49 protein-coding genes and 2 tRNA genes (2 of these 51 running past the window's edge) are annotated in these 57671 nt (G+C 45.2%); 13 read left to right on the top strand and 38 right to left on the bottom strand.

The genetic code is table 11. The features are described from left to right. Positions 1-172, top strand: the 3' portion of a protein-coding gene (locus L3V32_RS06420; RefSeq protein ID WP_237283994.1) for a LysR substrate-binding domain-containing protein. 779 nt of this gene lie to the left of the window's left edge; the window shows 172 of its 951 coding nt (coding positions 780-951); the start codon falls outside the window, past its left edge; it ends in the stop codon at positions 170-172. A 118-nt stretch (positions 173-290) separates the two neighbouring features. On the opposite strand, the gene fusA is transcribed toward L3V32_RS06420, so the two are convergent. Continuing rightward, positions 291-2381 carry an elongation factor G gene (fusA, locus tag L3V32_RS06415; protein WP_012841459.1) on the bottom strand — a complete coding sequence of 697 codons (2091 nt, stop codon included), beginning with the start codon at positions 2379-2381 and terminating at the stop codon, positions 291-293. A gap of 215 nt (positions 2382-2596) precedes the next feature. Beyond that, entirely contained in the window at positions 2597-3976 is a 1380-nt protein-coding gene (radA, locus tag L3V32_RS06410) for a DNA repair protein RadA (protein ID WP_046875036.1), read from the bottom strand. A 136-nt stretch (positions 3977-4112) separates the two neighbouring features. Between radA and L3V32_RS06405 the strand changes: the two genes are divergently transcribed. Continuing rightward, on the top strand, positions 4113-6461 hold the full coding sequence (locus tag L3V32_RS06405; protein ID WP_182036653.1) for a PilZ domain-containing protein: 2349 nt from the start codon (positions 4113-4115) through the stop codon (positions 6459-6461). Between the two features lie 64 nt (positions 6462-6525). Here L3V32_RS06405 and serB read toward each other — a convergent pair whose 3' ends face one another. After that, positions 6526-7506, bottom strand: coding sequence for a phosphoserine phosphatase (gene serB, locus L3V32_RS06400; RefSeq protein ID WP_006742382.1), 981 nt, complete (start codon positions 7504-7506; stop codon positions 6526-6528). A gap of 91 nt (positions 7507-7597) precedes the next feature. On the opposite strand from serB, the gene L3V32_RS06395 reads away from it, so the two are divergent. Further along, the gene (locus tag L3V32_RS06395) at positions 7598-8203 is read left to right on the top strand and encodes a YtjB family periplasmic protein (RefSeq protein WP_041852892.1); all 606 of its coding nucleotides are present in this window, start codon (positions 7598-7600) and stop codon (positions 8201-8203) included. A 97-nt stretch (positions 8204-8300) separates the two neighbouring features. Here the strand turns inward: L3V32_RS06395 and deoD are convergent, their stop codons facing one another. From deoD to L3V32_RS06345, 10 genes are all read right to left on the bottom strand, one after another. Further along, a complete protein-coding gene (deoD, locus tag L3V32_RS06390) occupies positions 8301-9020 on the bottom strand; it encodes a purine-nucleoside phosphorylase (RefSeq protein ID WP_006742381.1) in 720 nt (239 codons plus the stop codon). A 138-nt stretch (positions 9021-9158) separates the two neighbouring features. After that, on the bottom strand, positions 9159-10379 hold the full coding sequence (locus L3V32_RS06385) for a phosphopentomutase (protein ID WP_237283993.1): 1221 nt from the start codon (positions 10377-10379) through the stop codon (positions 9159-9161). Positions 10380-10447: 68 nt separating this feature from the next. Then, positions 10448-11776: a thymidine phosphorylase gene (deoA, locus tag L3V32_RS06380; RefSeq protein ID WP_176320136.1), complete on the bottom strand. Its 1329-nt coding sequence runs from the start codon at positions 11774-11776 to the stop codon at positions 10448-10450. Positions 11777-11873: 97 nt separating this feature from the next. Continuing rightward, complete coding sequence (gene deoC / locus L3V32_RS06375) at positions 11874-12650, bottom strand: deoxyribose-phosphate aldolase (protein ID WP_006742378.1); 777 nt, start codon at positions 12648-12650, stop codon at positions 11874-11876. A 581-nt stretch (positions 12651-13231) separates the two neighbouring features. Further along, complete coding sequence (locus L3V32_RS06370) at positions 13232-14515, bottom strand: NupC/NupG family nucleoside CNT transporter (protein ID WP_006742377.1); 1284 nt, start codon at positions 14513-14515, stop codon at positions 13232-13234. A gap of 204 nt (positions 14516-14719) precedes the next feature. After that, on the bottom strand, positions 14720-15493 hold the full coding sequence (locus L3V32_RS06365; RefSeq protein ID WP_237283992.1) for a TatD family hydrolase: 774 nt from the start codon (positions 15491-15493) through the stop codon (positions 14720-14722). Then, positions 15480-15677 carry a DUF5363 family protein gene (locus L3V32_RS06360; RefSeq protein WP_046875042.1) on the bottom strand — a complete coding sequence of 66 codons (198 nt, stop codon included), beginning with the start codon at positions 15675-15677 and terminating at the stop codon, positions 15480-15482. Before L3V32_RS06360 ends, L3V32_RS06365 begins: the two co-directional genes overlap by 14 nt. A gap of 95 nt (positions 15678-15772) precedes the next feature. Further along, positions 15773-17362 carry a peptide chain release factor 3 gene (gene prfC, locus L3V32_RS06355; RefSeq protein WP_012841453.1) on the bottom strand — a complete coding sequence of 530 codons (1590 nt, stop codon included), beginning with the start codon at positions 17360-17362 and terminating at the stop codon, positions 15773-15775. Positions 17363-17508: 146 nt separating this feature from the next. After that, on the bottom strand, positions 17509-17964 hold the full coding sequence (rimI, locus tag L3V32_RS06350; protein ID WP_005394641.1) for a ribosomal protein S18-alanine N-acetyltransferase: 456 nt from the start codon (positions 17962-17964) through the stop codon (positions 17509-17511). Between the two features lie 55 nt (positions 17965-18019). Continuing rightward, positions 18020-18430 carry a DNA polymerase III subunit psi gene (locus L3V32_RS06345; protein ID WP_005394642.1) on the bottom strand — a complete coding sequence of 137 codons (411 nt, stop codon included), beginning with the start codon at positions 18428-18430 and terminating at the stop codon, positions 18020-18022. A 150-nt stretch (positions 18431-18580) separates the two neighbouring features. Here L3V32_RS06345 and L3V32_RS06340 point away from each other — a divergent pair, with 150 nt between their 5' ends. After that, entirely contained in the window at positions 18581-19027 is a 447-nt protein-coding gene (locus tag L3V32_RS06340) for a hypothetical protein (RefSeq protein WP_053809238.1), read from the top strand. Positions 19028-19091: 64 nt separating this feature from the next. On the opposite strand, the gene L3V32_RS06335 is transcribed toward L3V32_RS06340, so the two are convergent. Continuing rightward, positions 19092-19595, bottom strand: a complete 504-nt coding sequence (locus tag L3V32_RS06335) for a GNAT family N-acetyltransferase (RefSeq protein ID WP_012841450.1) — start codon at positions 19593-19595, stop codon at positions 19092-19094. Then, complete coding sequence (locus L3V32_RS06330) at positions 19579-20106, bottom strand: SCP2 domain-containing protein (protein WP_237284221.1); 528 nt, start codon at positions 20104-20106, stop codon at positions 19579-19581. The genes L3V32_RS06335 and L3V32_RS06330 overlap by 17 nt, the downstream gene beginning before the upstream one ends. A 362-nt stretch (positions 20107-20468) precedes the next feature. Here L3V32_RS06330 and L3V32_RS06325 point away from each other — a divergent pair, with 362 nt between their 5' ends. The 3 genes from L3V32_RS06325 (at position 20469) to L3V32_RS06315 (ending at position 24554) form a co-directional block, all read left to right on the top strand. Then, positions 20469-22508, top strand: a complete 2040-nt coding sequence (locus L3V32_RS06325) for a bifunctional diguanylate cyclase/phosphodiesterase (protein WP_237283991.1) — start codon at positions 20469-20471, stop codon at positions 22506-22508. 133 nt (positions 22509-22641) lie between these two features. Next, positions 22642-23655 carry a peptidase U32 family protein gene (locus L3V32_RS06320; protein WP_005394650.1) on the top strand — a complete coding sequence of 338 codons (1014 nt, stop codon included), beginning with the start codon at positions 22642-22644 and terminating at the stop codon, positions 23653-23655. Between the two features lie 20 nt (positions 23656-23675). Beyond that, positions 23676-24554: a U32 family peptidase gene (locus tag L3V32_RS06315; RefSeq protein ID WP_164666362.1), complete on the top strand. Its 879-nt coding sequence runs from the start codon at positions 23676-23678 to the stop codon at positions 24552-24554. A gap of 53 nt (positions 24555-24607) precedes the next feature. Here L3V32_RS06315 and L3V32_RS06310 read toward each other — a convergent pair whose 3' ends face one another. The 17 genes from L3V32_RS06310 to rlmE form a co-directional block, all read right to left on the bottom strand. Beyond that, positions 24608-25954: an MATE family efflux transporter gene (locus L3V32_RS06310; protein ID WP_237283990.1), complete on the bottom strand. Its 1347-nt coding sequence runs from the start codon at positions 25952-25954 to the stop codon at positions 24608-24610. 124 nt (positions 25955-26078) lie between these two features. Continuing rightward, positions 26079-26501 carry a MarR family winged helix-turn-helix transcriptional regulator gene (locus L3V32_RS06305; RefSeq protein WP_005394653.1) on the bottom strand — a complete coding sequence of 141 codons (423 nt, stop codon included), beginning with the start codon at positions 26499-26501 and terminating at the stop codon, positions 26079-26081. A gap of 99 nt (positions 26502-26600) precedes the next feature. Beyond that, positions 26601-27521: a lipoprotein NlpI gene (gene nlpI, locus L3V32_RS06300; RefSeq protein WP_005394654.1), complete on the bottom strand. Its 921-nt coding sequence runs from the start codon at positions 27519-27521 to the stop codon at positions 26601-26603. A gap of 179 nt (positions 27522-27700) precedes the next feature. After that, a complete protein-coding gene (pnp, locus tag L3V32_RS06295; RefSeq protein WP_005394655.1) occupies positions 27701-29836 on the bottom strand; it encodes a polyribonucleotide nucleotidyltransferase in 2136 nt (711 codons plus the stop codon). Between the two features lie 292 nt (positions 29837-30128). Further along, positions 30129-30398 carry a 30S ribosomal protein S15 gene (gene rpsO, locus L3V32_RS06290; RefSeq protein ID WP_005380094.1) on the bottom strand — a complete coding sequence of 90 codons (270 nt, stop codon included), beginning with the start codon at positions 30396-30398 and terminating at the stop codon, positions 30129-30131. Positions 30399-30539: 141 nt separating this feature from the next. Further along, positions 30540-31493 (bottom strand): tRNA pseudouridine(55) synthase TruB, encoded by a 954-nt coding sequence (gene truB / locus L3V32_RS06285; protein WP_005394656.1) that lies wholly within the window; start codon positions 31491-31493, stop codon positions 30540-30542. Beyond that, entirely contained in the window at positions 31493-31888 is a 396-nt protein-coding gene (gene rbfA, locus L3V32_RS06280; protein WP_005394657.1) for a 30S ribosome-binding factor RbfA, read from the bottom strand. The genes truB and rbfA overlap by 1 nt, the downstream gene beginning before the upstream one ends. 114 nt (positions 31889-32002) lie before the next feature. Continuing rightward, positions 32003-34711 (bottom strand): translation initiation factor IF-2, encoded by a 2709-nt coding sequence (gene infB / locus L3V32_RS06275; RefSeq protein ID WP_012841448.1) that lies wholly within the window; start codon positions 34709-34711, stop codon positions 32003-32005. A gap of 22 nt (positions 34712-34733) precedes the next feature. Then, the gene (gene nusA, locus L3V32_RS06270) at positions 34734-36221 is read right to left on the bottom strand and encodes a transcription termination factor NusA (RefSeq protein ID WP_237283989.1); all 1488 of its coding nucleotides are present in this window, start codon (positions 36219-36221) and stop codon (positions 34734-34736) included. Positions 36222-36257: 36 nt separating this feature from the next. After that, positions 36258-36713 carry a ribosome maturation factor RimP gene (rimP, locus tag L3V32_RS06265; protein ID WP_005394659.1) on the bottom strand — a complete coding sequence of 152 codons (456 nt, stop codon included), beginning with the start codon at positions 36711-36713 and terminating at the stop codon, positions 36258-36260. Positions 36714-36938: 225 nt separating this feature from the next. Further along, positions 36939-37015 (bottom strand) — tRNA-Met (locus L3V32_RS06260). A gap of 56 nt (positions 37016-37071) precedes the next feature. Continuing rightward, a tRNA-Leu gene (locus tag L3V32_RS06255) sits at positions 37072-37155 on the bottom strand. 16 nt (positions 37156-37171) lie between these two features. Then, the gene (gene secG, locus L3V32_RS06250; RefSeq protein ID WP_005380080.1) at positions 37172-37510 is read right to left on the bottom strand and encodes a preprotein translocase subunit SecG; all 339 of its coding nucleotides are present in this window, start codon (positions 37508-37510) and stop codon (positions 37172-37174) included. Between the two features lie 221 nt (positions 37511-37731). Continuing rightward, positions 37732-39072, bottom strand: coding sequence for a phosphoglucosamine mutase (gene glmM / locus L3V32_RS06245; RefSeq protein WP_005394663.1), 1341 nt, complete (start codon positions 39070-39072; stop codon positions 37732-37734). A gap of 19 nt (positions 39073-39091) precedes the next feature. Then, positions 39092-39922, bottom strand: coding sequence for a dihydropteroate synthase (gene folP, locus L3V32_RS06240; RefSeq protein WP_237284220.1), 831 nt, complete (start codon positions 39920-39922; stop codon positions 39092-39094). A 52-nt stretch (positions 39923-39974) separates the two neighbouring features. Beyond that, the gene (gene ftsH, locus L3V32_RS06235) at positions 39975-41948 is read right to left on the bottom strand and encodes an ATP-dependent zinc metalloprotease FtsH (protein WP_237283988.1); all 1974 of its coding nucleotides are present in this window, start codon (positions 41946-41948) and stop codon (positions 39975-39977) included. Positions 41949-42056: 108 nt separating this feature from the next. Continuing rightward, positions 42057-42686 (bottom strand): 23S rRNA (uridine(2552)-2'-O)-methyltransferase RlmE, encoded by a 630-nt coding sequence (gene rlmE / locus L3V32_RS06230; protein WP_005388985.1) that lies wholly within the window; start codon positions 42684-42686, stop codon positions 42057-42059. A gap of 138 nt (positions 42687-42824) precedes the next feature. Between rlmE and yhbY the strand changes: the two genes are divergently transcribed. Next, on the top strand, positions 42825-43121 hold the full coding sequence (gene yhbY / locus L3V32_RS06225) for a ribosome assembly RNA-binding protein YhbY (RefSeq protein WP_005380066.1): 297 nt from the start codon (positions 42825-42827) through the stop codon (positions 43119-43121). An 83-nt stretch (positions 43122-43204) separates the two neighbouring features. Here the strand turns inward: yhbY and greA are convergent, their stop codons facing one another. After that, positions 43205-43678, bottom strand: a complete 474-nt coding sequence (gene greA / locus L3V32_RS06220) for a transcription elongation factor GreA (RefSeq protein ID WP_005380065.1) — start codon at positions 43676-43678, stop codon at positions 43205-43207. A gap of 545 nt (positions 43679-44223) precedes the next feature. Here greA and L3V32_RS06215 point away from each other — a divergent pair. After that, positions 44224-45234, top strand: coding sequence for a porin (locus tag L3V32_RS06215; RefSeq protein ID WP_114323598.1), 1011 nt, complete (start codon positions 44224-44226; stop codon positions 45232-45234). A 186-nt stretch (positions 45235-45420) separates the two neighbouring features. After that, entirely contained in the window at positions 45421-46842 is a 1422-nt protein-coding gene (gene dacB, locus L3V32_RS06210; protein WP_114323599.1) for a serine-type D-Ala-D-Ala carboxypeptidase, read from the top strand. Here the strand turns inward: dacB and L3V32_RS06205 are convergent. Continuing rightward, complete coding sequence (locus L3V32_RS06205; RefSeq protein WP_203343389.1) at positions 46821-47666, bottom strand: magnesium transporter; 846 nt, start codon at positions 47664-47666, stop codon at positions 46821-46823. The genes dacB and L3V32_RS06205 overlap by 22 nt on opposite strands. Before the next feature lie 418 nt (positions 47667-48084). Next, a complete protein-coding gene (gene tyrS / locus L3V32_RS06200; RefSeq protein ID WP_065645535.1) occupies positions 48085-49272 on the bottom strand; it encodes a tyrosine--tRNA ligase in 1188 nt (395 codons plus the stop codon). Between the two features lie 130 nt (positions 49273-49402). Here tyrS and L3V32_RS06195 point away from each other — a divergent pair, with 130 nt between their 5' ends. Further along, a complete protein-coding gene (locus L3V32_RS06195) occupies positions 49403-50695 on the top strand; it encodes a peptidoglycan DD-metalloendopeptidase family protein (RefSeq protein ID WP_065645536.1) in 1293 nt (430 codons plus the stop codon). Positions 50696-50760: 65 nt separating this feature from the next. Here the strand turns inward: L3V32_RS06195 and vmeK are convergent, their stop codons facing one another. The 3 genes from vmeK to erpA all read right to left on the bottom strand — a co-directional run bounded on the left by vmeK (position 50761) and on the right by erpA (position 55440). Further along, positions 50761-53865: a multidrug efflux RND transporter permease subunit VmeK gene (gene vmeK, locus L3V32_RS06190; protein WP_237283987.1), complete on the bottom strand. Its 3105-nt coding sequence runs from the start codon at positions 53863-53865 to the stop codon at positions 50761-50763. Between the two features lie 9 nt (positions 53866-53874). Then, positions 53875-54993 (bottom strand): efflux RND transporter periplasmic adaptor subunit, encoded by a 1119-nt coding sequence (locus L3V32_RS06185; RefSeq protein WP_237283986.1) that lies wholly within the window; start codon positions 54991-54993, stop codon positions 53875-53877. A 105-nt stretch (positions 54994-55098) separates the two neighbouring features. Then, on the bottom strand, positions 55099-55440 hold the full coding sequence (gene erpA / locus L3V32_RS06180; protein WP_005380031.1) for an iron-sulfur cluster insertion protein ErpA: 342 nt from the start codon (positions 55438-55440) through the stop codon (positions 55099-55101). Positions 55441-55686: 246 nt separating this feature from the next. Between erpA and hemL the strand changes: the two genes are divergently transcribed. Both hemL and L3V32_RS06170 read left to right on the top strand, forming a co-directional pair. Continuing rightward, positions 55687-56982, top strand: coding sequence for a glutamate-1-semialdehyde 2,1-aminomutase (hemL, locus tag L3V32_RS06175; RefSeq protein ID WP_203346944.1), 1296 nt, complete (start codon positions 55687-55689; stop codon positions 56980-56982). Positions 56983-57328: 346 nt separating this feature from the next. Next, positions 57329-57671: the 5' end (the start) of an AI-2E family transporter gene (locus L3V32_RS06170; RefSeq protein ID WP_048625951.1), read on the top strand. The gene runs 743 nt beyond the window's last position; the window shows 343 of its 1086 coding nt (coding positions 1-343); its start codon is at positions 57329-57331; the stop codon falls past the right edge of the window.

Below are 57671 nucleotides of genomic sequence, written 5' to 3'. Positions count from 1 at the left end.
ACCCAAATTTGCGTATTACCTGTGCGCTCCAAAAGGCTACTTAAAGCGACCTAAAGCCCAATTGTTTGCACAATGGTTGAGAGAAGAAATAGAAACATTTGAAAAGTCAGTGATACCGGATTTTAAAACCATCGACCTCAATGTTAGTAATACTGGCTCAGCTTCAGAATAATCGGTAAACAACACCAAAGGCGTATATCAGCGAAACAAAAACGCGCTGTGTGTAAGCGGTTAGATACAAAAAGCCCCGCACTAGGCGGGGCTTTCAAGTTATAGAGTTAACTTAAGAATTACTTCTTAGCGTTACGCTCTTTAACGTCAGCAATTACTTGCTCAGCAACGTTTGCTGGACATGGTGCGTAGTGTGAGAACTCCATAGAGAACTGACCACGACCAGAAGTCATTGTACGTAGAGTACCGATGTAACCAAACATTTCTGATAGAGGTACATCACCCTTGATACGTACGCCAGTAGACGCAGCTTGTTGGTCTTTGATCATACCACGACGACGGTTAAGGTCACCGATTACGTCACCAACGTGATCTTCTGGAGTGAACACGTCAACTTTCATGATTGGTTCAAGAAGTTGCGCGCCAGCTTTAGGCATAGACTGACGGAATGCGCCTTTAGCAGCGATTTCGTAAGCGATAGCTGAAGAGTCAACTGCGTGGAAACCACCGTCGAATAGTTCAACTTCAACGTCTAGAGTTGGGAAGCCAGCTAGAACACCGTGCTCCATCATTGACGCAAAGCCTTTCTCAACTGCAGGCCAGAATTCTTTAGGTACGTTACCACCAACAACTGTTGATTTGAACGTGAAGCCAGAGTTTGGCTCACCTGGTTTGATGCGGTAATCGATCTTACCGAACTGACCAGAACCACCAGACTGTTTCTTGTGCGTGTAGCTGTCTTCGATTGCTTGAGTGATAGTTTCACGGTAAGCAACCTGTGGAGCACCAACTTCTAGCTCAACGCCGTAAGTACGCTTAAGGATATCTACCTTGATGTCTAGGTGAAGTTCACCCATACCTTTCAGGATAGTTTCGCCTGAATCTTCATCAGTCTCAACTTGGAATGATGGATCTTCTGCAACCATTTTACCGATCGCGATACCCATCTTCTCAGAACCGCCTTTATCTTTAGGCTTAACTGCGATAGAGATTACTGGATCTGGGAAGATCATTGGCTCAAGAGTACATTCGTGCTTAGGATCACATAGAGTGTGACCAGTTTGAACGTTCTTCATACCAACTACAGCGATGATGTCACCAGCTTGTGCTGAATCGATCTCGTTACGCTCGTCTGCGTGCATCTCAACCATACGGCCGATACGCTCTGTTTTACCAGTTGCAGAGTTAAGTACTGTGTCACCTTTCTTCATCTTACCAGAGTAGATGCGGATAAAGGTTAGAGCACCAAAACGGTCGTCCATGATCTTAAATGCAAGCGCACGTAGTGGCTCGTCTGCAGATACAGTCGCAACTTCACCAGTTGGCTCACCAGTCTCTGAATCAGTTAGAGGCTGTGGATCAACTTCTGTTGGAGATGGTAGGTAATCAATTACCGCGTCAAGAATAAGTTGGATACCTTTGTTCTTGTACGCTGAACCACAGTAAGTTGGGAAGAATGCTAGATCACGAGTACCTTTACGGATACAACGTTTGATGTCTTCTAGAGATGGCTCTTCGCCTTCTTCTAGGTAAGCCATCATTAGATCTTCGTCTTGCTCTAGAGCAGTTTCGATTAGCATTTCACGGTATTCAGCAGCTTTTTCTACCATGTCTGCTGGAATATCTTGAACTTCGTAGTTCTCTGGCTGGCCAGACTCATCCCATACGTAAGCTTGTTGGCTTAGTACGTCTACAACACCTACGAAATCTTCTTCGATACCGATAGGTAGAGTCATAACTAGAGGTGTAGCACCTAGTACGTTTTGTACTTGATCTACAACTTTGTAGAAATCTGCGCCCATACGGTCTAGTTTGTTAACGAAGATCAGACGTGATACGTGTGATTCGTCAGCGTAACGCCAGTTAGTTTCTGACTGAGGCTCAACACCACCAGAACCACAGAATACACCGATACCACCGTCAAGTACTTTTAGAGAACGGTAAACTTCGATAGTGAAGTCAACGTGTCCAGGAGTATCGATGATGTTTAGACGGTGATCGTTCCAGAAACAAGTTGTTGCTGCAGACTGGATTGTGATACCACGTTCAGCTTCCTGCTCCATGAAGTCAGTTGTAGTTGAACCGTCGTGTGTATCACCGATCTTATGGATCTTACCAGTTAGCTTTAGGATACGCTCTGTAGAGGTAGTTTTACCCGCGTCTACGTGAGCAAAAATACCAATGTTTCTGTATTTTGATAAATCAGTCATTGTCTTACTCTGTTAATAAGGTATAAAGTGCGCGCAGAGTATATCACATTCTGTCAATACTGATACCCTTGCGTGCGGATGGAAGAAAAAAAATTTTAACGTGAAATTTCCGTCCCCAAAGCATAGTCAAACACAGCAATTTATGTACTTTATTCGCATTTTATTGAGGACGGATAGAACAGTTTGTGATTACACAAATACCATTCTTATGAGCATTACAGCTCGTCAAAAGCCTCTATAGCTTCCGACAATTTCTTAACGCCGTGAATTTGCATGCCAGGAATGCCGCCTTTCGGCATGTTGGCTGCAGGCACAATGGCTTTCTTGAAACCATGTTTGAACGCTTCATTCAAACGTTCTTGCCCACTTGGCACAGGACGGATTTCGCCTGCAAGCCCGACCTCCCCAAAAATAACCACATCTTTAGGTAGTGGACGGTCACGAAAACTCGATAAAAGCGCCATAACTAACGCAAGATCGGCACTCGTCTCCGTCACCTTAACACCGCCAACCACATTAACAAAGACATCTTGGTCTGCCATTTGTAAGCCACCATGCTTATGCAACACAGCGAGCAAAAGTGATAAACGGTTCTGCTCCAAACCGACCGCAACACGGCGAGGGTTTGCCAATTGGGAGTAATCCACCAACGCTTGAATCTCTACTAATAGAGGACGCGTACCTTCCCAAACCACCATAACAGAAGAACCTGATGTTTCTTCTTCACCACGAGAAAGGAAAATCGCGGATGGGTTACTCACTTCTTTCAACCCTTGGCCTGTCATTGCAAAAACACCGAGCTCATTCACAGCGCCAAAGCGGTTTTTATGACTACGCAATGTGCGAAAGCGGCTATCAGTACCACCATCAAGCAGCACTGAACAGTCTATAATGTGCTCAAGAACTTTAGGGCCCGCAAGGGTACCATCTTTTGTTACGTGACCAACAATAAATACCGCGACGTTATTCTGTTTTGCGTATCGTGTCAGAGCAGTCGCAGATTCACGTACTTGAGCAACACTGCCCGGTGACGATTGAACATCTGAAACGTGCATTACCTGAATCGAGTCAATCACCATAATACGAGGTTGCTCTTTTTCGGCGATTTGGCAAATTTTGTCGACGTTCGTTTCCGATAGCATTTTTAAGTGCTCTTTCGGCAACCCTAGTCGAGAAGCACGCATTGCTACCTGCTGCAACGATTCTTCACCTGTTACGTAGAGCGTTGGCATTTGCGCAGACAAACTACACATGGTTTGCAGCAACAAGGTGGATTTACCAGCGCCAGGGTTACCACCAATCAAAATAGCGGCGCCGGGTACAACGCCCCCACCTAATACGCGGTCAAGCTCTTTAAACCCACTGGTGAAGCGTGGCACTTCCTGCAGATCAATTTCAGATAACGTTTGAACTGTTGCTTCTGTTGCGGAACCCGCGTAGCCGGATAAACGTTCATTACGAGCAACCGTTGGCGATGCAGCGATACGGACTTCTGTTATCGTATTCCACGAACCACATGCGTTACACTGCCCCTGCCAACGGGGAAAATCCGCGCCACAATCATTACAAACATACGCTCGTTTTGCTTTCGCCATGATGCCTCGATTTTTTCTACAAATGTGACTAAGCACAGCCAAGTCAGACCTTAACTGAAATGAACTATTGATATACTTAAGTTTTACTTCGCTTAGCCGATACAATTTAAAGTAACGACATACTCTAACAGAAATAATGCAGCAATCTGAAATTCTCTCGATCGCAGAACGACTCATTCCCGTTTACGGTTCGGATGACTTTGACTTTGTCCTTGGCCAATTGACCGAGGAAGAGCCGCCTTCGGCCAAAATCTTAGTGAAAATGGAACTTAACCGCTTGATGGCTCCGTGCAAAAAAAGCATCGATCTGCGCGGTCGCGTCCAAGGTGAATGTCGCGAGTATATTTTGGATGGTATTCCACATTGGTTAGATGACGTTGCTTTCAACGCTTACCATAAAAACATCAAAAAGTTTGGCGGCTACACTGAGGGAATGTGGGAAGCTTTGGTCAACACACGGAATAACTTTCGCGTAATGAGCAAACGTCTGACTCAACAAAAAACGCAATCGTTAACGGATCCTAAAAGCCCTTTCTTAGCGGAGCCCGTTCACCTCGGCTATGACTTAAAGCGCCAAGAAAAGCGCTTGAAAGTCCAATCTCAAGTCGAGATTTGCCGATCTAAAGGGCAACTTCTGCATGGGTTAAGCATTGACTTATCCTGCTCTGGCGCAAAGTTCAAAGTCCCAAGTGCGTTTAAATATAACCTTGGGGAGATTATTCAGGTCACGTTTACTGAGTTTGCCAGCAAATCTCAGGTTGCCGGTATAGAGAAACCGCTGGCGTACCGCATACTTGCGGTTGATGACTGTTACGAGAATGACTCAGTTCGATACCTCAGAACCATACGTTTAACTGAAACCAATGTCGTTACTCGAGTGATCGATGAAGCGCTCAACAGCGCAGCTAAAAGAGCTCGTCACGATAATCAAGATAAGATCATTCGAGCTCGAACTCGTGGTTATGAGCACATCGCACTTAAGCACACCAGCAGCTTACCTCTATTCTTTGATGGCAGTGAGCTGAAACTCGCTATGTTGACGCCAAACAATCAAAAGCTTTGGCAGTACTGGCATGATGAAAGGAACCAGCAAATGTTTGGGTCCTTATTTAATGAGAAGCGAGTCGCGTCACTCATTAAACCTGGCGTTAAAGGCACCACCAATGTCCTTTATTCATTTACTCACGAGCACGAAAACCGAACCTATTTCTATTCGATGCTTCGTCCTGAGGCCACTCGTGAACAACGCCAGCTATTTTGGCATTTAGGTGCTAAACGTGAAAGTTGGCGCGCGTTTAGAATTTCGATATTTGAACTGTCAGAGCAAGAACAGGAAGACTTAGCCGCTTTCTCTCCGGAGTTAGCTGAAACGTCCCAATCATTGACTCACATTGGCATCTTGCAAGAAATTGCTGACGAAAAATCAGGGCAGGATTATCTGCTCACTGAAAAGCCGCGCTTACCCGCAAATACGTTAAATGCATTTCGCCATCCGAGAAGAGTTATAGGCAACCCGAAAGGCATTTATTTTGATGCCAAGTCTCGTCGTAAAGAGCCACGTTACCGATTTAAGACCCCAATAGAACTACGTTCTGGGCCCGTCACAGCGAGCGGCAGCACCGTCGATATTTCAAAGCGAGGGCTCGGCATTAAACTGGACGAACCTACCATGTTGCGCTCTGGGCAAGAGGTTCAAGTCAACTTCCGAGAGTTACAACTCTACGACAAAAAGCTGCCTTTAACGTCGGTGCCATACCGGGTAATTCGTGTTAGCCCAGATGGCTGTAGCGTACAGTTAGTTATTGATGAAAGCAGCCACACCATTAAAGTGATCGCCTTTTTCAACAGCATTATCGAGCACAATCAAGATAAGTTGATCCCGCAGAAAGAGATGCTACCGAGTAATGCGTTACTTGAAAGACTGCACAGCATGTTGCTCTCTCGAACTCTGAGCACACCCATTTTTATCAGTAAAACAGCGTCGTCTTCAATCAAAACCCCCGTTATTGGGGTGAATTTGCCGCTACCTAAGCACATTGAGCTTTTTGCACGCCTTGGGCACGATCAATTGTTGTCACTTGAACCTATCTTTAAAGGTCGAACAAGCACATTAATCGCAGAGCCGATAAAGCGTGTAGAGGGAGCTCAAGCAAGGCATCAGGATATCTACATTAGCGCAGCCAAAGTCGGCAATAAAATTACAGGCATTGAGTCTAAGCTTCATCAAGAGTTCAACAGCGTAAAAGAACGGATTCAATTTATAAAGAAAGCGCGAATGATGGGGGACTTCTACGTGATTCGCTTATCTACAGCCCCAATTTTCGATCCGATGACATCGTTGCTGCAACAAGATTTAAGTGACTTAACCCAATTTGGTGTACATCAAGCGAGCAAATTAGAAAAGGAGCTGACCGCTTTGGTCGGTTACAGTGAGTTTGAAGACATTACGGAAGAAGTTGTAATTAGGTTGGAGTTAACCGAGTAAATTTAGAGCCATACTAAGTCAACGAAAAACACCGCCAGAAAGGCGGTGTTTTTGAATGGATAAATTAAGGTTTTGCTTTCCAGCTGACCTTTTGCTGCTTCACCAGTGCACCAGATAAAATACAGAGCACACCGCCTAAGCCTGCAAAGCGAATCGCAGATTGCGCTTGAGCTTCCACTTTAGGTTTTGCGTGGTACGCGATACCTAAGCCCGCCACCGACATCATCACAAGATCGTTAGCGCCATCACCGACAGCAACCGTGTTGTGCTGCTCAATTTCGTATTCATCCGCCAACTCCACCAGGATATCTGACTTCATCTGCGCGGTAACCACATCGCCAAGTACGTTCCCCGTGAGCTTACCATTAATGATTTCCAACTGATTAGAGCGAGCAAAATCTAAATCGACTTTATCTTTGATGTAGTCCGAGAAGTAAGTAAAACCACCGGAAGCAATCGCTGTTTTCCAGCCTAGTGCTTTTAACGTTGCGATTAACGCTTCAAAGTCCGGCATAAATGGCAATTGGGAACGAACTTGTTCAAGAATTGATTCATCAGCACCTTTGAGCTTGCCTACGCGTTGACGCAAACTTTGCTCAAAATCCAGTTCTCCTTGCATCGCACGTTCAGTAACTTCTGCCACCTCATCCCCGACTCCGGCCAATTTTGCGATTTCATCAATACACTCTATCTGGATTGCCGTTGAGTCCATGTCAAATACAATCAAACCTTGGGTTGAGAGATCTGGAACTTCATTAAGCGAGGCGTAATCCAAGTTGAGGCTTTGTAAGATCGTTTCGTGTTGAGGGGTCAACTCTCCTGCCATCAAGGCGACTTCATATTGGCCAACTTTCCACGTTTCTAACACGGGGTTGTAGACCCCTGTGAAGAAATCAATGTCTTCAAAATGACGTGGCGAAAGGTATTCTGCAAACACTATCCAGTTTGCTTTTGCTTTATCTAGTTGGGAGGCAAATCGAGTCTCGGGTAATCGTTTTAAAAGTGTCGTATGTTTTCTGATAGGCAAGCTTTTTGACGCGTCCATGTATATAATCCCTTATGACTTTGCTAAAACGTTACCTCAACAAACTAAAAAGGCAAGTCTTTGTTTTATTTTAAATGGATGAGTAAAGAGCATGAGTGAATCCTTGTTCTCAGTAAGGAATGCCCTAAGAATTCTGGCACTAATCCTACTGTGTGTGATGTTGTTTATCACGATCAAAAACAGTGTTGTGATCAGTAAGGGCAACGAGAAAATTCAAGCACAGCAGCTTGAGACACTCACCAAAGTTTTGATTTCACAGGCGTCTCTTTCTGCCAGTGAAATGATTTTGACCAAAGATCAAGAACGCTTACTTAAGCTGACAAACCAGCTAGCACAAGACCGTTTGGTGTTTGATGCGACAATATATGATGCACAAGGCGTACGTTTAGCGTCTAGTGAAGATGCGCTATCGGTACGCGAAGTTTTAGGCTTAGACACGCCCTTGGCAACAGCTTCCATTGGCCGCCAGCAGTTGGTTGAACCAGTATTTGCCGATGAAGCACTCATCGGTTTTGTTCGCGTTACCTTTGAGACAGGTCGTGTAACCGCGATTTCTGACCACCACTATCGTAAGAGTGATCGCTACATGTACATGATGGTGCTAATGAGTTTTGTGTGCGGCATGTTATTCATTATGATTTTACGTAGACAGCCTATCCGCCGTAAAAAAGCGCAAAACCTACTGCTAACCAAATAGTCAGTCGGTAATCAACATCTAATACAAAAACAGCCCGCATTGTGCGGGCTGTTCTTTTAGTTCTTAATGTCAAGAAACTAAGATGACTCTTTGTCGCTTATTCTTCGTCGCCTAGCAATACTGAATCTAGTGCGATTAGCATCATGTCGTTGAATGTTGTTTGACGCTCATCAGAAGTTGTTTGCTCACCCGTTTTGATGTGATCTGAAACCGTACAGATTGTCAGAGCTTTTGCACCGTATTCTGCCGCTACGCCGTAGATACCCGCCGCTTCCATTTCAACACCAACAATGCCGTACTTGTCCATTACGTCGAACATTTCTGGATCTGGCGTGTAGAAAAGCTCCGCTGAAAATAGATTACCGACTTTCACATCAATGCCACGTGCTTTTGCTGCGTCTTCTGCCGCGCGAACCATTTTGTAGTCTGCGATTGCTGCAAAGTCATGACCTTTAAAACGGATACGGTTCACTTTAGAATCCGTACACGCGCCCATACCGATCACAACATCACGCACTTTGATGTCTTCGTTTACTGCGCCACAGCTACCAACACGGATGATTTTCTTCACGCCGAAGTCTTTAATTAGCTCCGTTGCGTAAATCGAGCATGATGGGATACCCATACCGTGGCCCATTACCGAGATCTTACGGCCTTTGTATGTGCCTGTGTAACCGAACATATTACGCACATCACACACTTGCACAACGTCTTCAAGGAAGGTTTCTGCGATGTATTTTGCACGTAGCGGGTCACCCGGCATCAGTACGACGTCTGCGAATGCACCCATTTCAGCATTGATATGTGGAGTTGCCATTTTCTTTTCCTTAACCTTTCTCTAGCGCTCCGCGCTTAAGGCGATATAAGCCAGAGTATTCTCATTTCCGACAAGCAGTACTTGCATACTGCAAACATAAAACTAGGAGCATTCAGCTCCTAGTTTTCAATATCCTAATTATAGGAAATTCTTACCGTAATCCATTGGAGAAGTACCGAAGTAGCTCGCCAATGTTTGGCCAATGTCTGCGAATGTTTCGCGGCAGCCAAGAGAGCCTGCTGGCACTTTTTGACCGTAAACCAATACTGGGATGTGCTCACGAGTATGGTCAGTACCTGGCCATGTTGGATCACAGCCGTGGTCTGCTGTTAGGATAAGCACGTCATCTTCACCCATCAGTTCTAGCACTTCATTGATGCGACCATCAAAGTACTCAAGCGCTGCAGCGTAACCCGCCACATCACGACGGTGACCGTAAGCTGAATCGAAGTCGACGAAGTTAGTGAATACGATGGTGTTATCACCCGCTTCTTTGATCGCTTCTTTCGTTGCTTCAAATAGTGCTGGAATGCCTGTTGCTTTGGTTTTCTTAGTGATCCCACAACCAGCATAAATATCTGAAATCTTACCGATGGAATGAACCTGACCGCCCTTCTCATCAACTAACTTTTGTAAGATAGTCGCTGATGGTGGCTCTACAGATAGGTCACGACGGTTACCCGTACGCTCAAATTGACCTTTACCCGGGCCAATGAATGGGCGCGCGATTACACGGCCGATGTTGTAATCTTCTAGTTCTTCACGCGCAATTTGGCAAAGCTCTAGTAAACGGTCTAGACCGAATGTCTCTTCGTGACAGGCTATTTGGAATACAGAGTCCGCAGAGGTGTAGAAGATTGGCTGCCCAGTCTTCATATGCTCTTCACCCAAGTCATCAAGAACTTGAGTACCAGATGCGTGGCAGTTACCTAGGAAACCGTCAAGACCCGCGCGCTCAAGGATGCGATCCGTCAGCTCTTTAGGGAAGCTGTTTGATTTGTCTGTGAAGTAACCCCAGTCAAACAGAACAGGAACACCTGCGATTTCCCAGTGACCAGACGGCGTATCTTTACCAGAAGAAAGCTCTGCTGCGTGACCGTACGCACCAATGATTTCGGCATCTGCGTCTAGGCCAGGTGCGAAGCGACCTGTTGACTCTTTATGTGCCATTGCCAAACCTAACTTAGATAGGTTTGGAAGGCGAAGTGCGCCTTGACGTTGGTCGTTATCTGCTAAGCCTTTTTCGCATTGTTCTGCGATGTGGCCTAGTGTGTCTGAACCTACATCACCAAATTTCTCAGCGTCAGCGGTTGCACCAATACCGAATGAGTCTAGTACTAAAATAAATGCTCTTTTCATTGCTCGTTCCTTAGGCCCACTCGGCTTTTTATTATGGTTGAGTAGGCCTTGTGTAATTACTTGTTCTATTAAATATCTTCTGCACGAATTTGGCGGTAAACCTCTGGAGTTGGTGTGTACTCACCACCTACTTTGATTGCACTGCGCAGTGCTTTTGCCGCTTCTTCCCACTGCTCTTCGCTGCGAGCGTGGATAACGGCAAGAGGTTTATCGCTATCTGCAACTTCGCCCAAGCGGATGAACTCGTCGAAACCTACGGCATAGTCGATTTCATCAGTAGCAACACGGCGACCACCACCCATAGCAACGACAGCCATGCCAATCGCACGCGTGTCCATGGCTGAAACAATGCCCGTTTCCGTCGCGTAAACTGGCTTGATGATTTCCGCTTTTTCTAGGTAGTTATCGTAGTTTTCTACGAAGTCTGCTGGGCCGCCAAGACCAGCAACCATCTTGCCGAAGCACTCAGCCGCTTTGCCGTTATCCAGCACTTCCATCAGTTTTGCGCGTGCGTCTTCTGTGTTCTCAGCCAGTTTGCCAAGTACCAGCATTTCTGCACAAGAAGCCATGGTGACTTCAAGTAGGCGTGGATTACGGTATTCACCAGTTAGGAAACGAACCGCTTCACGAACTTCCACCGCATTACCTGCCGAAGAGGCCAATACTTGGTTCATGTCTGTCAGGATTGCAGTGGTCTTAGTACCCGCACCGTTTGCTACTGCTACGATTGATTTCGCTAGCTCTTCAGACGCTTCGTAAGTTGGCATGAATGCACCAGAGCCGACTTTAACGTCCATCACTAGCGACTCCAGACCCGCCGCCAATTTCTTAGAAAGAATGGAAGCCGTGATCAGAGAAATGTTGTCTACGGTTGCGGTAATATCACGAGTCGCGTAAACACGCTTATCCGCTGGAGCAAGGTCACCAGTTTGACCGATGATCGCCACGCCTGCATCTTTAGTTACTTGCCCAAACACATCGTTGCTTGGTGTGATGTTGTAGCCTGGAATAGACTCAAGCTTATCTAGCGTACCACCTGTGTGGCCAAGACCACGGCCAGAGATCATTGGTACGAATCCGCCGCATGCTGCCACCATAGGGCCAAGCATCAAAGACGTTACGTCACCCACACCGCCGGTAGAGTGTTTGTCGACAATTGGGCCACCAAAGTTCATGTGGCTCCAGTCGATAACCATGCCCGAATCACGCATTGCACACGTTAAGGCGATGCGCTCATCCATGGTCATTTCATTGAAGAAAATCGTCATAGCAAACGCCGCGATCTGACCTTCAGATACGGTGTTATTTGCTACGCCTTGAATAAAGAAGTTGATTTCGTCTGCGGTAAGTACTTCACCGTCACGTTTTTTACGAATGATTTCTTGTGGTAAATACATTAGTGCCTCCCATGCTCTCAGTGAGCCATGGTTAAGTAGGATAGAAGAGGTTTGGTAGCACCCGTTTAGGTGCTACCGTTCAGACATATTATTGGGATTAGTACGCTGCTGGATCAGCAGTTTCGTCTGTCACTTCTAATGTATTTAGTAGGTTAGTTAGCAGGCTAGACGCACCGAAACGGTAGTGACGAGCATCAACCCAGTTGTCACCTAGGATTTCGTCAGCCATTGCTAGGTATGCAGCTGCGTCTTCAGCAGTGCGCACACCACCTGCTGGTTTGAAACCAACAGTTTCTGCAACACCCATGTCGCGAATAACTTCAAGCATCATGCGTGCGTATTCTGGTGTTGCGTTTACTGGCACTTTACCAGTTGAAGTTTTAATGAAGTCAGCACCTGCTTCAATACAGATTTGAGATGCTTTCTTGATTAGTGCTTCTTCTTTTAGTTCACCCGTTTCGATGATGACTTTAAGAAGAATATCACCACAAGCCTCTTTACATTGCTTAACTAGTTCGAAGCCTACTTTCTCATCACCCGCCATTAGCGCGCGGTATGGGAAAACAACGTCAACTTCGTCTGCACCGTAAGCAACCGCCGCTTTTGTTTCAGCAACAGCGATTTCGATGTCGTCGTTACCGTGTGGGAAGTTCGTTACTGTTGCAATGCGAACCTCTGGCGTACCTTGCTCACGAAGTGTCTTCTTAGCAATAGGAATAAAGCGAGGGTAAATACAAATTGCAGCTGTGTTGCCTACTGCTGTTTTCGCGTCATGACATAATGAGATCACTTTTGCATCAGTGTCATCGTCATTCAACGTAGTTAGGTCCATAAGTTTAAGTGCACGTAGCGCTGCTGCTTTTAAATCGCTCATTTCTATCTCCGATCAATATTCAAAAAATTCACTACTCAGCCTTACATCACGTCTCTAACTATAATCAACAAGTCGAGACAATGTGAGTAAATGGCTAAACAGTCTATTAATGAACGGACTTGGTTCCCTGAAGACTCGGCATATACAGCGAAAATTTCATATGCCAATTGCTATCCTTGTCACCGCACAGTACCAGTTTGGCCTATGGCACAACAATCTATGATTGCGGTGTCTTTAATATCACATCACACAGCAAAACGCCTATTAGATCTGATATTGCTGGGCAAGTCATTTGCCCATCGATTATGTAATATTCATTACGTGATTAAGTATCAACCTTAACCACTATCCTGTGATTAATACATTATAGAGTTTCACCGCAAAACTGTAGCACCAAATAGAGCGCAAACGGTTTGTATCTCAAAATTTCCTAGCCCCTATTCCATCGGCTGCGTAACTCCTAGACTGAGTCCGGCACCCGGTGAGATTTTAGAGCCCGAAAAACGAAAAATGCCCCGCAGCAATCTCTTGCTACAGGGCATGATGTAAAACGGCGTCTATATATTAAGAACCGATTCTAATTATAGTGCTGCAAGGCTTAAGCAGAAGCCTGCAATTGTCGCTGCCATAAGGTTAGACAACGTACCTGCAAGAACAGCTTTAACACCCATGCGAGCGATGTCACTACGACGGTTTGGTGCAAGGCTACCTAGACCACCAAGTAGAATCGCGATAGAAGAAAGGTTCGCGAAACCACATAGTGCGAATGAGATGATAGCTGTTGTCTTCTCAGACATTACTTCACCAGTTGCCGCGATTACTTGAGCGTTTTCACCTAGGTATGGTGTGAAGTTCAAGTAAGCAACGAATTCGTTCACTACGATTTTCTGACCGATGAATGAACCAGCAGTTACTGCTTCAGCCCATGGAACACCGATTAGGAATGCTAGTGGAGAGAATGCGTAACCTAGGATTAGCTCTAGCGTTAGTTCTGGCATGCCGAACCAACCACCGATGCCACCTAGCATACCGTTGATCAGCGCGATTAGACCAACGAATGCGATTAGCATTGCACCTACGTTAAGCGCAAGTTGTAGACCAGAAGCCGCACCGCCCGCTGCTGCGTCGATTACGTTTACTGGTTTGTCGTCGCCGCCGTCCATCGCTTCTTCGATACTTTCGTGAGGCTGGTCAGTCTCTGGGTGAAGGATTTTAGCGAATAGTAGACCACCTGGTGCCGCCATAAATGATGCTGCTACTAGGTACTCTAGTGGAACACCCATTGAAGCGTAGCCCGCTAGTACACCACCAGCAACAGAAGCTAGACCACCACACATTACCGCGAATAGCTCTGATTGAGTCATTTTTGGAACGAATGGACGAACAACTAGAGGTGCTTCTGTTTGACCTACGAAAATGTTTGCTGCTGCTGACATTGATTCCGCACGTGAAGTGCCCAGCGCTTTTTGTAGTGCGCCACCAAGAATCTTGATAACCCATTGCATAACGCCAATGTAGTAAAGAACTGAAATCAGTGCAGAGAAGAAGATCAGTGTAGGAAGAACACGGAATGCGAAGATGAAACCGCCGCCGCCGAATACTTCGAACATCTTGTCAGAAACAAGACCACCGAACAGGAATGATGAACCATCGTTACCGTAGTTGATAACGTTAGAAACACCTGAAGAGAAACCGTTTAGTAGATCACGGCCCCAAGGTACATACAGAACAAATGCACCTAATGCGAATTGGATAGCGAATGCGCCACCCACAGTTCTTAGATTGATAGCTTTTCGGTTATTAGAAAATGCCACTGCAATCGCAAGAAGCACTACCATACCGATTAGGCTCATAAACAGGCTCATAGTTTATGACTTCCTTATAAGTTATTTATTGGCGTGTTACAAAATGGAGCTATAAAGCGGGAGCAATTATACTCATGCAGAATCAATTAAAGTAATGCCAGCCTCACACTTTCCTATAAGATTCATGATTGATTCAGCCAGCTTTGTGAGTTAATTCACAATAAGCAGGAAAACGTTTTCTATTTCAAACCACATCTTTAGATTTTATTCACATATCGAGAAAGCAAAATTGCTATTTTTCCATAACTGAGAGGCAATCGATTGCTTTGAGCCGTTATGCAACTCTACGAGCTCATTAAAGACGTGAATGAGTTTGGCTGGGTGATTCGACTCCCCTTGATATCCAAGTATAGGCATATCCGGTGCATCTGTTTCGATCACGAGATGTTTGAGTGGTAATTTTTGAATTGCGTCGCGCGTTTTCTTCGCTCTTGGGTAGGTGATGGTTCCTCCTACTCCGATAAAAAAACCTAATTTGACCCACTCCATTGCTTGCTGATAACTCCCAGAGAAAGCATGTAGCACACCGCCCCGAGGGATCTTCGCCGCTTTAACCATTTGAATAAGGCGATTGTGCGCTTTTCGGCTATGTAAAATAACTGGGAGTTCGAAGCGTCTAGCCAGTTCAAATTGAACTTCAAGTGTCTTTTCTTGCAACTGTGGGTCAACATCAATGGCAAAATCTAGCCCACACTCTCCTATTGCCACGCACTGGGGAGCATTTTGTTTTAGATAATGTTCCAATTCAGCAAAGTGCTGCTCGACGTTATCTTCAAGAAAATACGGATGAAACCCAAGGGCGTAATACAAATTGGCATGTTGATCTGCCAAGGTTTGAATACGAGCCCAGTTTTGAGGTCCCACTGACGGAATCAGAATTCTTGTCACGCCTTGCGTTTGAGCTAGCTCAAGTTGATGTGCAAAGTCACCTTGGAATACATCAAAGTCAAAGTGACAATGGGTATCAAAGAGCTTCATCTTGAGACTTTTTATCTGTACCGACAAACTGAGAATCAGAAAATAGCAGAGCTTCACTGTTCTCTTCATTTTGATGGGCAGGATCTTTTCGATACGGAACGCAGCTGCGTTTTTGATCGGGGGTTAGCCCCATCTCCTTGCACCAGTCGTCGTAACGCTTCAATCCTCGTTTAAACCAGTTCATATCTCATCCTTATGAAAAACGCCCTTGGCTAAGTTTATAGCCAAGGGCGTTTTAAAATCTAGTTTGCGTTAAAGCTTACCCAAACCGCTTTTTGATTAGTGCTCACGCGTCGCACGGAAATCAATATCAGGGAAACGCTCTTTCGCCAAGTTTAAGTTAACCATTGTTGGTGCAATATACGTTAGGTTATCACCACCATCCAATGCTAAGTTTGCTTGGTTCTTACGTTGGAACTCATCCAGTTTCTTCGCATCATCACACTCAACCCAACGCGCAGTTGCAACGTTAATGCCTTCATAAATCGCTTCAACGTTATATTCAGACTTCAAACGAGCCACAACAACATCGAACTGAAGTACACCAACGGCACCAACGATCAGGTCGTTGTTTTGTAGTGGACGGAATACCTGTACCGCACCTTCTTCTGATAGTTGCACCAAGCCTTTTAGTAGCTGTTTCTGCTTTAGTGGATCTTTCAGGCGAATACGACGGAATAGTTCCGGGGCAAAGTTCGGAATACCAGAGAACTTCAATGACTCACCTTGAGTAAAGGTATCACCAATCTGGATAGTACCGTGGTTATGCAGACCAATGATGTCACCCGCGTAAGCGTGTTCTGCACGTGAACGGTCACCAGCCATAAAGGTTACTGCATCAGAGATACTCACCTGCTTGCCAAGACGAACGTGGTTCATCTTCATACCCTGCGTGTAAGTACCCGATACAATACGCATGAATGCGATACGGTCACGGTGTTTCGGGTCCATGTTTGCTTGGATTTTGAATACGAAACCAGAGAACTTCTCTTCTGTCGCTTCAACTTCACGCTCAACCGCTTGACGCGTTTTCGGTGCTGGTGCCCACTCTGTTAGACCGTCTAGCATGTGGTCTACACCGAAGTTACCTAATGCGGTACCGAAGTAAACTGGCGTCAGGTCACCTGTTAAGAACATTTCCAAATCAAACTCAGGGCAAGCACCCATAACAAGCTCAAGCTCTTCTCGAACACTTTCCGCAAGGCCTGCACCGACTTTTTCATCAAGCTCTGGGTTATCTAGACCTTTGATGATTCGAACTTCTTGAATCTCATGACCGTGACCAGATTCGTATAAAATCGTTTCATCACGGTGAATGTGGTACACACCTTTAAACTCTTTACCACAGCCGATTGGCCACGTTATAGGCGCACACATCATGCCCAATTCGTTTTCTACTTCGTCCAATACTTCCATTGGATCACGAACGTCACGGTCAAGTTTGTTCATGAAGGTCACGATTGGCGTATCGCGTAGACGGGTTACTTCCATCAGCTTACGAGTACGATCCTCGACACCTTTCGCTGCATCGATAACCATCAAACACGAATCGACTGCCGTTAGAGTACGATATGTATCTTCCGAGAAGTCTTCGTGTCCAGGAGTATCAAGTAGGTTTACCAGGCAATCATTGTAAGGGAACTGCATCACAGACGTGGTTACCGAGATACCACGTTCCTTTTCCATTTCCATCCAGTCTGATTTTGCGTGCTGTGCATTACCACGACCTTTAACCGTACCTGCTTTTTGAATCGCGTTTCCGAATAAAAGGACTTTTTCAGTAATGGTGGTTTTACCCGCATCCGGGTGAGAAATAATAGCGAACGTTCTACGTTTAGACACTTCGCTTAGAAAAGGTGTATTTGACATGAAACTGGTCTTCTTTGATGTCTGAATGCTTGCTCGAAAAGCAAACACGCTTTTTAGATTCAATATTGCGCGGTATTCTCGCTTATTATTGCCTCAGGGGCAACTGATCGCTTTAGGTGCAACTTGCCTTATGGGATGCGTTAACGTTAGTGAAAGAAGAGATAACTCATGATGATCGCATCTTCTTTTCCCGTGCCAGTTTTCGCAGGGTAATAGTTATGACGTCGATCAACTTCATTGAATCCAGCTTGTTCATAAATATAAATAGCAGGCTTATTACTCTCTCGCACCTCAAGCCAAGCACTCTCCGCTTTTGATTGCTCACAATGTTCTAAGAACGCATCCAACAGTTTTTGACCATAGCCTTTACCCTGAAGATGCGGCGCGATAGCAATATTCAGCAACGTAACTTCACCGACAATATTCTGCGCATAGAAGTAGCCAATCACCATCTCGCCATCGAGCATCACATGATGACATGCTCCACGGCTGGATAAATCACGTACCAAAGACTCTGCCCACGGATGCGAGTGTGCTTGCTGCTCAATTTGCCAAACTTGATCTAAGTGCTCAGCGCACATTGGTAAGATTTTAGTTGTCATTATTTACCTAGGGGTTCATGTGCAATACCAATTGCAGTAAAACGGGGATTAATGCTTATTTGCTCGAATTGTTGTAAGAACAAATCTGTTGCCAAAGTGCACGTTTTTGTTGGGTATTCCCATCCACATCTTGCAACAATGGCGATGTCAGCGGTTTAGTGTCAGGCAATACTTCGGCTTCACACCCAGCAAACCAAACCCACTCAAGCTCGTGCTGGCCAAGTAATGGAAATCGCTCTGGCTCAATATGTAACGCTTGGTCAAGCGTTAACTTCATACTCTTTAGGATGTTTTCAAACAAAACCGCCGTCTCATTCTCTGGACATACCGGAGAGATCAACAGGAGTTTGCAAGAACTTTGCAAATCGATTTTTGGCGATTGGTAACCTGCCAATCTATCTGGGTGTACCAGCTCCCATGTGCTGATGCCCATTTCGTGTAAATACTGTTTCTCGTTAATTGACATTTTCCGTCACCTATTTGAACGAGGGCAATCCTAACAAATAATCGTGATTATACCTAAAGGACTTCAAGGAACACCTCAATACATTGGAATGATTGAACTGTTCTGCCTATGACAATGGCCATACCGTAGGTATAACATATGAGGTACATTATGAAATTCTTACCTACACTGCTGCTTTGCGCACTGGTAGCCGCCACCAGCATGAGTGTTTTTGCTAATAGCAGCGATGAGTGGGAGCTGATTGCAACGAAAACCGTCAAATTCCAAACAGAAACGGATACCGTGACACCAAATAGCCTATTTCGAAATCGCAGCTTCAGTAAAATTAAACTGAAATGTGTGCAGGGCACGGTAGACATTAACGACTTAAAAGTCTTGATGACGGACGGTAGTGAGAAAAAGCTAACCTCTATGGGTGTGCTAACAAGCGGATTATCGACTCGTGCATGGAGCCTTCCTGGCTCAAAAGAAGCGAAGCTAAAACAGATTGAAATGACTTACAGTAGTTGGGGCAGCAGAAAACTCAATGTTTTAGGGCTAAGTAAGAAAGCAAAAATAGAGGTTTGGGGTAAGAAGAAAAGTGACCAGTCATCCTAATCTCCCTATCTCAGTTTTCAATGAACTAAGAAAGAAGCCCACTGAGTTAGTGGGCTTCTTTCATTTACAGTTCAGAGAACTCTGGCGCGTAATCTATGCGTCCGGAGCGTCCGGCACATTGACCTTCGACCAACTCTGCGATACGAAATGCACCTTTAGGAACATCCCAAGCGCATTCGAATCCCATCTCGTCGCATGATTGAAAGCCCTGGCGCGCGTAATAATCAGGATCGCCCAACACCACACACACTGGATAGCCAAAATCACGCAGTGAATCAAAACCTTCTTTGATCAACTCTGCAGCGATGCCTTGGCGACGGTAATCTTCATGAACAGCCAATGGCGCCAGCCCTTGCCACGACAAATCTTCACCATTTAAGGTCACTGGGCTAAATAAAGCATGGCCTATCACCTCTCCCTCATCTGTACACGCGACTAAGGAAAGTGTGAATTTGCTGTTTTCGCGCAAACGCATCACAAGCTTAGCTTCAGCTTCCGTCGGGAAGGCGTGTTTCAATAAGCGGTCAATGGTAAGAATGTCCGCAGGGGCTTCAGTTCGAATAAGCATTCGCTACTCCGGTTGGTTGTGCTGGCGCTTGAACCCCTTTCTGAACAAAATCAGCCAATTGATTCAAAGCGACTTGCATTGCTTTCGGTAACTGCTCTAAGTCGACACTGTCCATTAAGTTTTTCACTTCTAAGCCAAGCTCAGTATCGCCTTCAATTGAAAGGCGACGTTGGAAGAACAGTGTGTCAGGGTCTTCTTTACGACCAGCAATCAGTACTAGGTCGTTTAGATTACCACTAAAACTCACATCTTCCTGAACTAGTTTTTCAGCTACCACTAATTTTTCGTCTTGATAGCTGATGTACCATGCTAAGTTCAAGTCTTTAATCGCAACTTTTAACCACTTGTCTTCAAGGAACTCAAAGTCACCATCTTCCAAGGCTTCTTTAAACACCATTTTTAGCCCTTCCAGCAATGCTTTTTGCTGAATTGGCTGTGGTAATAACTGGACTGGAGAACGCAAAATGTTGGCTGCGTTCTTTACTAGTTGACTGCGAATCTTGTTTAACACGTTCATTATCCGTTACTTTGTCATTAGGTTGCCTATATTAAGCAATCGTGGCAATGAGATTACTGTTATGTATCAATAAAGTGCTTATTTTAGATTGGTGGATTATTGTTCACTAACGCTTCTTTTTTTGAAGTTACGTGTATTATTGATGCGAACAGGTGGATAAACACTTTTACAACCGTATTTTCAAAGTTATAGTTATCTGAGCGTATCCATGTGATTGTCGACTGTAAAGTTAAAACCGCGAGCCCTTTAATGGCAAGCGATACTGGACTTGATAGTAGACCGCCGCAGGCTTATCAGGGTGTCGCTTTTTATACACGGACGAATAATCTGGCTCATTGGAGATCGGTAATACCCTAATGCCTTCCCAGCAATTAAAACATTGGTTTGCCACGCTAACCTCAAATAGCCCTTTCTTCTTTGCCATTCTTGATAAAAAACACAATTATCGAATGGTAAGTGACCGTTACTGCGATATCGCAGGTTTAAGTCATGAGGAAATCATCGGCTTAAACGATTGCCAGGTACTGGGCGAGCAGTTTTATAAAAAGCTGGCGCCCTACTATCAGCGTGCATTCAAAGGAACGCATGTCGAAGCCGAAATCACCCTCGATGAAACCGACCTTGAAACCAGCCTGTACTTTAGTCTGTCACCGGTTTTTGAAGGTAACGAAATTCGCTTTGTCGTTTTTCACGCTGTGGATACTTCAGAAAAGCAGATCCTCGTACGCTCCTTAGAAGAGTCCGAAAGTAAGTTTGCGAAATTGACACAACTACTGCCTGACGGTCTGCTGCTTATCGAAGATGACATTATCATCTCTGCCAACCCTGCATCAGCACGTCTTCTGGGACTGAACTCTCCCCATGAGTTGTTAGGCGAAGAGCTCAGCCGTTTATTCATCGATGAAAACAGCAAGAAAGTGTTTAGTCATCGTTTGAGTACATTAATTTCTGACAAGCCTTTTGTTTGCTTAACCAGCGCGAGATGTGGCTTTGAACGAAAAGTTCAGTTACACGCTGATTCCACGGCGATATTAGGTAGCGAGTCTCAAATCATCTTGATCCAAGACGCTGACGATACACCCAAGAATTTGTCTTCTGCATCGAATGAAGACATACATATTGATTCGCTCACCAAACTCTACAACCGCTTTGGTTTTACCAAACGTTTGGAACAGCTGATCAAAAAGCAAACGCCGCTTCTTGTGTTCTATTTGGATATCGATAACTTCAAAAACATTAATGATTCACTTGGTCACCACATTGGCGATAAAGTGATTCAAGAGGTATCGGCCCGTCTTAAACGATTACTCCCAAACCAAGCGATTATTGGCCATTTGGGTGGCGATGAGTTTGGCGTCATTCTGCCAGAACCAGAAAATACCCGCATGGCTGAAATTTTGTCAGATCGCATTATCTCGTTGATCAACCAACCTTTCGATTTACACCACTTCAGCAAACGCCTTGCGTGCTCAATTGGTAGCGTTCGTTACCCTGAAGACGGGCAAGATGCGAGAATCCTGCTACAAAATGCTGATACGGCGATGTATGAAGCCAAAGATCGTGGCCGAAATCGCCTGATCAAATTTAACGACCAGATGAACAAAGAAGCGCGCATGCGTTTGTGGCTTGAAATCGAACTGCAAAAAGCATTGCAGCAGAACGGTTTAGAAGTGTGGTATCAACCAAAGGTTAACGCGCGTGACTTCAGCATTAACGGTGCCGAAGCGCTCGTTCGTTGGAAACACCCTGTCGAAGGTTACATTAGCCCAGGTTCATTCATTCCTGTCGCCGAGCGTGCAGGGTTAATCGAACACCTTGGACGCGTCGTGATGCGTGATGTTTTCAATACGGTAAAACGTTGGAAACAACAAGGCATACTGCCAGGTCGTGTCGCTATCAACCTCTCTCCCGAGCAATTTGGTAATCCACAGCTGATCGACTTTATGGAAAAGTTGCTTCGCACTACCGAGCTTGATCCAAGCTGTATTACCTTCGAGCTAACCGAAAGTGCCGTGATGAGTGATAGCGAACATACACTGCAAATGCTGAATGCGATTAAGAAACTGGGCTTCGCTCTCTCTATCGATGACTTTGGTACCGGTTACTCTTCCCTTTCCTACTTAGCGCGCTTCCCTATCGACGAGCTGAAAATCGACCGTGCGTTTATTAACGATATCGACACGCTACCCAAACAGGTCACTGTGATTGAAAACATCATTAATCTGGGTAAGTCACTCGACTTGACGGTGGTTGCCGAGGGGGTGGAAACCCACCAGCAAGCTACTTTGCTCTCTAACCTTCAATGTAATGCGATTCAAGGATTCCATTTTTATCGCCCACAGCCAAAACATGAAATTGAAGAGCTGTTTGTACAGAATCGTCGTCACAAGAACTAACCCCGACTCGATACCCTTACTCTCAAGGGGTAAATATCGACTTTATTGAGCTAAACCTAACTTAGGTCAATTTCGCTATTCATAATTCTTCATAAAATGCGGACACCTTTTTATTCTCAATGATTGTGAGCATATGGAACTCTTGTGTCCCGCGGGTAACCTGCCTGCGTTAAAAACTGCGATTGATTGCGGTGCCGATGCCGTCTACATTGGCTTCAAAGATGATACCAACGCCCGTCACTTTGCTGGCCTCAACTTTAACGGCAAAAAGTTAGAAAAAGCGGTGCAATACGTTCACGACCGCGACAAAAAAATTCATGTCGCGTTGAATACCTTCGCTCATCCCAATGGCTTTGAGCGCTGGACGAACGCGGTAGACAATGCAGCGGCATTGGGTGTGGACGCGCTGATTGTTGCAGACATTGCAGTTCTGGAGTATGCAGCTCGCAAATATCCCGATCTGGAACTACATCTTTCAGTGCAAGCATCAGCGACCAACATCGCAGCCATTGATTTTTATAAACAGAACTTCAACGTAAAACGTGTGGTGCTGCCTCGCGTCTTATCGATTCATCAGGTCAAACAGCTTTCGCGCAACATCACTAGCGATGTCGAGCTAGAAGTCTTTGCTTTTGGTAGCCTTTGTATTATGTCCGAAGGCCGTTGTTATTTGTCATCATACATGACGGGTGAGTCCCCAAACACTGTGGGTGCCTGTTCTCCTGCCAAATACGTTCGTTGGCAAGAAACTGATCAAGGTCTTGAGTCTCGTCTAAACAATATCCTAATTGACCGCTACTGCGCAGGAGAAAACGCGGGCTACCCTACACTTTGTAAAGGTCGTTTTGAAACAGAAATTGATGGTGAGAAAAAACGCTATCATGCTCTGGAAGAGCCAACCAGTTTGAACACCCTTTCGATGCTGCCAGAACTGTTTGCCGCTAATGTCGCGTCTGTAAAAATTGAAGGGCGCCAACGCAGCCCAGCTTACGTAGAGCAAGTCACTCGAACATGGCGAGCCGCGATCGATCGCTACCAAGCCAACCCAGAAGCTTACCAAGTTGAAGCCGCATGGGATGCGACGCTCGCAAATGTGTCAGAAGGAACGCAAACCACCCTAGGTGCTTACCACCGTAAATGGCAGTAGAGGTTAAGATGGATAACTCAATGAAATACGCACTTGGCCCACTACTCTATTTTTGGCCAAAACAAGATGTAGAAGCCTTCTACCAACAAGCAAAACAAAGCTCTGCAGACATTATTTACCTGGGTGAATCGGTTTGCTCTAAACGCAGAGAAATGAAACCAGCCCACTGGTTGGAAATCGCCAAAGACTTATCTGCCTCTGGCAAGCAAGTCGTTATCTCTACGATGGCGCTACTGGAAGCACCGAGTGAAGTAAACATCATGAAGAAGTACATCAATAACGGTGACTTCGCCATTGAGGCTAATGACGTATCGGCGGTTCAATTAGCATCAGAGCATAAAGTGCCTTTCGTCGTTGGTCCTGCAATCAATACTTATAACGCACACACGCTCAACTTATTTTTGAAGCAAGGTATGATGCGTTGGTGCATGCCTGTCGAGCTCTCTCGCGAATGGTTAAACGATACTTTAGTTCAGTGTGACGAGCTTGGTATTCGTAACAAGTTTGAAGTTGAGGTATTTAGCCACGGTTATTTGCCTTTAGCGTATTCCGCTCGCTGTTTCACAGCCCGAGCTGAAAACCGAGCTAAAGACGATTGCGAAACCTGCTGTATCAAATATCCTACGGGTATCCAGGTCAGCAGCCAAGAAGGGCAAGAAGTCTTTAACCTTAACGGCATTCAAACGCAATCAGGGTATTGTTATAACCTGAGAAATGACTTACCAAGCATGCAAGGGCTGGTTGATGTGGTCCGCTTAAGCCCTCTCGGTGTGAGTACACTTTCTGAGTTAGAGCATTTTCGCTCAAACGAGCACGGCGACAACCCTGAAAAACTTGAAAGCCGCCAATGCAATGGCTATTGGCATCAGCTAGCTGGCTTAGAAGTAAAAAACATTTAGCTCCCCAAAAAAGAAAAGCGAGGCCCAACCTCGCTTTTCTCTATCAGCCATTGTTAACAGGCTTGCACTGTTGGCTCAGCCGAAGTTTCGTTTAGCAGCTTTTTCACGTCCCGCCACAACATACTGACCACGACTAAACTCAGCGCAATATTGGACAGTGGGAAAGCCAGCCAAATGCCTGTCACGCCAAACAGTTTCGGCATAACGAACAAAAACGGCAGTTGAACCAACATGTTGCCTAGTGTCACAAACATGGCTTTGCTGCCTTTGTTTACCGATTGGTAGTACGCAGCCGCCACGACTAAAAAGCCATCTAGGAACAACGCAAACATGTGTAAACGAATCCCGATCACCGTGCTATCAATCAACTGTTGATCAGCATTGTTAAACACCGAGACCAACTCGTACGGGAAAAGGTTCATCAAACCCACAAACGCTACACCACCAAGCACAGATGTCCCCATTGCGACTTGCAGTAATTTTCTGACGTTCGCCTGGTTGCGCGCCCCGTGATTGAAACTCACTAGAGGTTGCATACCGTTCGCGATTCCCTCTGCAATCAGATAGTAAACCGTCACGATATATCCCAAAATGGCATACGCCCCTATTAACATTGCACTTCCGTACTGAGCAAATAATGCGTTGTGCATTGCCACCATCACAGAACCGTACGCGTACATAAAGAAGCTAGATGTACCGATCATTATAATCTTTGGTGCAACATCGACTTGAACCTTAAAGTCACTGATTCGAAGGCGTAAGGTCGCTTTTGAAGTAAAGAAGTAACCGATACCAAGCACGGTTACCACCAATTGTGCCAGCGCTGTAGCAATGGCCGCTCCGGTTAACTCCCACCCCAACCAAGCAATAAATACGTAGTCTAATACAATATTAATGACAGCACCGATGACCATCAGCATCGTTGCTAAGTTCGGGCTGTCGTCATTGCGTAAAAGAAATGGAACCGCGATAGAGCCTAGCGTAAATACGCACGCGACAATCAGAATATGCAGATATTGCAGCGCGAGTTCAAACACTCGCCCTTCCGCCCCCTGCCAGCGAATAAATTCATCGGCAAAATAGAACAATATGGTAGCAACGACCGGCATCAATATCGCTAACAACCCCAATCCGGTCGTTAAAATACGCTTCGCGCCCTCATGATCGTTTTCTCCTTGCTTAATCGACGTTAGCGCACCAGTCCCCACCCCAATCATCATCCCTATACCGAGGATAGAACCGATGACCGGCCACGCAACATTGATCCCTGCTAATCCGTCAGCACCAACATAACGGCCAATAAAAATGCCATCAACTATTTGATATAAACCGTTCACGAGCATTGCTGCGACGGTTGGAATCGTATATTTCCAAAACTGTCTATAAATTGAGTTTTGCATGACTGCCACCAGTAGTTAGCAAAGCTAACCATTTAATTAGCAAGACTAACTAAATGGTTAAATTAAATAAAAGAAAAATGAAACACCAAAGGCTAATGCGTACAGCGGAGGCCTTTGGTTTAATTTAAAATGACTTATTGCTCAATGCCTTATTCAGTAAAGCTTGTAACTGCTCAGCTTCTTGCTGATTTAATTGTTGCATCATTTGTTCAGAGATATCTTTGTAAACCACCTGCTCCAAAGACATTTTTTCTGCGACTTCTTCTGTCAGCAATACACGCTTAGCACGGGCATCCTCATTACATGCGATGCGTTTCACTAAACCCTTTTTTTCCAAACGAACAACCATTGTCGATGCGGAAGGCTTAGTCACTTGCAACTCTTCTGCAAGATCGGTTATTCGTACACCCTCAGGGTAAACCTGAATCACACGTAAATAATCGAACTCATTAAAGCTTAGATGTGATAACGGATCTTCTTTGGCATAAACACGCCAAGCTTTTGCGCAAAAACGCTCTAAATCAATCAAGCTTTCTTCTAGTGCCATAAAAGCCACCACCACTTAGTTAGCAAGGCTAACTATTTTAAATGAGTCACTAATCAAGTTCAATCATAAAAAAAGCCGCTCTCATCGAGCGGCTCTAAATCATTCCATTTCCTGCTTCTTAGCGGCCTTTAGCTTGGCTAATCTATCTTGCTGTAATTGATCGTAGATTTGTGCCAGTTCCAAGAAGGAATACCGGTGCTCAACATAATCATAAACGTTGAACGAAATCGCGAGCTTATAAAGTGAGATGGCACTTGCGATGTCACCTTCAAGCTGATTACGCTTTCCAAGGTAGAAATACGTTTCCGTTAATCGTTCAGCTAGGCGATAGTTCTCTCTCGTTCCATCCATAATGGCTTTAAGCGCGTCTTCGTCCGAGACGTCTCGCAGCATGATGGCAACAAGAACCCATCCCCACTCTTCACTACGATCTCGTAAATAACGCTGTTGAAGATTGGCTTTTGCTTGCTCTGGATTTTGCTCAGCTTCGATGATGTACAGCCATAATGAACGAAAAGGATCCGTTGGCATTTCTTGATAGTGCTTGGTCATATCTTCTAAAGCGAGATCGATTCGGCCACCATAATATAGTGCAATCGCACGGTTGCGCTCAGCATAGGTATTATCCGGAGCCAACTCTATGGTCGAATCAAACGCTTCATAAGCCGCGTCAAACTCCCCTACTTGGGTGAAATACACCCCCAAAAGATTGAAGATATCCGGTTGAGCAGGATTCAACTGCAAAGACTGGTTAAAGTCCAAACGGGCAAGATCACGCAAACCAACGCTATCGTAGTAGCTACCGCGCTCATAATGCATTTTAGCGCGTACTTCATCACTGAGATCAGGACGTTGTAGCAACTGCGATAAACGCGCGATTTGTACTTCTTGTTGAACGCTAGGCTGAAGTGGCACCGCCATCGGTGGATATAGCCACTTTTGTGCTGATTGCTGAGAAGTATTTGCACAACCGGTCAGCGCGATAGCAACACATAAACTTGCGGTTTGAAACCATTTCACTAATTGATACTCCTGTTTGGACCGCTCAAAATTTATTTCTCTTAATGCAATATAGGCGATAACCTCGTTTGAGGTTAATGCGTCGAAATAAACCAAAAAAAGGGGAGCGAAAATGCTCCCCTTTTATAACATGCTTTCAGGCCCTTAATCTAATAAAAGGCTGAAAGTCTCATTTTGTCTTACTCGTCTTTCGCAGCTGGTGCTTCAGCAGCAGCTTCTTCAGCTGGCTTTTCTACCGCTTCTTTCATGCTTAGACGTACACGGCCTTGGCGGTCGATTTCAAGAACTTTAACTTGAACTTCTTGGCCTTCAGCTAGGTAGTCAGACACTTTCTCAACACGTTTTTCTGCGATTTGAGAAATGTGTACAAGACCATCTTTGCCTGGAAGAACCGTTACGAATGCACCGAAGTCAGCTAGACGTGCAACTTTACCCGTGTAGATACGGCCAACTTCAACTTCAGCAGTGATCTCTTCGATACGGCGGATAGCTTCTTTCGCAGCAGTGCCTTCAGTTGCAGCAATCTTGATAGTACCGTCGTCTTCGATTTCGATAGTTGTACCAGTCTCTTCAGTTAGAGCACGGATAACTGCACCACCTTTACCGATAACGTCTTTGATCTTCTCTGCGCTGATCTTCATCGTGTGAATACGAGGAGCAAATTCAGAGATGTCTTCACGGGCACCAGAGATTGCTTCATCCATTACAGATAGGATGTGCTTACGTGCGCCTTGAGCTTGGTTAAGCGCAATTTGCATGATTTCTTTAGTGATGCCTTCGATCTTGATGTCCATTTGAAGAGCAGTGATACCAGTGTTAGTACCTGCTACTTTAAAGTCCATATCACCTAGATGGTCTTCGTCACCAAGGATGTCAGAAAGAACAACGAAGTCGTCGCCTTCTTTAACAAGGCCCATTGCGATACCCGCAACAGAAGACTTGATTGGCACACCTGCGTCCATAAGCGCAAGAGACGTACCACATACAGAAGCCATTGAAGATGAACCGTTAGATTCAGTGATTTCCGATACAACACGTACTGTGTATGGGAACTCATCTACTGATGGCATTACTGCTGCGATACCACGTTTAGCCAGTTTACCGTGGCCGATTTCACGACGCTTAGGAGAACCTACAAAACCAGTCTCACCTACACAGTATGGAGGGAAGTTGTAGTGCAGTAGGAAGTGATCTTTACGCTCGCCTGTTAGCTCATCAATGATTTGAGCATCACGCTGAGTACCTAGAGTTGCCGTCACGATAGCCTGAGTTTCACCACGAGTGAATAGTGCGCTACCGTGTGTGCGAGGAAGAACACCAGTGCGTACATCTAGTGCACGAACCATGTCTTTTTCACGGCCATCAATACGAGGGTTACCCGCGATGATGCTACGACGTACGACTGTTTTCTCTAGATCATGGAAGATAGTGTGAATTTCTTTTGTATCCGCTTCAGGATCTTCAGCTAGAAGAACTTCATTTACTTCCGCAGCGATCTCATTGATACGGTCGTAACGAGCCATCTTCTCAGTGATTTTGTAAGCCTCAACAAGCTTCGCTTCTGCTAGCTCAGCAATCTTATCTTTAAGCGCTGTGTTTTCTTCAGGAGCTACCCAATCCCAAGCAGGAGTTGCCACTTCTGCTTTGAATTCGTTGATAGCTTTGATAGCAACTTGTTGTTGATCATGACCGTAAACAACCGCTGCTAGCATTTCTTCTTCAGTTAGGTTGTCCGCTTCTGATTCAACCATCAGTACGGCTGATTCTGTACCAGCAACAACAAGATCAAGCTTAGAAGTTTCTAGTTCAGTTTGGCTAGGGTTAAGTACAAGCTGACCATCGATATGACCAACACGCGCCGCACCGATAGGGCCGTTGAATGGAATGCCAGAGATAGCAAGAGCAGCAGAAGTACCGATCATTGTAACGATATCTGGCTGAACATCTGGGTTTACAGACATTACTGTCGCGATAACCTGAACTTCGTTTTTAAACGCGTCTGGGAATAGCGGACGGATTGGACGGTCGATTAGACGAGCTGTTAGCGTTTCGCCTTCAGAAGGACGACCTTCACGCTTGAAGAAGCCGCCTGGGATTTTACCCGCAGCGTAAGTACGCTCTTGGTAGTTAACCGTTAGTGGGAAGAAGTCTTGACCTGCAACGGCTTCTTTTTTACCTACAACAGATACGAATACAGACGTATCATCCATTGTGACCATAACTGCTGCTGTAGCTTGACGTGCAATAACGCCAGTTTCTAAAGTAACTGTGTGGTTACCGTACTGGAACGTTTTAACAACTGGTTTTTCGAACATTGTTATTCCTTGTTTCTAATCTTCCTTTAGTGCTTAAAGAAATCTTAGATGTGTTAATTGACACTCAAGGCATTACGAATCGCGACTAGTAAAAAGAAACTCGGAAATTCCTTTTGAATAGTCGCGACCTTTTGGTCGACGTGGTTGACTGTAATGCTATGAGCTTTTGAGAAAACCTCTTACAAGGTTTAGCCGCCAGTATTATAACGGCATAAGTCTAATTTGGCTAAATTTAGGCAACAAAAAAGGGGCATAAAGCCCCTTTTTAGACAAACTGCTATGCAGTCGCTGATTAGCGACGTAGGCCTAGACGTTTGATTAGGTCTTGGTAGCGAGCTAGGTTTTTACCTTTTAGGTAATCTAGAAGCTTACGACGACGAGAAACCATGCGTAGAAGACCACGACGGCTGTGGTGATCGCCTTTGTGCGCTTTGAAGTGACCTTGTAGGTGGTTGATAGAAGCTGTAAGTAGAGCTACTTGAACTTCTGGTGAACCAGTGTCGCCTTCGCCTTGTGCGTATTCTGCAACGATTGCTGCTTTAGTTTCTGCATTCAGAGACATAATTCTCTCCTAATAAGAGTAGGTTTAAAGTTGTAGCAGCCAATCTCTGATTCAGCCGCTACGCGAAGCGCGGATTATAGGGAAATTTCCTATCTCGTGCAATATAAAAATACCGACACTCAGGTCGGTATTTTCAATCATTTACTTAGATGCGACGTCATCTCGGAACACGACCAATCGCTTAGGAGCGATTTTGCCATCTTCGTTCATTTCGCCAACGCCAATAAACAAACGCTCTTCACCCATGGTAAGGCGAAGTGAGCCTTCGGTAGGCGCACCAAATACTTGAACAGGTTGCCCATGCTGAACCATATCCGCCAGTTCAGGCACTAAGTTGACTTCTGGTAAGTCTTCTACCGCTGTATCCATTGGTAACAGCAATGGGTCCAGTAGTTCTCGAGGAGCGCGTTCTTCACGGTGTGCTTGCTCTAGTAACTCATTCAGTTGCTCAAGTGTCACCATCTTCTCGTAAGGGTATTTCGCAACACCAGTGCGTCGAAGCATAGTTACGTGCGCACCACAACCTAACATTTCGCCTAGGTCATCCACGATGGTACGAATGTAGGTGCCTTTTGAGCAATGAACTTCCATCTCGACTTCATCGCCTTCAAAACGGTGAAGAACAATCTCGTATACCGTGATCTTACGAGATTCACGCGGAACTTCGATGCCTTTGCGAGCGTATTCATACAAGGGTTTCCCTTGATATTTCAACGCTGAAAACATGGAAGGTACTTGATCAGATTCGCCACGGAACTTCTCAATGCACGCTTCTAGCTTGTCTAACGTAACATCGATTGGACGTGTCTCTACGACTTCACCATCCGAGTCAGACGTGTTGGTACGTTCACCAAGCTTTGCGATCACACGGTAGCGTTTATCAGAATCTAGAAGAAACTGAGAAAACTTCGTCGCCTCACCCAAGCAAATTGGCAGCATGCCTGTCGCTAATGGGTCCAAGGCACCAGTGTGGCCTGCTTTCTCAGCAAAGTAGATTCGCTTTACTTTTTGCAGTGCATCATTGGAAGAGATACCTGTTGGTTTATCCAACAGTATAACGCCATTAATTGGACGACCTTTACGACGACGAGCCATTATTCTTCGTCCTCACGACCAGAATCTTTTTGCTTTTTCTTGTCTGAGCTTACCACTTCAGACACTAGGTTAGACATACGCATACCTTCAACAAGCGTATTGTCATAATGGAAGCGGATTTCTGGCGTTAGACGTAGGCGAATGCGCTTACCTAACATCATGCGAATGTGCACTTCGTGCTCGCGTAGTGCAGCTAGACATGATTCTGGTGTTTGCTCGCCCACACATAGGAAGGTCACAAATACTTTTGCGTAAGCTAGGTCACGAGAGACTTCTACGTCTGAGATCGTCACCATGCCAAGGCGAGAGTCACGAACTTCACGTTGAAGGATCATCGCTAGTTCTTTTTGCAGCTGCTGTGCAACGCGCTGCGTTCGGCTAAATTCTTTTGACATATCTTTACTCTTATATAGAAAGAATGGGGGGTTGGTCAAAGCCAGCCCCCCATGGTGTATTCAACAACCAATTACTACTTATCTTTCAAAGACAATATTAGTAATTTTAGTCAATTAGTCTAGAGTACGTTTAATTTCAACGATTTCGAAGACTTCGATTTGGTCACCAACGCGAACATCATTGTAGTTCTTAACGCCGATACCACATTCGTAGCCATTCTTAACTTCTTGAACGTCATCTTTGAAACGACGTAGCGACTCTAGTTCACCTTCGTAAATAACAACGTTATCACGTAGTACACGGATTGGGTTGTTACGCTTGATCACACCTTCTGTAACCATACAACCAGCGATAGCGCCCAGTTTCGGTGACTTAAACACGTCACGAACTTCAGCAAGACCAATGATCTCTTGCTTGAATTCTGGAGCAAGCATACCACCCATTGCTTGTTTAACTTCGTCAATCAATTGGTAAATGATTGAGTAGTAACGTAAGTCAACAGCTGCGGCTTCTACAGCACGGCGAGCAGAAGCATCTGCACGAACGTTAAAGCCAAGGATGATTGCGTTTGAAGCTTCCGCTAGTACTACGTCAGTTTCCGTAATACCACCAACACCAGAACCAACGATGTTCACTTTAACTTCGTCAGTAGATAGCTTAACTAGTGAGTCTGCGATTGCTTCTACAGAACCTTGAACGTCTGCTTTAAGTACAACGTTAAGTTCAGCAACTTCACCAGCAGTCATGTTAGAGAACATGTTCTCTAGTTTAGATTTCTGCTGACGAGCAAGTTTCACTTCACGGAACTTACCAGCACGGTAGTTAGCTACTTCACGCGCTTTACGCTCGTCACGAACTACTGTTGCTTCATCACCTGAAGATGGTACACCTGAAAGACCTAGGATCTCTACAGGGATAGATGGGCCAGCCGAAGTAATTTCTTTACCTAGCTCATCACGCATTGCACGAACACGGCCGTATTCTTGACCACAAAGAACGATGTCGCCTTTGTTTAGTGTACCTGATTGAACAAGTACTGTTGCAACTGGACCACGACCTTTATCTAGGCGAGATTCAACAACAACACCAGATGCCATGCCTTCAGCTACAGCTGTAAGTTCAAGAACTTCAGACTGAAGAAGGATTGCTTCTAGAAGACCATCGATGTTTGTACCCTGTTTAGCAGAGATGTGAACGAACATGTTCTCACCGCCCCACTCTTCAGGAATAACGTCGTATTGAGCAAGCTCGTTCTTAACGTTATCTGGGTTCGCGTCTTCTTTATCGATCTTGTTCACAGCAACAATTAGAGGAACGCCTGCCGCTTTCGCGTGCTGAATCGCTTCTACTGTTTGTGGCATTACGCCATCGTCTGCTGCAACTACAAGAACAACGATATCTGTCGCTTGAGCACCACGAGCACGCATTGCAGTAAACGCTGCGTGTCCAGGAGTATCAAGGAACGTGATCATGCCGTTGTCTGTTTCAACGTGGTACGCACCAATGTGCTGAGTAATACCACCCGCTTCGCCAGAAGCAACGTGTGTGCGACGGATGTAGTCAAGTGTTGACGTTTTACCGTGGTCAACGTGACCCATGATAGTAACAACTGGAGCACGTGGAACTGCTTCCGCGTTAGTGTCACGGTCAGATAGTACCGCTTCTTCCAGTTCGTTCTCTTTACGAAGAACTACTTTATGGCCCATTTCTTCAGCAACAAGTTGTGCTGTTTCTTGGTCGATCACTTGGTTGATAGTCGCCATAGCGCCCATCTTCATCATTACTTTGATAACTTCTGTCGCTTTAACCGACATCTTGTTAGCAAGTTCTGATAGAACGATCGTTTCGCCAATTACAACGTCTTGCTTAGCAACCGTTGCTGACTTATCAAAGCCATGCTGCATTGAAGTCGGTTTAGCAAGTTTGCCTTTACGACCTCTACCGCCACGTTGGTTGTTACGGCCACCGCGAGCTTGGTCGTCTTTACCTGAAGCTTTTTTCTTCTTACGACGACCGCTCTCTACTTTGCGATCTGCTTCATCTTCGGCTTCACGTGCGTATTGTGAAGTCGTTACATGGTAATCTGTATCTTCCATATCACCCTTTTTCTCTTCTGCAGCAGACCAACGCTCTTTATTCTTTTCAGCCAATTCGCGAGCTTCTTCAAGCTTGCGCTGACTTTCCTCTTCAGCCTTACGCTTAGCTTCTTCTTCCTGACGACGTTTAAGCTCGTCGGCCTCTTTTCGCGCTGCTTCTTGCTTAATTTTCTCTTCAGCATCACGCTTTGCTTTTTCTTCAGCATTACGTTGTGCATTCGTATCTACGTCTCGCTTCGCTTTTTCTTCAGCTTCACGTTTCGCTTTTTCTTCCGCTTCACGTTTTGCAGCTTCTTCAGCTTCACGTTTTGCAGCTTCTTCAGCTTCACGTTTTGCAGCTTCTTCTGCTGCACGTTTTGCTGCTTCTTCTGCTTCACGTTGTGCTGCTTCTTCAGCTTCACGTTTCGCTTCATCTTCAATTGTGCTGCGCTTCACGTATGTACGTTTTTTGCGCACCTCAACCTGAACATTCTTACTCTTGCCACCACCCGCGTTCACACTAAGTGTACTACGAGTTTTACGCTGAAGCGTAAGGCGAGTCGGCTCTGAATCACCTGATTTATCACCGTGTTCTTTCTTTAAATGAGAGAGAAGCTTCTGCTTCTCTTCATCAGTAACATTGTCAGAGCTCGCCTTTTTAATGCCAGCGTCAGCAAGTTGTTCAATCAAGCGGTCGACTGGCGTACCAATCTCATCACTCAGTGCTTTAACTGTTAATTGTGTCATGCCGCTTCCTCCTTGCCGAAAATTATGCTTCTTCGCCGAACCAACAGATGTTACGTGCGGCCATAATTAGCCCACCTGCACGTTCTTCGGTCAGGCCTTCGATACCTTCTAAATCGTCAATACCTTGGTCAGCAAGATCTTCCAGTGTCGCTACACCTTTCGCTGCCAATTTAAATGCCATCTCACGCTCAAGACCTTCAAGTGCAAGCAGATCTTCAGCTGGTTCTAGACCTTCAAAAGACTCTTCTTGTGCTAGTGCGATCGTCGTTAGTGCATCTTTTGCACGTCCACGAAGCTCTTCGATTAGTTCTTCATTCAAACCATCGATTTCTAGTAGCTCGTTAACTGGCACGTATGCGATTTCTTCTAGCGTTGAGAAACCCTCTTCAACAAGAAGTTGAGCGAAGTCTTCTTCAATATCTAGGTACTTCATGAAGTTTTCAATAGATGCTTGTGATTCTTCAGCGTGTTTCTTCTGAAGATCAGCAACTGTCATAACATTCAGTTCCCAACCTGTTAGCTGAGATGCTAGACGCACGTTTTGACCGTTACGACCGATAGCTTGCGCTAGGTTGTCAGCTTCAACTGCGATGTCCATTGAGTGTGCATCCTCATCAACGATGATAGAAGCAACATCAGCTGGCGCCATTGCGTTGATAACGAATTGAGCTGGGTTATCATCCCAAAGCACAATATCGATACGCTCACCACCAAGTTCGCCAGAAACAGCTTGTACACGTGCACCACGCATACCAACACACGCACCTACAGGGTCGATACGTTTGTCATTTGTTTTGACAGCGATCTTAGCACGAGAACCAGGATCACGTGCCGCGCCTTTCAACTCGATAATATCTTCAGCGATTTCAGGCACTTCAACACGGAATAGTTCTGCCAGCATTTCAGGCTTAGAACGAGTGATGAACAGTTGGAAACCACGTGCTTCTGGCGCGACTTTGTAAAGAAGACCACGAACGCGGTCGCCTGGACGGAAGTTTTCACGAGGAAGTTGGTCATCACGTAGGATTACCGCTTCAGCGTTGTTACCAAGGTCAAGTACGATTGTGTCGCGGTTTACTTTTTTCACAACGCCAGTGATTAGATCACCTTCATTGTCGATGAACTGCTCAACGATTTGTGCACGTTCAGCTTCACGAACTTTTTGTACGATAACTTGCTTAGCCGTTTGAGTCGTAATACGGTCAAACGTTACTGATTCGATTTCGTCTTCTACGTAGTCGCCAAGCTCGATTGAGTCATCTTCGTACTGTGCTGCTTCTAGTGAGATCTCTTTTGTAGGGTTCTCAACATCATCAACAACTAACCAACGACGGTAAGTCACAAACTCACCAGTTTTACGGTCAATGGCAACACGTACGTCGATTTCGATTTCGTATTTTTTCTTTGTAGAAGTTGCTAGAGCAATCTCAAGAGCCTCAAAGATACGCTCACGAGGTACCGCTTTTTCGTTCGATACCGCTTCTGCTACCGCTAAAATTTCTTTACTCATTGTATTTAGCCTCTAAGCTTAAACTTTTTTAGGGAACTAAAATTTAGGGATCAGGTTAGCTTTGGAAATGTTACTTAGAGCAAACTCTTCTTGCTGACCGTCTACAGTAATTGTCACTGTTTCGCCATCAACGCCGTGGATAATACCTTTCCACTTACGACGGTTTGCTACAGCCATTTTCAATACGATGCTGACCTCGTGACCAATAAATTGCTCGTAATGTGCTGCTTTAAAAAGTGGTCTTTCTAAACCTGGAGAAGACACTTCTAGGCTGTAAGCAACAGAAATTGGATCTTCAACGTCTAAAACCGCACTAACTTGGTGGCTAACTTCTGCACAGTCGTCCACGTTAATACCATTTTCATGGTCAATGTAGATGCGTAACGTTGAGTGCGCGCCTGCACGAATGAATTCTAATCCAACCAACTCATAGCCTGATGCCTCTACTGGTGCTTCAAGCATTTCAGTAAGTTGTCTTTCTAAACCAGTCATTTAACCACTCCAGAAACAAAAAAAGGGCTCAGAGCCCAATCAAAAAACCAAGCAGTCTCTGAGCTATTTCAAAAAGCTCAGATAACAAAAAACCCCGATAGTCGGGGTTTTATGCTGCTGGACCCTGATACGTTAAGAATAGCCAACAAATGCTTCTCTTAACTCGTAGTGTGGTTAGCACTACGCAAACTTGCCAATCTACGATTTCTTCTTAAAGAAAGAGATTGGTTGCGGGGGCCGGATTTGAACCGACGACCTTCGGGTTATGAGCCCGACGAGCTACCAAGCTGCTCCACCCCGCGTCCGACTTGCTGAGCATTATACTCGCAAACAAGTGATTTACAAGTTTGTAAATACATGGTGCCGAGAGAGGGACTCGAACCCTCACACCTAAGGCACTAGCACCTCATGCTAGCGTGTCTACCAATTTCACCATCTCGGCATCAAAACCTTACAGCTTATTGAGGAATTTCATCACCCGCAGGGGCTGGAACTTCACTCGCTGCATCCTTAACTTGTTCAACAACTGGTTGACCTAATGTTGGGTCTACCCATTGTGATTCAGTCTGGTGCGTAGACATACGACCAAGCAACAAGCTAACGATAAAGAATACGGTTGCTAAAATAGCAGTTGTTCGGGTTAAGAAATTACCTGAGCCGCCAGCACCAAACACTGTGTTTGAAGCACCAGCACCGAACGAGGCTCCCATATCTGCGCCTTTACCTTGTTGAATCAACACAAGGCCAATCACACCAAGCGCTGCCAACAGGTAAATCACAAGTAGAACTGAAAACATTTTTTCCACCTATGTTCCAAATTGTTGAGCCAGCGCCGTTCAAGAGAATAAATCATAATTGAACAAGGCTAGCGACCTCCTAACGGGAGGCGGAGCAATACTAGCGAAAGCCGGTAACGCTGACAAGGGAAAATTAGTAAAAAATCAATGCCAATGCGCTAAGCGCTCAAAAAAAGGGCAAAAGATGCCCTTTTCATTCACCGCACACTTTAACGCAATGATTAACAACTTGCTTTTACAGCTTCGGCAATTTTCAATGCAGAGCTTTGAACTAGCTCGCCATCCTCACCTTCCACCATAACGCGAATCAAAGGCTCTGTGCCAGATTTACGCAGCAATACACGTCCTTTATCACCCAGCGTCGCTTCTACTTCGGCAACGGCGTTTAGTACTGCTTGAGCTTCAAGAGGATTACTTTCCCCTGCAAAGCGGACATTTTCTAGAACCTGAGGATACAACGTCATGCCTTGCGATAGCTCATGCAAAGACATATCACTGCCAACTACAGAAGCAAGTACTTGCAGTGCTGCAACAATCGCATCGCCCGTGGTGACTTTATCTAATAAGATCACATGGCCTGAGTTTTCAGCACCAATTTTCCAGCCTTTTTCTAGCAGTTGTTCCATGACATAACGGTCACCAACAGCGGCACGTACGAATGGAATGCCTAGCTGCTTTAAGCCATTTTCCATGCCCAAGTTAGTCATCAACGTACCAACCACACCACCCTTTAGCTCGCCACGACGAAGAGCATCACGAGCAATAATGTAAGCAATTTGGTCGCCATCGACTTTGTTGCCAAGGTGGTCGACCATAATGATACGGTCACCATCACCATCAAATGCTAAACCAAGGTGCGCTTGCTCTTCAACGACACGCTTTTGAAGCGCACGAACATCTGTTGCGCCCACTTCTTCATTAATGTTGATGCCGTTAGGCTCTACGCCCATTGCAATAACTTCTGCGCCAAGCTCTTTGAAGACATTTGGAGCAATGTGGTACGTTGCACCGTGCGCACAATCTACCACGATTTTAAAGTTTGCAAGACTCAATTCAGATGGGAAAGTACTCTTACAGAATTCGATGTAACGGCCTGCAGCGTCATTTAGACGAGTGGCTTTACCAAGTTCTGCAGACTCAACACATTCAATGTCTTTATCCAGCTCAGCTTCAATCGCCAACTCGATATCGTCAGGTAACTTAGTACCTTCAGAAGAAAAGAATTTAATGCCGTTGTCGTAATATGGGTTATGCGATGCAGAAATCACAATCCCCGCCTCTGCGCGGAAAGTTTGAGTTAAATATGCCACTGCTGGGGTTGGCATTGGACCAGTAAATGTTGCTTTAAGTCCCGCTGCAGCAAGGCCTGCTTCTAATGCAGATTCAAGCATATAACCGGAGATACGCGTATCTTTACCTATAATAACTTTCTTTGTGCCTTGTTTTGCTAGTACACGACCAGCAGCCCAGCCAAGCTTAAGTACGAAGTCCGGAGTGATTGGGTATTGTCCTACTTTACCGCGCACACCGTCAGTACCAAAGTAACGTCTTTTATTCGACATAAACTTTCCTTTATTATTTTTAAATATTGTTTTTCGTCATCTCAACAACTTTCATTGATTCGATTGTCTCTTCAAAGTCATGCACACGAATGATCTGCGCGCCTTTCATTGCTGCAATCGTAGCGCAAACGACACTCGCATTTGTACATTCAGCCGCAGGCTTATCCAACAATTTAAAAATCATTGATTTACGAGACATGCCAGCCAAAATTGGCAGGCCGAATTCATGAAACTTTTCAAGATGAGCGAGCATATGATAATTGTGTTCTATCGTTTTGCCAAAGCCAAATCCAGGATCGAGAATCAGTTGAGATTTATCAATCCCTGCCGCTTCACATGCCGCGATACGTTCTTCTAGAAAGGCAGATACGTCGCTCATCACATCATCATAATGAGGTGCAACTTGCATGGTTCTAGGTTGACCTTTCATATGCATCAGACAAATTGGAAGCTTTGCTTCTGCTGCGACTTCGAGAGCACCAGGTTCTTGCAAAGATCGAATGTCATTGATCAAATCTGCACCAGCATCAATAGCTTGACGCATAACTTCCGCTTTACTGGTATCGACCGAAATCCACACATCGTACTTTTCACGAATGGCCTTGATTACTGGGACAACACGTCGAAGTTCTTCTTCTAAAGACACATCTGGCGCGCCAGGCCTTGTCGACTCCCCACCAACATCAACAATGCTTACACCAGCCTTTATCATTTTATCAACTTGAGCAAGGGCGAGTTCAATCGAGTTGTATTTACCACCATCCGAAAAGGAATCCGGAGTCACATTTAGAATGGCCATAACATGTGGACGGGAAAGATCTAAAGATTTGTTATTTGCTGTAATCATCATCATAAACACAAAAACCCCGAGATAACTCGGGGTTTATTATTATCAACACTCTTTATTCAGAGTCTTTCTTTTCAGGCGCTTCGCTAGAAGTCGCTTCTGGAGAGCTAGACTTTTCTGCATCTTTCGCAGCGTCCGTTGCTTCTTCTTTAACTTCTGGCTTTTCTTGAGGCTTCTCGCTGTCTTCAGGTTTGCTAGTTGAGTTATCACTCCAACCCGCAGGCTCACGAATTTCAGCTTTGCGCTCCATTAAATCATCAATTTGACGAGCATCAATGGTTTCATACTTCATCAGCGCATCTTTCATCGCATGCATGATATCCATGTTTTCTTGAAGAATCTTCTTCGCACGGTCATAGTTGCGGTCAATGATTTGACGAACTTCATCATCAATCAGCTTCGCCGTATCATCAGATACATGCTTAGTCTGAGTCACGCTACGACCAAGGAACACCTCACCTTCATCTTCTGCATACAGTAGAGGACCAAGCTTTTCAGAGAAACCCCATTGAGTAACCATCTTACGAGCAATATCAGTTGCACGTTCAATATCGTTTGACGCGCCTGTTGAGACTTTATCAGCACCGTAGATAAGCTCTTCCGCTAGACGACCACCGTACAAGCTAGAGATCATAGACTCTAGATGCTGGCGAGACATGCTGACACGGTCTTGCTCTGGTAGGTACATAGTCACACCCAACGCGCGACCGCGTGGAATGATCGACACCTTGTACACTGGATCGTGCTCAGGTACTAAACGACCAACAATTGCGTGACCCGCTTCGTGATAAGCCGTTGACTCTTTTGTCTCTTCAGACATAACCATTGAACGGCGCTCGGCACCCATCATGATTTTGTCTTTCGCTAATTCGAATTCAACCATAGAAACGTTACGCTTGTTACCGCGCGCAGCAAATAGCGCCGCTTCGTTGACTAGGTTTGCTAAATCAGCACCAGAGAAGCCTGGTGTACCACGAGCGATTAGAGAAGGCTCTACGTCACCTGCTAGAGGGACTTTACGCATGTGTACTTTTAGAATCTGCTCACGACCACGTACATCTGGCAATCCAACCACCACTTGGCGGTCAAAACGACCAGGACGTAGCAACGCTGGGTCAAGAACGTCTGGACGGTTAGTTGCAGCGATTACGATGATACCTTCGTTACCTTCGAAACCATCCATCTCTACTAGCATTTGGTTTAGTGTTTGCTCACGTTCATCGTGACCACCACCAACACCAGCACCACGCTGACGACCTACCGCATCGATTTCATCGATGAAGATAATACAAGGCGCTGCTTTCTTAGCTTGTTCGAACATGTCACGTACACGAGATGCACCGACACCCACAAACATTTCTACGAAATCTGAACCCGAGATGGTAAAAAACGGTACTTTTGCTTCACCAGCAATGGCTTTCGCTAGAAGCGTTTTACCAGTACCAGGAGGACCAACCATTAACACACCAGTAGGAATCTTACCGCCCAGTTTTTGGAAGCGGCTTGGATCACGCAAGTAGTCCACCAGCTCTTTCACGTCTTCTTTTGCTTCGTCACAACCAGCGACGTCAGCAAAAGTTGTCTTGATTTGTTCTTCGCTCATCATTCGAGCTTTGCTCTTACCAAAAGACATGGCGCCTTTACCGCCGCCGCCTTGCATTTGACGCATGAAGAAAATCCATACACCAATCAGTAAGATCATTGGGAACCAAGAAATGAAAATAGTACCAAGCAAGCTTTGCTCTTCTGGAGGCGTGCCCTGAACTTTCACGTTTTGGTTAATTAGGTCATCTAGAAGCTTTTGGTCATACACTGGCATGTAAGTGACCATTTTGGCACCGCCGCCACGACGAACAAAGCTAATTTCACCGTCTTTAAAAGTTGCTTCTTGAATCTGGCCTTGGCCAACTTCCTGTACAAACGTGGTGTAATCCACGGTTCTGCCATTGCTTTCTCCAGGGCCAAAGCTCTGGAATACCGACATCAATACGACGGCGATAACAAGCCACAGAATTAAATTTTTTGCCATGTCACTCAAGGTGTAAGCCTCTCGATAACTAATTGTAATTAAAGGTAGGGTACTACAGTTCATTCACTGTAGCTATAGTGTTAACACGCTCTCAAGAGAGCAAAATGGTTAACCTTTGTAACCAGTGGCTACAACAAAGACTTCTCGAGAGCGAGCTCGCGATGAGTCTGGTTTTCTAATTTTTACGGCTTTAAACATGTCTCGGACTTCTTTCACATACTGATCGAAGCCTTCCCCCTGGAAAACCTTTACGACAAAGCTACCATTAGGCGCTAGAACTTGTCGACACATATCTAAAGCCAATTCAACTAAATACATAGCACGAGGTTGGTCAACAGAGTTATTTCCCGCAATATTAGGTGCCATGTCAGACATTACTACGTCTACCATTGAAGGTTGGATTCTTTCTAGCAAAGCTTCCAATACTGCATCATCGCGAAAGTCGCCTTGTAAAAAGCTGACACCTGCAATCGGGTCCATAGGAAGCAAATCACACGCAATGATCTGACCACTGTCTCCTACTATCTTAGCAGCATATTGAGACCACCCGCCCGGTGCCGCACCCAAATCGACGACTGTCATCCCAGGCTTTAACAATTTATCTTTCGTTTGAATCTCATCGATCTTGAAATAAGCACGTGAGCGATAGCCTTTTTTACGAGCCTCATTCGCGTATTTATCATCAAAGTGTTCTTTCAACCAACGACCAGAACTAGCCGAATGTTTTTGTTTACTCATTTTAATCCCAACAAGGCGCAAATTGGAGCTATTGTTTTAATAGGCGCTACCTATTACTCAATAAATTATAGTCTTCAGCAATAGATGGCGTTAAAATAGCTTTTTTCAACCCTTATTTTAAAGAAAATTGGCCGCGTAATGAACCTAAGCACCAAACAAAAGCAGCACCTTAAAGGCCTAGCTCACAGTTTAAAACCTGTCGTGCTAATGGGCGCAAATGGACTTACAGAAGCCGTGCTAGCAGAAATTGAAATCGCTCTTAACCATCACGAACTAATCAAAGTAAAAGTTGCTTCAGAAGATCGTGAAACAAAACAGCTAATCATCGACGCTATCGTACGTGAGACGGGCGCAGAAAAAGTTCAGACTATTGGTAAAGTGCTTGTGCTGTACCGCCAGTCTGAAGAGCGTAAAATCGAAATCCCTCGTAAGTAATTCTACTTACGTTGCTGAAGAAAAAAGGTCGCCATTGGCGACCTTTTTGCGTTTTATTGGAGTAACAGACTACTCTCAACGACTTAGATGTACTCTACTCGGTCGATTTCGAAGTCTTTCGCGCCACCCGGAGTTTGAATAGCAACCTCATCGCCTTCCATCTTACCGATCAAGCCACGAGCAATTGGTGAGCTTACTGAAATACGGCCAGCTTTAATGTCTGCTTCGTCATCACCAACAATTTGGTATGTTTTTTCTTCTTCGGTGTCGATGTCAATCAAGGTTACGGTTGAACCAAAAATAACTTTACCCGTGTTCTCCATCTTCGTTACATCAATAACTTGAGCAACTGACAGTTTGTATTCAATGTCACGGATTTGTGCTTCACAGATACCCTGCTCTTCTCGAGCGGCGTGATATTCTGCGTTCTCTTTTAAATCACCTAACTCACGAGCTTCAGCGATTGCCTCTGAAATTTGAGGACGTAGTTTAAGTAGACGATCGAGTTCTGCACGTAGCTTTTGCTCGCCACGTAGTGTCATTGGAACTTTTTCCATTTTATAACCTCAAGCCCAAATGGGTCTTTGGACAAAAAAAAGCCCACCCTGCCATAGGGCTGGGTAGTGCGCTTAAAGATGTATTTCATTTAGTGTAAACAAACTCCCGGACGAAATCATCTTAATTCGAAAGGCTGTAAGACTATGCACTTTCGGCATAATGATATAAGTCACTTTTAGAACGATTCTAGAGTGCATCACTGTCGCAATTTGTTGAAAAACAACACTGTTCATTACACCAAAAACATCAAAAAAGATAAAAACTAATCAATGTCAGACGAATGTTATAGCCACAAAATGCCATTTAAAACAAAAAGTTAAATCAAAAACCAGAACAATCGAACAGTGTTCATCGATACGATTTATATCATTTTACTAACTCATACGGAAACTTTAGCAGTAAAACATGTCCAGCGAGTTGTTAGATCAAAGGCTTACAAGGGCGAATTATACCGCTCATTGGCCGATTATAGACCAACAACTTGTGAGAGATTACCTCTCCCCCATACAACAATGATTATGGACAGCTAACTAGGACAAATAAGATGAAAAAGACTCTAATTGCTCTTTCTGTATCTGCAGCAGCTATGGCAACTGGCGTAAACGCAGCTGAACTTTACAACCAAGACGGCACTTCTCTAGAAATGGGCGGCCGTGCTGAAGCACGTCTATCTATGAAAGATGGCGACGCTCAAGACAAATCTCGCATCCGTCTAAACTTCCTTGGTAAACAAGAGATCAATGACAACCTATACGGTGTTGGTTTCTGGGAAGGTGAATTTGAGACTGCTCAAAACGGTACTGTAGACGGCGACGACAAGAGCGATCTAGAAACTCGTCTTGCTTACGCTGGTCTTGGCGGTGCTTACGGTGAGTTCGCATACGGTAAAACTGAAGGTGCACTAGGCGTTATCACTGACTTCACAGATATCATGGCTTACCACGGTAACTCTGCAGCAGACAAACTAGCTGTAGCAGACCGTACAGACAACATGATGGCTTACAAAGGTCAATTCGAAAACCTAAGTGTTAAAGCAAGCTACCGCTTCGCTGACCGTGTAGAACAAAACGGTGAATACTCTGATAACAAACAAGACGGCTACTCTCTATCAGCTATCTACGCTGTAGCGGACACTGGTCTTGAGCTTGGTGCTGGTTACGCAGACCAATACGATGCAAACGAGTACATGCTAGCTGCATCTTACACAATGTCTGATCTTTACTTCGCTGGTATCTTCACAGATGGCGAAAAAATGACTGACACATTCAACAACACTGTTGATTACACTGGTTACGAGCTAGCGGGTGCTTACACGCTAGGTCAAACAGTATTCACAACAACGTACAACAATGCAGAAACTAACAACGAAACTTCTGCAAACAACTTCGCTGTTGATGCTTCTTACTACTTCAAACCTAACTTCCGCGGTTACGTTTCTTACAACTTCAACCTAATTGACGCTGGCGATAAGTTCGGCTCAACTAGCGGTAAGACAGTTGCGAACAAGATCGATGCTGAAGACGAGCTAGCTCTAGGTCTACGTTACGACTTCTAATTCCGGTCTTTGACTAGAATATCGAATGCCCGCTTCAAGCGGGCATTTTTTATACTCCATTTTAAGCCGCGCGCCTTTCTCTCATGTCTCATTCCTGATGACATATAAAGCATTTCTTTAGTTACCTAGCATATTGAAAGGACTTGCGTATACTCAATCACATAACTCACCTTAGAAAGTATCATTATGCGTTTACGTTGGCCCTTGCTCATATTCTCTTCATTACTTTCTGCTTTTTCACAAGCGTACCCTCATCAAGAAGTGTTGCCGGAAGGCTCTCGCATCAGTTTAGTCGCGGAAAAACTCAGTGAGAATGCTGAACTTGACGGTGTTCATCCTACCGAACAATTATTCCCACCAGCCAGTACATTAAAAATCGTCACAGCATTAGCGGCGAAGTTAGAGCTGGGTGATAACTTCCGCTTTCGAACCAAGCTAGAAGCGTCGGGCTCAGACGCAGTGATTTACTTTGTCGGCGATCCAACGCTCCAAACCAACGATTTAAAATCACTTCTTACCCTAGCCAAGAAAAATGGTTTAAAACGTATTGACGGTGACTTATGGCTCGATAACAGCGCATTCACTGGTTACAACCGTGCAGTAGGCTGGCCGTGGGATATCTTGGGAGTTTGCTACAGCGCTCCGGCATCGACCATCACACTCAATAACAACTGTGTGCAGGCTTCTATCTATACGCAAAAAGACGGTGGGACTCGAGTCTACGTACCTGAGCATCAACCTATTCGTGTAACAAGTACTGTCGAGACCGTTTCTAAAACCATTAAGAAAAGTCGTCATTGCGATTTAGGCTTAGTCGCAAACCCTGATAACAACTACAAACTAACTGGATGCTTAGTTGAGAGGGAGAAACCATTGCCACTTAAATTTGCCGTTCAAGATCCCGAACTTTATACCAGCCATAGATTGGCAGCTTTGCTTAAGCAGCTCAATATTGAGTTGTCAGGAAAGATTAGGATCGGCTCGGCTCCGGAAAAACAGCGCAAGCTAATCGCCATGCATCAATCAGAAGCATTACCAGACATTCTGGAAGAGATGCTTAAAAACTCTGATAACTTGATTGCAGATACATTAACCAAAACACTTGGCGCTAAGTTTTTTGTTCAGTCAGGTAGCTTTGCCAACGGTACAGAGGCGATCAAGCAGATCATTTTCGCCAATACTGGTATTGATATTCGTAATGCGCGCCTAGAAGACGGCTCAGGACTTTCACGAAACAATCGTATCTCCGCCACCAAAATGGCGGAAATTCTTCGTTATATTTGGAAGCACGAAGACGAGCTTAAACTGATCGCTATCATGCCGAAATCAGGTGAATCCGGCACATTAAAGTACCGACAAAGTATGCGAAAACTGCCAATTAAAGGACAGCTGATCGCGAAAAGTGGCTCTCTCTACGGGACTTACAATATGGCTGGATATGGCTTGGATAAAAATGGTCAACCTAACACCATTTTTGTTCAGTTTGTTTCAGACTACTTCCCAGAAAAAAGGGACGATAACACGCCTGTCATCGCCCCAATCACACATTTTGAGCAGCTTTTTTACAATGATATTGTGAACTTTAGTCAGGCAATACCTAAGAAATAGTTCACCACGTTAAAGTAAATCCACATTCCTGAAATATCGACGATAGACGCAAGAACTGGACTCACCAATACCGCTGGGTCCATCTTGCAAGCTCGTGCAATAATTGGTAGCAGTCCACCTAATGTTGTAGAAATTGTTACTTGGATGAATAACGCAACCGCTATTGCCAATGCGATATCGGTAAGTTCAAAGCCCCCTGTTGATTGACCGGCACTAAATAACATAATGCGTCCAATCATCACGATAGCGATAGCTAACGCAATAAATAGAGCAACGCGGCTCTCTTTCCACAAAACTTCTAACCATTGGCGTTTTTTTAGCTCTCCAGTTGCAAGAGCACGAATCACCAAAGTTGCAGCTTGTGTTCCTGTATTACCACCAGCCGCAGCGATCACAGGCATGTACACCGCAAGCAAAACGAGCTGGCTAAGGGTGTCTTCATACTGAGCAATGATCAAACCCGACACAATCCCTAAAAGGGCCAGTGCAATGATCCACCCAATACGCTGCTTCACGTGCCCCAAAACACTAGTCGATAAATAACCATCAGGTGTATCAACTTCAGACATATGCAAACCCAATTGGTGAGCATAATGACGTGCGCGTTTGTCATGGCCTGCTTGCTCAAGTTGAGCAATAAGACTATTCACATAACCGACAGAGCAATGCTGCAAAATACCTACCGCCTCATCAATCGGCATGATCGTAAGCAAATGGATTTGTTGCTCTTGCTCATACTGCAAAAATGCATTGCGAGCTGCACCAATTTCTACTTCAGAAAAGTTTGGTGTTGTTTCAATAAAAGTGTTGTTCATTACCGTCATGGCGAATCTCCCGATTGGCATTGGTAACGACCATCGACAAGGCACGCAAAGTCAATCTTGCATACTTAAAGTCACACAACAATTAAGATGCACAGAGAAAACCAATGCGGATGCACTGTCTATTCAGAATGTATGAAGGAAATAACGAGAAGAAAATTAGAAAAGATGCCTCACCACTTAGGTAAGGCGGAGATCGCCAATACCGAAGCGGGTTATTTCGCTCCCTTGCTCTTACTCACCCAACGACTGGGAGGATGGTCGGTATTGTTCATGTAAATCTCCGATAACGCTGCCATTATTGGCAGCGAGAGTATAGTAGCAAAGTTAAACATGTTTGGAAGTTTTACTTTGCCTTTTTCGCTAAATTTTTATACAAAAAAAGCGCCCATCAGGCGCTTTCATTTGCAGCGATTATTGATTACTGAATAGTAATACGTGCAAATTTACGTTTGCCTACTTGGAACACGTAAGTACCCGCTGCTGGAGCAAATTTGCTGTCCGCAATTTTTTCACCGTCTATCTTCACAGCGCCCTGCTTAACCATACGCATCGCATCTGACGATGATGGGCATAAGCCAGCTTCTTTCAACAGATTGCTCACTGGGCGACCTGCATCAAAATCAAATTCTGGCATTTCATCAGGAATTTGGTTCTTCGCAAAACGGTTTACGAATTCTTGCTCTGCCGCATCTGCATCAGCTTCACTGTGGAAACGAGCAATAATTTCTTTTGCTAGCAATACTTTGATGTCACGAGGGTTTTTGCCCGCTTCTACATCAGCTTTGAATTGAGCAATCTCTTCCAGAGGACGGAAAGATAGCAGCTCATAGTAGCTCCACATTAGGTCATCAGAAATAGACATGATTTTACCAAACATTTCGCTTGGCGCTTCGCTGATACCGATGTAGTTGTTTGCTGACTTAGACATCTTCTTCTCGCCATCAAGGCCCACTAGAAGAGGCATCATCAGTACAACCTGTGGTTTTTGACCGTGAGACTTTTGCAGTTCACGACCCATTAGCAGGTTGAACTTCTGGTCAGTACCACCAAGCTCAACGTCAGTTTCCATTGCTACTGAGTCCCAACCTTGTAGAAGTGGGTACATGAACTCATGAATAGCAATTGGCTGACCACCCGCGTAACGCTTTTTAAAGTCATCACGTTCTAGCATACGAGCAACGGTTTGGTTTGCAGCAAGACGAATCATACCTTCTGCACCAAGCTCAGATAACCACTCAGAGTTGAACTGAATCTTAGTTTTTGCAGGGTCTAAAATTTTGAATACCTGCTCTTTGTAAGTTTCTGCATTACGCAATACGTCTTCGCGGCTTAGCGGTGGACGTGTTGTGTTTTTACCTGTTGGGTCACCAACCATTGCAGTGAAGTCACCAATTAGGAACGTCACCTCATGACCTAGCTCTTGGAACAAGCGAAGCTTATTGAAAATAACCGTATGACCTAGGTGAATATCTGGAGCCGTAGGATCCGCACCCAATTTAATACGTAGAGGACGGTCTTCTTTTAGTTTTGCGATAAGCTCTTCTTCTGGAATCAGCTCTTCAACACCGCGCTTAATCTCGGCTAGTGCAGCTTCAATGCTCGCCATTCTTGTTCACTCCCACAGATTTGGCAAAAATATAATAGCTGAACATATTACTTGAATAGCGATGCATTTTGAAACACGTTAGACTAGGTAGTTGTCAATTTTTCCGTTTAATTTAGCAATCAAGTACCTCATGCATTCGATTTTTGTCCGACTTCCACTCTTGCACAAAGTATTGATCGGTTTTTTTAGTGCGCTGATTATCTTCGCGCTCTTCTTTTTACCTGATCCGCAAGACCTAGACCCGCAGCAGAGCCGATTAAAAGTTGGTCAACATTATCCTGTGCCAGTTTCCCTAGAACTCAGTGCACTAAACAGTTCGTCTCCAGCGTCCTCCGCTGTACTGCGTTGGGAAACGTACAAAGTGAAAAATGGTGAGAGTGCCGCCATCTTGTTTAGTCGCGTGGGGCTTTCTGCCCGCCTATTGCATGAGCTTGTCTCATCAGACAAAGAAGTGGAAAAGCAATTAACCCGACTTCGACCAGGCGATCGATTGCAATTCGGTTTTGATGAAAACAACGACTTAGTACAGTTAAGAAGAACATTAAGCGCATTCGAAACTTTTCGTATCACGTTAAAAGACGGCAAATACGTCTCAGAAGTCGATAAAAAAGAAGTCGACTTCCAGTACAACTACGCTGAAGCCACCATCAAATCAAACTTTTGGAATGCGGGAATCTCTTCAGGATTAAATGGAAACCAAATCATGGAACTGGCCGGCATATTTGGCTGGGATATCGACTTTGCTTTAGATATTCGTAAAAACGACAGCTTCCGAGTGCTTTACCAAGAGGAAGTGGTAGAAGGTGAAGTGATTGGACGCGGAAAAATCATTGCTGCGATATTTAAAAACCAAGGCGATACCTTCACCGCAATACTGGATCAGAAAAGTGGCAAGTATTACGACGAAAATGGACGAGCAATGAAAAAAGCGTTCTTGCGCGCGCCGTTGGATTTCCGTCGAGTTTCGTCTAACTTCAACCCACGCCGCTTACATCCAGTGACGGGGCGCGTTCGCCCTCATAGAGGCACGGACTATGCGGCACCAGTCGGCACCCCGATTTGGGCGGCAGGCGATGGTGTCGTTCAAAAATCGTCTTACAACAAATTTAATGGTAACTACGTTTTCATTAAACATAGCAATACTTACATTACCAAGTACCTGCACTTAACCAAACGTACGGTACGAGCGGGTCAACGCGTTAAACAAGGTCAAACCATTGGTACGCTTGGCGGAACAGGTCGTGTAACAGGCCCTCACTTGCACTATGAGTTCCTTGTGAATGGTGTCCACAAAAACCCGCGTACGGTGAATTTGCCACAGTCTAAATCCCTAACAGGCAAAGCGAGACAAACTTTCATGGCAAACGCAAAAATTAGCATGGACAAGCTTGAGCGCTACAGCAAACTGTTAGCAATGAAGTAAATTGATGCATTGAAAAGGGCAGCTCAGCTGCCCTTTTTGTTTCTTTAATATCATCACGATGAAGCTTACTTTTCGGAGTGATGCTCTCTCCCGAGCATGAGCAAGCATGGTGTCAGAACCAGTGTTAGCAAAGTCGCAAACGCCAATCCACCCGCGACAGCCGTCGCAAGTTGAGACCACCATTGAGTGCTTGGCGCGCCAAATTCCACTTTTTGGTTAACTAAGTCGATGTTCATTTCTAGCACCATTGGCAATAAGCCTAGTATGGTGGTCACCGTCGTGAGTAAAACGGGTCTTAAACGCTGCACACCTGTACGCAAAATCGCCTCAGATTTCTCTAAGCCACGTTTACGCATCTGATTGTAAGTATCGATTAATACGATGTTGTTATTCACAACAATACCTGCAAGCGCAATCACCCCTATTCCCGACATGATGATGCCAAATGGCTTTTGGAAAATAAGCAATCCAGCAAAGACCCCAACGGTAGAAAACAACACAGCACTGAGGATTAAGAAAGCTTGATAAAAGCTATTAAACTGCGTAATTAAAATCAGAGCCATCACACCAAGCGCGACAATAAAAGCATTTTGTAAGAATGCTGATGAGTTTTCCTGCTCTTCATTTTGACCCCGAATCTTATATTCAATGCCTTCCGGTAAGTCGAGCTGTTCCATTCCAGCGGCAATCTTCGGTAGCTCAAGCGCCAAATTGTAACCTTCCACCATGTCTGCTTTGATATTGATAACTCGATGGCCGTCTACACGACGAATGGTATCTTGCTTATGATCTGGCTTAATTTGAGCAAAGTTCGTGATTGGCACCAGACCAGCTGCCGTTTTCACTCTCAGTTGATCAAATCGACCTATGTCGCGCTTATCTTGCGGATAGCGCACCAAAATATCGACTTCTTCATCCGCATCATCGGGCAAATAATCGCCTATTTTCAAACCGTTCGTAACAAACTGGACGGTATTCCCGACTAAGGTAGCATCCGCTGCAAAGCGAGAAGCGTCATCTCGCTGGATATCAATTTGCCAATCAATCCCTTCCTTATTAGTGGTATCACTCAAGTTGGTCAGTGCAGGATTACCATCAGCCCAATGTCGTACTTGTTTGGCCGCTTCATCTAACGCACTAACACTCAAGTTTCGTGATGACACTTCAATCACGAGATCATGCTCGACAGGCGGTCCTGCGTCCGGGAATTTATACTCAAGTTCAACACCATAAAAGCGATCTGTCGTCTTTTTTAGTTCCTCAATAATGGTTTTCACTTTGCGTCGATACTGCCAATCCACAGGCGTTATTTGAATCTGGCCAATCTCGTCCCCATTATCGCTCGACCCCGTGCGCGTGTAGACACTTTCAAACTCGTCATGACCGAGCATCACCTTCTCGATTTCGCGCATAACAACATCTTTTTCGTGAATAGACAGGTCACCATAAGAACGAACTTTAACGGTAAAAAAGGCAGGGTCCACTTCAGGGAAAAACTCTGCACCCAAGCCAGCTTTGTTGTAAGTGAAGCCGACACCTGCCGCTAGCAGTATCGCGCTGAATAAGACTTTCCATGGATGACGAATCGCTACCGACAGAGTCTGGTAATAAAGCTTGGTAATGCCTGTCGCTTTTTCAAAGTTGCCGTTATGCAGCTCAACCATTTCTCGCTGAGCTTTCTGATTGACTACTTGAGGCTTGCCAATGATCCCACCAATGACAGGAACGAACAGCAACGCCATCATCAGCGAAGCGGCCAAGGTAGCAATTAAAGTAAGTGGTAAGTACTTCATGAACTCACCTGTGATGTCTGGCCAGAAAAGTAACGGAGCAAACGCAGCCAATGTGGTTGCAGTGGATGCGGTAATTGGCCATGCCATCCGCTTTGCTGCATCTCGATAGGCTTCTTTACGTGGCGTACCTTCTTGCATGCGCCTGTCAGCAAACTCTGTCACCACAATGGCACCATCCACCAACATGCCCACCGCCATAATTAAGGCAAACAGTACGACGATATTGACCGTAAGCCCAAATACCGATAACACCAACAACCCAGTCAAGAACGATCCCGGAATAGAAATCCCCACGAGAAGCGCGGTCCTAACCCCCAATATAGCAATAATGACGATCACTACGAGGATAATTGCGGATAAGATATTGTTTTGTAGATCACTGAGCATCAATTTGACATCGTCGGATTGATCCCAAGTGTATTTGACTTGCAAATTGTCGGGCCACTCGGCTCGCTGTTGTCCCTGAGCCAGTACTTCTTTTACCAGCTCGACCGTTTCAATGATGTTTTCCCCTGCCCGTTTTTTTACGTCCAAAACGATGGCAGATTCACCATCTAAACGAGCAAAACTTTCAGGGTCGCGAAATGCACGTCGTACTGTCGCCACATCGCCAAAGGTGATCACCTCTTTGCCATTCACTTTGATTGGCAGTTCAAGCACATCTTTCAGTGAATCAAACACCGATGGGACTTTTACCGAAAAGCGTCCATACCCAGTATCGACAAATCCCGCTGCAACCACTCGGTTATTCAAGGCGATTAAATTATAAATATCCGCTTGATCGAGACCGTAGCTTTCCATCAATAGCGGATCGACAACTATTTCCACGATGTCTTCGCGATCCCCTGCGATTTCAACCTCAAGAACCTGACGGAAACTCTCCAAACGATCACGTAGCGTTCTGGCAATCTGTACAATGGTCCGCTCTGGTACGGTGCCATATAGAACAACAGTCAAAACAGGCTCTTCAGATGCAAACGTGACTTCATTTACCGTTGGCTCATCACTGTCCTCTGGTAATTTTGGCTTCGCAAGGTCAACGGCGTCTCGGACATCTGCCATCGCTTTATCAAGATCCACTCCAACACTAAATTCCAGCGTCACCGAAGCATGACCTTCTGATGCCACAGAGGTCATCTCTTTTACGCCTTCAATAGAGCGCAACTCTTGCTCTATTGGGCGAACTAATAAACGCTCGGCATCGACGGGAGAAATGCCTTGATGCCCAACAGAAACGTAGATAATAGGAATGGTAATATCAGGGCTCGATTCCTTGGGGATTGTGACGTAAGTAATGACACCGGCAATTAAGATCATCACCAGTAATGTCAGCATGGTGCGAGCGCGGGATAACGCAGCATCAATCAGAGTGTACATAAGTGCTCCTTACTGCTCACTAGCCGCTTCAACAACTACGTCATCAACTTTGTTGGCCAGCACCTGATCGCCATCGCGTACAAACCCTTGCCCCAGCACGATAATATCGGCTCGTTCTCCTAACCCAGAGAGCCAAACGCCATCATCTTCGGCCTTAACGAGCTGAATCGGAACAAATTCAACATGCTCATTACGCAGTGTTTTAACACCTAAATTACCTTCTTCATCGAGTGCTAGCATTGCAGCCGTAATCTTTACCGCCAACACTTCACTCAACGGCAGCTGTACTTCAGCGCTCATACCGGCCGGAATTCTTGCGTCTTGGTTATCAATTTCGATTTCAATTGGAAAGGTGTTAGTAGAAGCAGAAGAAACACGCCCAATGTAGCGTACCCGACCTTGATAATGCTGTTGGTTAATGGTTCTTACATCGGCTTGTAGACCTTCCTTAAGGTATTGTATGTGCCGCTCACTGACATCGGCTTCAATCACCAAAGTATCCAAATCAATGACCGTCGCAATAGGATCGCCAATCCCTACAAAGTCTCCTAACTCAACAAAGTGGTGATCAACAATGCCATCGAATGGTGCTTTCACCTCGGTATTTCTTAATGCCGTTTGCACGTTGCTCAAATTCGCTCGAGCATCCACCAATGCCGCTTGTGCTGTCGCAAACGCAACTTCGCCCTGTAGTCCGCGACTTTTTAGCGACTGAGCTGCATTAAACTCTTTCTCTTTAACCAACAGCATCGCCTGAGCCCGCTTGAGCTGAATACCAAGATCGCGCTTGTCGATGCTTGCGATCACTTGCCCCTGCTTGACTGTTTGACCTTTTTCTATATTGAGGCTGACTATTTTACCGGCGACTTCAGCGCCAAGGCGCGCTTGACGATTGGGGGCAGTCCGTCCATACAGTTCGATGGTTTTACTTGTGGGTTCAGCAATAAAAGTATCAAACATCACCTTTGCAAGTGGCGTGGTGTTCGTTGAAGAGGATGAAGAATTGAGATTATCATCTTGTGCTTTCAGTTGACCGATTGCCAGCCATGCAACAAGAAGCAATATGAGGATAAGAGATACTAGCCACGGGCGCTCGACAATGCGACGTCCGAAAGACGATCCAGACATATAAAGTCCTTTTTATTATTTCTCTGCATATTCTGCGAGAGCGACTTTACGTGACATCCTTCTACGTAAAGTTCAGGCAGCCACTGGCTGCCTGATTAGTGTTAATTACACACTGAACGATGCACCACAACCACATGTTGTCGTTGCATTTGGGTTGTTTACAAAGAAGCGCGCTCCTTCTAACCCTTCTGTGTAGTCAACAATGCCGCCAACGAGATATTGCAGACTCATAGGGTCTACAACCAGTGTTACACCACTGTTTACGATTGTCGTATCGCCTTCGTTTACATTTTCATCAAAAGTAAAGCCGTATTGGAAGCCGCTACAGCCGCCACCAGTAATGTATACGCGCAGTTTCAATGCTGGGTTTTCTTCTTCAGCAATCAATGCTTTAACGCGAGATGCTGCTGCGTCAGAAAAAGATAATGGTACGTTTACTTCGCTCACGAAGACCTCTCTCACTCGTGTAATGCGTCAAGCCTGAAGCAAGACGTCAAATTTGTGCTAATTGAGACGATTATCCAATACCTGACAAACTCGTTCAAGTATTCACCGCCGATTCTTTATAACAGATGCGGATATATAAGATTACACTGCGAAACAACACATAAATTAAGCAAAACGTTTCTAACTTGATTATAGCTAGGTACAATGCGCTCCACTTGGTCCGAGCAATCAAAAGAGGATAACCCCATGACCAAATCATCAGAGCTGTATCAAAAAGCTCAGCAAACCATCCCTGGCGGTGTCAATTCACCAGTTCGTGCATTCAACGGCGTTGGCGGCTCTCCGCTATTTATCGAACGAGCAGACGGTCCACTGATTTTTGATGCCGATGGTAAAGCGTACATTGATTACGTTGGCTCTTGGGGTCCAATGATTCTTGGCCACAACCACGCGGTTATCCGCGAAGCCGTCATTGACGCAGCGCAACGTGGCCTTAGCTTCGGCGCGCCGACAGAACTTGAAATCGCGATGGCAGAGTTAGTTTCTGAACTTGTTCCATCAATGGAGCAAATCCGCATGGTAAGTTCTGGTACCGAAGCGACTATGAGCGCGATTCGCCTTGCACGTGGCTTCACTGGTCGCGACAAGATCATGAAATTTGAAGGTTGTTACCACGGCCACGCTGACAGCTTGCTAGTCAAAGCGGGCTCTGGCGCATTGACCCTTGGTCAACCAAGCTCTCCTGGCGTTCCTGCAGACTTTGCTAAGCACACACTAACTGCAACATTCAACGACCTAGATTCTGTACGCGAGCTATTCGCTGCTAACAAAGGCGAAATCGCTTGTATCATAGTTGAGCCAGTTGCAGGCAACATGAACTGTATTCCACCAGTGGAAGGCTTCCACGAAGGTCTACGTGAAATCTGTGATCAAGAAGGCGCGCTACTGATTTTTGATGAAGTTATGACAGGCTTCCGTGTGGCACTTGGTGGCGCACAAGCGCACTACAACATCAAGCCAGACCTAACGACACTGGGTAAAGTGATCGGTGGTGGTATGCCAGTGGGTGCTTTCGGTGGTCGTAAAGAAGTAATGCAATATGTTGCGCCAACGGGTCCGGTTTACCAAGCGGGTACGCTTTCTGGCAACCCTGTCGCAATGGCTGCAGGCTATGCATGTTTGAACCTTCTTAAAGAAGAAGGCAACGAAAAACGTCTAGCTTCAAAAACCAAACAACTAGCAGATGGCTTTAAGTCTCTAGCAGAGAAACACGGTATTCCTCTGGTTGTGAACCAAGTCGGTGGCATGTTCGGCTTCTTCTTCACTGACCAAGAAAAAGTGACTTGCTACGAAGACGTAACGAAGTGCGATGTGGAACGCTTCAAGCGCTTCTTCCACTTAATGCTCAAACACGGTGTCTACCTAGCGCCTTCAGCGTTCGAAGCGAGCTTTACTTCCCTTGCTCACGGTTCAAAAGAAATCGATGCCACGCTAGAAGCGGCTGACCGCTGTTTTGCAACTCTTGCAGAAGAAGTAAAATAATCGCTTAAAAGCTGCGATAACTAATTTAAAAAAGGACCATCACGGTCCTTTTTTATTGCCAATTCAATATAACCAATACTGCTAAAACACCAATAACAATGCCAAACCACGGTATTCGTTTGGCTTTTTTCTCGGTTTGACACTTTTTATCACCGTTGCAACAACCCATAGTTCATCTCTTGATTGATAACCGACTGATTTGTGGTCATTATAACAAGGTATATTGCTCTGCTCTAATTCGGCATTGTCATAAGGTTGAAAGAGTTAAGAGTGCAAAGTAATAAAGGTTCAACGCCATCTTTGAAGGCGAAAACCGTAAACGTCACCTGTAAGTTGGACTAATCTCATGCCAAATAATGTAAAAATAACGTCGAGTCACCGAGTGCTAATGGTCGCTTTACTCGCCGCTGCTTTTGCTTGCTACTTATTGGTTGAGCCATACATCAATTCCATTGTGATGGCTTTTATCATTTCTTTGCTCATGTTTCCGGTACACGAATGGTTTGAGCGGAAAATTCCCAAGCACCCCAATATGGCCGCGCTGCTGTCATGTGTCGTCTTGACGTTTATTATCGTTATCCCACTGCTATTTGTATTTGCAGCCATTGTTCAACAAGGCTCTGTTTTTTCACAAAATACGTACAACTGGGTCACTAATGGCGGCATCCAAGATATATTCCAACATCCTT

This window comes from Vibrio sp. J2-4 (assembly GCF_021728155.1).
GTDB classification, from domain to species: domain Bacteria; phylum Pseudomonadota; class Gammaproteobacteria; order Enterobacterales; family Vibrionaceae; genus Vibrio; species Vibrio diabolicus.
Note: the sequence above shows the minus strand (reverse complement) of the source record. Positions and strands in the feature narration are given on the sequence as shown.

Excerpts from the sequence above, each read along its gene's own strand:
- fusA (WP_012841459.1), bottom strand. The coding sequence starts at position 2,381 with ATGACTGATTTATCAAAATACAGAAACATTGGTATTTTTGCTCACGTA.
- radA (WP_046875036.1), bottom strand. The coding sequence starts at position 3,976 with ATGGCGAAAGCAAAACGAGCGTATGTTTGTAATGATTGTGGCGCGGAT.
- L3V32_RS06405 (WP_182036653.1), top strand. The coding sequence starts at position 4,113 with ATGCAGCAATCTGAAATTCTCTCGATCGCAGAACGACTCATTCCCGTT.
- serB (WP_006742382.1), bottom strand. The coding sequence starts at position 7,506 with ATGGACGCGTCAAAAAGCTTGCCTATCAGAAAACATACGACACTTTTA.
- L3V32_RS06395 (WP_041852892.1), top strand. The coding sequence starts at position 7,598 with ATGAGTGAATCCTTGTTCTCAGTAAGGAATGCCCTAAGAATTCTGGCA.
- deoD (WP_006742381.1), bottom strand. The coding sequence starts at position 9,020 with ATGGCAACTCCACATATCAATGCTGAAATGGGTGCATTCGCAGACGTC.
- L3V32_RS06385 (WP_237283993.1), bottom strand. The coding sequence starts at position 10,379 with ATGAAAAGAGCATTTATTTTAGTACTAGACTCATTCGGTATTGGTGCA.
- deoA (WP_176320136.1), bottom strand. The coding sequence starts at position 11,776 with ATGTATTTACCACAAGAAATCATTCGTAAAAAACGTGACGGTGAAGTA.
- deoC (WP_006742378.1), bottom strand. The coding sequence starts at position 12,650 with ATGAGCGATTTAAAAGCAGCAGCGCTACGTGCACTTAAACTTATGGAC.
- L3V32_RS06370 (WP_006742377.1), bottom strand. The coding sequence starts at position 14,515 with ATGAGCCTGTTTATGAGCCTAATCGGTATGGTAGTGCTTCTTGCGATT.
- L3V32_RS06365 (WP_237283992.1), bottom strand. The coding sequence starts at position 15,493 with ATGAAGCTCTTTGATACCCATTGTCACTTTGACTTTGATGTATTCCAA.
- L3V32_RS06360 (WP_046875042.1), bottom strand. The coding sequence starts at position 15,677 with ATGAACTGGTTTAAACGAGGATTGAAGCGTTACGACGACTGGTGCAAG.
- prfC (WP_012841453.1), bottom strand. The coding sequence starts at position 17,362 with ATGTCAAATACACCTTTTCTAAGCGAAGTGTCTAAACGTAGAACGTTC.
- rimI (WP_005394641.1), bottom strand. The coding sequence starts at position 17,964 with ATGACAACTAAAATCTTACCAATGTGCGCTGAGCACTTAGATCAAGTT.
- L3V32_RS06345 (WP_005394642.1), bottom strand. The coding sequence starts at position 18,430 with ATGTCAATTAACGAGAAACAGTATTTACACGAAATGGGCATCAGCACA.
- L3V32_RS06340 (WP_053809238.1), top strand. The coding sequence starts at position 18,581 with ATGAAATTCTTACCTACACTGCTGCTTTGCGCACTGGTAGCCGCCACC.
- L3V32_RS06335 (WP_012841450.1), bottom strand. The coding sequence starts at position 19,595 with ATGCTTATTCGAACTGAAGCCCCTGCGGACATTCTTACCATTGACCGC.
- L3V32_RS06325 (WP_237283991.1), top strand. The coding sequence starts at position 20,469 with ATGCCTTCCCAGCAATTAAAACATTGGTTTGCCACGCTAACCTCAAAT.
- L3V32_RS06320 (WP_005394650.1), top strand. The coding sequence starts at position 22,642 with ATGGAACTCTTGTGTCCCGCGGGTAACCTGCCTGCGTTAAAAACTGCG.
- L3V32_RS06315 (WP_164666362.1), top strand. The coding sequence starts at position 23,676 with ATGAAATACGCACTTGGCCCACTACTCTATTTTTGGCCAAAACAAGAT.
- L3V32_RS06310 (WP_237283990.1), bottom strand. The coding sequence starts at position 25,954 with ATGCAAAACTCAATTTATAGACAGTTTTGGAAATATACGATTCCAACC.
- L3V32_RS06305 (WP_005394653.1), bottom strand. The coding sequence starts at position 26,501 with ATGGCACTAGAAGAAAGCTTGATTGATTTAGAGCGTTTTTGCGCAAAA.
- pnp (WP_005394655.1), bottom strand. The coding sequence starts at position 29,836 with ATGTTCGAAAAACCAGTTGTTAAAACGTTCCAGTACGGTAACCACACA.
- rpsO (WP_005380094.1), bottom strand. The coding sequence starts at position 30,398 with ATGTCTCTGAATGCAGAAACTAAAGCAGCAATCGTTGCAGAATACGCA.
- truB (WP_005394656.1), bottom strand. The coding sequence starts at position 31,493 with ATGGCTCGTCGTCGTAAAGGTCGTCCAATTAATGGCGTTATACTGTTG.
- rbfA (WP_005394657.1), bottom strand. The coding sequence starts at position 31,888 with ATGTCAAAAGAATTTAGCCGAACGCAGCGCGTTGCACAGCAGCTGCAA.
- infB (WP_012841448.1), bottom strand. The coding sequence starts at position 34,711 with ATGACACAATTAACAGTTAAAGCACTGAGTGATGAGATTGGTACGCCA.
- nusA (WP_237283989.1), bottom strand. The coding sequence starts at position 36,221 with ATGAGTAAAGAAATTTTAGCGGTAGCAGAAGCGGTATCGAACGAAAAA.
- rimP (WP_005394659.1), bottom strand. The coding sequence starts at position 36,713 with ATGACTGGTTTAGAAAGACAACTTACTGAAATGCTTGAAGCACCAGTA.
- secG (WP_005380080.1), bottom strand. The coding sequence starts at position 37,510 with ATGTTTTCAGTTCTACTTGTGATTTACCTGTTGGCAGCGCTTGGTGTG.
- glmM (WP_005394663.1), bottom strand. The coding sequence starts at position 39,072 with ATGTCGAATAAAAGACGTTACTTTGGTACTGACGGTGTGCGCGGTAAA.
- folP (WP_237284220.1), bottom strand. The coding sequence starts at position 39,922 with ATGATGATTACAGCAAATAACAAATCTTTAGATCTTTCCCGTCCACAT.
- ftsH (WP_237283988.1), bottom strand. The coding sequence starts at position 41,948 with ATGGCAAAAAATTTAATTCTGTGGCTTGTTATCGCCGTCGTATTGATG.
- rlmE (WP_005388985.1), bottom strand. The coding sequence starts at position 42,686 with ATGAGTAAACAAAAACATTCGGCTAGTTCTGGTCGTTGGTTGAAAGAA.
- yhbY (WP_005380066.1), top strand. The coding sequence starts at position 42,825 with ATGAACCTAAGCACCAAACAAAAGCAGCACCTTAAAGGCCTAGCTCAC.
- greA (WP_005380065.1), bottom strand. The coding sequence starts at position 43,678 with ATGGAAAAAGTTCCAATGACACTACGTGGCGAGCAAAAGCTACGTGCA.
- L3V32_RS06215 (WP_114323598.1), top strand. The coding sequence starts at position 44,224 with ATGAAAAAGACTCTAATTGCTCTTTCTGTATCTGCAGCAGCTATGGCA.
- dacB (WP_114323599.1), top strand. The coding sequence starts at position 45,421 with ATGCGTTTACGTTGGCCCTTGCTCATATTCTCTTCATTACTTTCTGCT.
- L3V32_RS06205 (WP_203343389.1), bottom strand. The coding sequence starts at position 47,666 with ATGACGGTAATGAACAACACTTTTATTGAAACAACACCAAACTTTTCT.
- tyrS (WP_065645535.1), bottom strand. The coding sequence starts at position 49,272 with ATGGCGAGCATTGAAGCTGCACTAGCCGAGATTAAGCGCGGTGTTGAA.
- L3V32_RS06195 (WP_065645536.1), top strand. The coding sequence starts at position 49,403 with ATGCATTCGATTTTTGTCCGACTTCCACTCTTGCACAAAGTATTGATC.
- vmeK (WP_237283987.1), bottom strand. The coding sequence starts at position 53,865 with ATGTACACTCTGATTGATGCTGCGTTATCCCGCGCTCGCACCATGCTG.
- L3V32_RS06185 (WP_237283986.1), bottom strand. The coding sequence starts at position 54,993 with ATGTCTGGATCGTCTTTCGGACGTCGCATTGTCGAGCGCCCGTGGCTA.
- hemL (WP_203346944.1), top strand. The coding sequence starts at position 55,687 with ATGACCAAATCATCAGAGCTGTATCAAAAAGCTCAGCAAACCATCCCT.